Origin of the sequence: Okeania sp. KiyG1, from assembly GCF_014132355.1 — a bacterium.
In the GTDB taxonomy this organism is placed as follows: domain Bacteria; phylum Cyanobacteriota; class Cyanobacteriia; order Cyanobacteriales; family Microcoleaceae; genus Okeania.
Genome location: NZ_BLZO01000091.1, coordinates 1 through 57671, shown reverse-complemented (window position 1 = coordinate 57671; position 57671 = coordinate 1). Strand labels below are relative to the sequence as shown.

Annotated in this window: 54 protein-coding genes (1 of these 54 running past the window's edge); 34 read left to right on the top strand and 20 right to left on the bottom strand. The window is 36.3% G+C overall.

What is annotated here, in order from left to right; genetic code table 11:
- Positions 1 to 141 carry the end of an ATP-binding sensor histidine kinase gene (locus tag SAGCYANO_RS20980; RefSeq protein ID WP_202221843.1) on the top strand. It extends 5238 nt beyond the left edge of the window, so the window shows 141 of its 5379 coding nt (coding positions 5239-5379); its start codon lies beyond the left edge, outside the window; it ends in the stop codon at positions 139 to 141.
- 50 nt (positions 142 to 191) lie between these two features.
- Here SAGCYANO_RS20980 and SAGCYANO_RS20975 read toward each other — a convergent pair whose 3' ends face one another.
- Complete coding sequence (locus SAGCYANO_RS20975) at positions 192 to 344, bottom strand: hypothetical protein (RefSeq protein WP_202221842.1); 153 nt, start codon at positions 342 to 344, stop codon at positions 192 to 194.
- A gap of 1130 nt (positions 345 to 1474) precedes the next feature.
- Between SAGCYANO_RS20975 and SAGCYANO_RS48830 the strand changes: the two genes are divergently transcribed.
- Positions 1475 to 3880: a calcium-binding protein gene (locus SAGCYANO_RS48830; RefSeq protein WP_202221840.1), complete on the top strand. Its 2406-nt coding sequence runs from the start codon at positions 1475 to 1477 to the stop codon at positions 3878 to 3880.
- Positions 3881 to 3927: 47 nt separating this feature from the next.
- On the opposite strand, the gene SAGCYANO_RS20960 is transcribed toward SAGCYANO_RS48830, so the two are convergent.
- Positions 3928 to 4086 carry a DUF4351 domain-containing protein gene (locus SAGCYANO_RS20960; RefSeq protein ID WP_255502642.1) on the bottom strand — a complete coding sequence of 53 codons (159 nt, stop codon included), beginning with the start codon at positions 4084 to 4086 and terminating at the stop codon, positions 3928 to 3930.
- Positions 4087 to 4159: 73 nt separating this feature from the next.
- Positions 4160 to 4582, bottom strand: a complete 423-nt coding sequence (locus tag SAGCYANO_RS20955) for an Rpn family recombination-promoting nuclease/putative transposase (protein ID WP_255502641.1) — start codon at positions 4580 to 4582, stop codon at positions 4160 to 4162.
- A 46-nt stretch (positions 4583 to 4628) separates the two neighbouring features.
- Between SAGCYANO_RS20955 and SAGCYANO_RS20950 the strand changes: the two genes are divergently transcribed.
- The gene (locus SAGCYANO_RS20950) at positions 4629 to 4982 is read left to right on the top strand and encodes a four helix bundle protein (protein ID WP_202221838.1); all 354 of its coding nucleotides are present in this window, start codon (positions 4629 to 4631) and stop codon (positions 4980 to 4982) included.
- A gap of 209 nt (positions 4983 to 5191) precedes the next feature.
- On the top strand, positions 5192 to 5740 hold the full coding sequence (locus tag SAGCYANO_RS20945; protein WP_375339969.1) for a Uma2 family endonuclease: 549 nt from the start codon (positions 5192 to 5194) through the stop codon (positions 5738 to 5740).
- Positions 5741 to 5794: 54 nt separating this feature from the next.
- Here the strand turns inward: SAGCYANO_RS20945 and SAGCYANO_RS20940 are convergent, their stop codons facing one another.
- The gene (locus SAGCYANO_RS20940) at positions 5795 to 6847 is read right to left on the bottom strand and encodes a glycoside hydrolase family 10 protein (protein ID WP_202221836.1); all 1053 of its coding nucleotides are present in this window, start codon (positions 6845 to 6847) and stop codon (positions 5795 to 5797) included.
- A 360-nt stretch (positions 6848 to 7207) separates the two neighbouring features.
- Between SAGCYANO_RS20940 and SAGCYANO_RS20935 the strand changes: the two genes are divergently transcribed.
- Positions 7208 to 7927, top strand: a complete 720-nt coding sequence (locus SAGCYANO_RS20935; protein ID WP_202221835.1) for a heme oxygenase (biliverdin-producing) — start codon at positions 7208 to 7210, stop codon at positions 7925 to 7927.
- Positions 7928 to 8634: 707 nt separating this feature from the next.
- Here the strand turns inward: SAGCYANO_RS20935 and SAGCYANO_RS20930 are convergent.
- Together SAGCYANO_RS20930 and SAGCYANO_RS20925 are read right to left on the bottom strand one after the other, a co-directional pair.
- Positions 8635 to 8844, bottom strand: a complete 210-nt coding sequence (locus SAGCYANO_RS20930) for a hypothetical protein (RefSeq protein ID WP_202221981.1) — start codon at positions 8842 to 8844, stop codon at positions 8635 to 8637.
- A gap of 1 nt (position 8845) precedes the next feature.
- Positions 8846 to 9022, bottom strand: coding sequence for a hypothetical protein (locus SAGCYANO_RS20925; RefSeq protein ID WP_202221834.1), 177 nt, complete (start codon positions 9020 to 9022; stop codon positions 8846 to 8848).
- A 228-nt stretch (positions 9023 to 9250) separates the two neighbouring features.
- Here SAGCYANO_RS20925 and SAGCYANO_RS20920 point away from each other — a divergent pair, with 228 nt between their 5' ends.
- A complete protein-coding gene (locus SAGCYANO_RS20920; RefSeq protein WP_202221833.1) occupies positions 9251 to 9973 on the top strand; it encodes a response regulator transcription factor in 723 nt (240 codons plus the stop codon).
- Between the two features lie 589 nt (positions 9974 to 10562).
- On the opposite strand, the gene ligA is transcribed toward SAGCYANO_RS20920, so the two are convergent.
- The 3 genes from ligA to SAGCYANO_RS20905 all read right to left on the bottom strand — a co-directional run bounded on the left by ligA (position 10563) and on the right by SAGCYANO_RS20905 (position 15047).
- The gene (ligA, locus tag SAGCYANO_RS20915) at positions 10563 to 12617 is read right to left on the bottom strand and encodes an NAD-dependent DNA ligase LigA (RefSeq protein WP_202221832.1); all 2055 of its coding nucleotides are present in this window, start codon (positions 12615 to 12617) and stop codon (positions 10563 to 10565) included.
- 1209 nt (positions 12618 to 13826) lie between these two features.
- Positions 13827 to 14009, bottom strand: coding sequence for a hypothetical protein (locus SAGCYANO_RS20910; protein WP_202221831.1), 183 nt, complete (start codon positions 14007 to 14009; stop codon positions 13827 to 13829).
- 81 nt (positions 14010 to 14090) lie between these two features.
- Positions 14091 to 15047: an Npun_R2479 family HD domain-containing metalloprotein gene (locus SAGCYANO_RS20905; RefSeq protein WP_202221830.1), complete on the bottom strand. Its 957-nt coding sequence runs from the start codon at positions 15045 to 15047 to the stop codon at positions 14091 to 14093.
- A gap of 1862 nt (positions 15048 to 16909) precedes the next feature.
- Here SAGCYANO_RS20905 and SAGCYANO_RS20900 point away from each other — a divergent pair.
- Together SAGCYANO_RS20900 and truB are read left to right on the top strand one after the other, a co-directional pair.
- Entirely contained in the window at positions 16910 to 17755 is an 846-nt protein-coding gene (locus SAGCYANO_RS20900; RefSeq protein ID WP_202221829.1) for a calcium-binding protein, read from the top strand.
- A 361-nt stretch (positions 17756 to 18116) separates the two neighbouring features.
- Positions 18117 to 19022, top strand: a complete 906-nt coding sequence (gene truB, locus SAGCYANO_RS20895; protein WP_202221828.1) for a tRNA pseudouridine(55) synthase TruB — start codon at positions 18117 to 18119, stop codon at positions 19020 to 19022.
- An 894-nt stretch (positions 19023 to 19916) separates the two neighbouring features.
- Here the strand turns inward: truB and SAGCYANO_RS20890 are convergent.
- From SAGCYANO_RS20890 to SAGCYANO_RS20880, 3 genes are all read right to left on the bottom strand, one after another.
- Positions 19917 to 20087, bottom strand: coding sequence for a hypothetical protein (locus SAGCYANO_RS20890; RefSeq protein ID WP_202221827.1), 171 nt, complete (start codon positions 20085 to 20087; stop codon positions 19917 to 19919).
- Positions 20088 to 20297: 210 nt separating this feature from the next.
- Positions 20298 to 20711, bottom strand: coding sequence for a hypothetical protein (locus SAGCYANO_RS20885; protein ID WP_202221826.1), 414 nt, complete (start codon positions 20709 to 20711; stop codon positions 20298 to 20300).
- A gap of 477 nt (positions 20712 to 21188) precedes the next feature.
- A complete protein-coding gene (locus SAGCYANO_RS20880; protein WP_202221825.1) occupies positions 21189 to 21530 on the bottom strand; it encodes a hypothetical protein in 342 nt (113 codons plus the stop codon).
- Positions 21531 to 22375: 845 nt separating this feature from the next.
- On the opposite strand from SAGCYANO_RS20880, the gene SAGCYANO_RS20875 reads away from it, so the two are divergent.
- The gene (locus SAGCYANO_RS20875) at positions 22376 to 22570 is read left to right on the top strand and encodes a hypothetical protein (protein WP_202221824.1); all 195 of its coding nucleotides are present in this window, start codon (positions 22376 to 22378) and stop codon (positions 22568 to 22570) included.
- Positions 22571 to 23066: 496 nt separating this feature from the next.
- Positions 23067 to 24239 carry a sulfate adenylyltransferase gene (gene sat, locus SAGCYANO_RS20870; RefSeq protein ID WP_202221823.1) on the top strand — a complete coding sequence of 391 codons (1173 nt, stop codon included), beginning with the start codon at positions 23067 to 23069 and terminating at the stop codon, positions 24237 to 24239.
- A gap of 303 nt (positions 24240 to 24542) precedes the next feature.
- Here sat and SAGCYANO_RS20865 read toward each other — a convergent pair whose 3' ends face one another.
- Positions 24543 to 24689, bottom strand: a complete 147-nt coding sequence (locus SAGCYANO_RS20865; protein ID WP_202221822.1) for a hypothetical protein — start codon at positions 24687 to 24689, stop codon at positions 24543 to 24545.
- Positions 24690 to 25007: 318 nt separating this feature from the next.
- Between SAGCYANO_RS20865 and SAGCYANO_RS20860 the strand changes: the two genes are divergently transcribed.
- From SAGCYANO_RS20860 to SAGCYANO_RS20820, 8 genes are all read left to right on the top strand, one after another.
- Positions 25008 to 27431, top strand: a complete 2424-nt coding sequence (locus SAGCYANO_RS20860; RefSeq protein WP_202221821.1) for a caspase family protein — start codon at positions 25008 to 25010, stop codon at positions 27429 to 27431.
- 574 nt (positions 27432 to 28005) lie between these two features.
- Entirely contained in the window at positions 28006 to 28722 is a 717-nt protein-coding gene (locus SAGCYANO_RS20850) for a hypothetical protein (protein WP_202221819.1), read from the top strand.
- A 295-nt stretch (positions 28723 to 29017) separates the two neighbouring features.
- Positions 29018 to 29548 (top strand): COP23 domain-containing protein, encoded by a 531-nt coding sequence (locus tag SAGCYANO_RS20845; RefSeq protein ID WP_237396440.1) that lies wholly within the window; start codon positions 29018 to 29020, stop codon positions 29546 to 29548.
- A gap of 496 nt (positions 29549 to 30044) precedes the next feature.
- Positions 30045 to 30587, top strand: coding sequence for a COP23 domain-containing protein (locus tag SAGCYANO_RS20840; RefSeq protein WP_202221817.1), 543 nt, complete (start codon positions 30045 to 30047; stop codon positions 30585 to 30587).
- Positions 30588 to 30915: 328 nt separating this feature from the next.
- Entirely contained in the window at positions 30916 to 32193 is a 1278-nt protein-coding gene (gene ahcY, locus SAGCYANO_RS20835; RefSeq protein WP_202221816.1) for an adenosylhomocysteinase, read from the top strand.
- Between the two features lie 284 nt (positions 32194 to 32477).
- Positions 32478 to 33104: an exopolysaccharide biosynthesis protein gene (locus tag SAGCYANO_RS20830; RefSeq protein ID WP_202221815.1), complete on the top strand. Its 627-nt coding sequence runs from the start codon at positions 32478 to 32480 to the stop codon at positions 33102 to 33104.
- 572 nt (positions 33105 to 33676) lie between these two features.
- On the top strand, positions 33677 to 33925 hold the full coding sequence (locus SAGCYANO_RS20825; RefSeq protein WP_237396438.1) for a hypothetical protein: 249 nt from the start codon (positions 33677 to 33679) through the stop codon (positions 33923 to 33925).
- 23 nt (positions 33926 to 33948) lie between these two features.
- Positions 33949 to 34395 (top strand): HNH endonuclease, encoded by a 447-nt coding sequence (locus tag SAGCYANO_RS20820; protein WP_202221813.1) that lies wholly within the window; start codon positions 33949 to 33951, stop codon positions 34393 to 34395.
- 306 nt (positions 34396 to 34701) lie between these two features.
- On the opposite strand, the gene SAGCYANO_RS20815 is transcribed toward SAGCYANO_RS20820, so the two are convergent.
- Positions 34702 to 34953, bottom strand: a complete 252-nt coding sequence (locus tag SAGCYANO_RS20815; RefSeq protein ID WP_202221812.1) for a BrnA antitoxin family protein — start codon at positions 34951 to 34953, stop codon at positions 34702 to 34704.
- Positions 34954 to 35140: 187 nt separating this feature from the next.
- Between SAGCYANO_RS20815 and SAGCYANO_RS20810 the strand changes: the two genes are divergently transcribed.
- Both SAGCYANO_RS20810 and SAGCYANO_RS20805 read left to right on the top strand, forming a co-directional pair.
- The gene (locus SAGCYANO_RS20810; RefSeq protein WP_202221811.1) at positions 35141 to 35335 is read left to right on the top strand and encodes a toxin-antitoxin system, antitoxin component, Xre family protein; all 195 of its coding nucleotides are present in this window, start codon (positions 35141 to 35143) and stop codon (positions 35333 to 35335) included.
- 34 nt (positions 35336 to 35369) lie between these two features.
- The gene (locus tag SAGCYANO_RS20805; protein ID WP_202221810.1) at positions 35370 to 35606 is read left to right on the top strand and encodes a UPF0175 family protein; all 237 of its coding nucleotides are present in this window, start codon (positions 35370 to 35372) and stop codon (positions 35604 to 35606) included.
- On the opposite strand, the gene SAGCYANO_RS20800 is transcribed toward SAGCYANO_RS20805, so the two are convergent.
- Together SAGCYANO_RS20800 and SAGCYANO_RS20795 are read right to left on the bottom strand one after the other, a co-directional pair.
- Complete coding sequence (locus SAGCYANO_RS20800; protein ID WP_202221809.1) at positions 35589 to 35864, bottom strand: hypothetical protein; 276 nt, start codon at positions 35862 to 35864, stop codon at positions 35589 to 35591. The two genes, SAGCYANO_RS20805 and SAGCYANO_RS20800, sit on opposite strands and share 18 nt — an antisense overlap.
- A 28-nt stretch (positions 35865 to 35892) precedes the next feature.
- On the bottom strand, positions 35893 to 36081 hold the full coding sequence (locus SAGCYANO_RS20795; RefSeq protein ID WP_237396436.1) for a hypothetical protein: 189 nt from the start codon (positions 36079 to 36081) through the stop codon (positions 35893 to 35895).
- 384 nt (positions 36082 to 36465) lie between these two features.
- Here SAGCYANO_RS20795 and SAGCYANO_RS20790 point away from each other — a divergent pair, with 384 nt between their 5' ends.
- Together SAGCYANO_RS20790 and SAGCYANO_RS20785 are read left to right on the top strand one after the other, a co-directional pair.
- Positions 36466 to 36672 (top strand): type II toxin-antitoxin system HicB family antitoxin, encoded by a 207-nt coding sequence (locus tag SAGCYANO_RS20790; RefSeq protein WP_202221808.1) that lies wholly within the window; start codon positions 36466 to 36468, stop codon positions 36670 to 36672.
- Positions 36673 to 38370: 1698 nt separating this feature from the next.
- The gene (locus tag SAGCYANO_RS20785) at positions 38371 to 38589 is read left to right on the top strand and encodes a hypothetical protein (RefSeq protein WP_237396435.1); all 219 of its coding nucleotides are present in this window, start codon (positions 38371 to 38373) and stop codon (positions 38587 to 38589) included.
- Between the two features lie 138 nt (positions 38590 to 38727).
- Here the strand turns inward: SAGCYANO_RS20785 and SAGCYANO_RS20780 are convergent, their stop codons facing one another.
- On the bottom strand, positions 38728 to 41058 hold the full coding sequence (locus tag SAGCYANO_RS20780; RefSeq protein WP_202221806.1) for a GUN4 domain-containing protein: 2331 nt from the start codon (positions 41056 to 41058) through the stop codon (positions 38728 to 38730).
- 729 nt (positions 41059 to 41787) lie between these two features.
- On the opposite strand from SAGCYANO_RS20780, the gene SAGCYANO_RS20775 reads away from it, so the two are divergent.
- The 3 genes from SAGCYANO_RS20775 to SAGCYANO_RS47860 are packed head-to-tail and all read left to right on the top strand — an operon-like array spanning position 41788 to position 43469.
- Positions 41788 to 42786: a hypothetical protein gene (locus tag SAGCYANO_RS20775; RefSeq protein ID WP_202221805.1), complete on the top strand. Its 999-nt coding sequence runs from the start codon at positions 41788 to 41790 to the stop codon at positions 42784 to 42786.
- Complete coding sequence (locus SAGCYANO_RS20770; protein WP_202221804.1) at positions 42764 to 43354, top strand: IS200/IS605 family accessory protein TnpB-related protein; 591 nt, start codon at positions 42764 to 42766, stop codon at positions 43352 to 43354. Before SAGCYANO_RS20775 ends, SAGCYANO_RS20770 begins: the two co-directional genes overlap by 23 nt.
- Positions 43347 to 43469: a hypothetical protein gene (locus tag SAGCYANO_RS47860; RefSeq protein WP_255502634.1), complete on the top strand. Its 123-nt coding sequence runs from the start codon at positions 43347 to 43349 to the stop codon at positions 43467 to 43469. The genes SAGCYANO_RS20770 and SAGCYANO_RS47860 overlap by 8 nt, the downstream gene beginning before the upstream one ends.
- A gap of 40 nt (positions 43470 to 43509) precedes the next feature.
- On the opposite strand, the gene SAGCYANO_RS20765 is transcribed toward SAGCYANO_RS47860, so the two are convergent.
- A complete protein-coding gene (locus SAGCYANO_RS20765) occupies positions 43510 to 44724 on the bottom strand; it encodes a DNA double-strand break repair nuclease NurA (protein ID WP_202221803.1) in 1215 nt (404 codons plus the stop codon).
- 504 nt (positions 44725 to 45228) lie between these two features.
- Entirely contained in the window at positions 45229 to 46044 is an 816-nt protein-coding gene (locus SAGCYANO_RS20760) for an HAD family hydrolase (RefSeq protein WP_202221802.1), read from the bottom strand.
- A gap of 185 nt (positions 46045 to 46229) precedes the next feature.
- Between SAGCYANO_RS20760 and SAGCYANO_RS45130 the strand changes: the two genes are divergently transcribed.
- From SAGCYANO_RS45130 to SAGCYANO_RS20730, 6 genes are all read left to right on the top strand, one after another.
- A complete protein-coding gene (locus SAGCYANO_RS45130; protein ID WP_237396434.1) occupies positions 46230 to 46325 on the top strand; it encodes a helix-turn-helix domain-containing protein in 96 nt (31 codons plus the stop codon).
- Between the two features lie 409 nt (positions 46326 to 46734).
- Positions 46735 to 46956 carry a transposase gene (locus tag SAGCYANO_RS20750; protein ID WP_202221801.1) on the top strand — a complete coding sequence of 74 codons (222 nt, stop codon included), beginning with the start codon at positions 46735 to 46737 and terminating at the stop codon, positions 46954 to 46956.
- 366 nt (positions 46957 to 47322) lie between these two features.
- Complete coding sequence (locus SAGCYANO_RS20745; protein ID WP_375339972.1) at positions 47323 to 47586, top strand: zinc ribbon domain-containing protein; 264 nt, start codon at positions 47323 to 47325, stop codon at positions 47584 to 47586.
- A gap of 278 nt (positions 47587 to 47864) precedes the next feature.
- Positions 47865 to 49142 carry an RNA-guided endonuclease TnpB family protein gene (locus SAGCYANO_RS20740; protein WP_202221800.1) on the top strand — a complete coding sequence of 426 codons (1278 nt, stop codon included), beginning with the start codon at positions 47865 to 47867 and terminating at the stop codon, positions 49140 to 49142.
- Between the two features lie 167 nt (positions 49143 to 49309).
- Complete coding sequence (locus SAGCYANO_RS20735) at positions 49310 to 49774, top strand: hypothetical protein (RefSeq protein WP_202221799.1); 465 nt, start codon at positions 49310 to 49312, stop codon at positions 49772 to 49774.
- A 457-nt stretch (positions 49775 to 50231) separates the two neighbouring features.
- Complete coding sequence (locus SAGCYANO_RS20730) at positions 50232 to 51017, top strand: DsbA family protein (RefSeq protein WP_202221798.1); 786 nt, start codon at positions 50232 to 50234, stop codon at positions 51015 to 51017.
- A gap of 478 nt (positions 51018 to 51495) precedes the next feature.
- Here SAGCYANO_RS20730 and rpe read toward each other — a convergent pair whose 3' ends face one another.
- Positions 51496 to 52203, bottom strand: a complete 708-nt coding sequence (gene rpe, locus SAGCYANO_RS20725) for a ribulose-phosphate 3-epimerase (protein ID WP_202221797.1) — start codon at positions 52201 to 52203, stop codon at positions 51496 to 51498.
- Between the two features lie 932 nt (positions 52204 to 53135).
- Between rpe and SAGCYANO_RS20720 the strand changes: the two genes are divergently transcribed.
- From SAGCYANO_RS20720 to SAGCYANO_RS20705, 3 genes are all read left to right on the top strand, one after another.
- Positions 53136 to 53507, top strand: coding sequence for a hypothetical protein (locus tag SAGCYANO_RS20720; protein ID WP_202221796.1), 372 nt, complete (start codon positions 53136 to 53138; stop codon positions 53505 to 53507).
- A gap of 270 nt (positions 53508 to 53777) precedes the next feature.
- Positions 53778 to 55196, top strand: a complete 1419-nt coding sequence (locus tag SAGCYANO_RS20715; RefSeq protein WP_237396433.1) for an LCP family protein — start codon at positions 53778 to 53780, stop codon at positions 55194 to 55196.
- A gap of 1437 nt (positions 55197 to 56633) precedes the next feature.
- Positions 56634 to 57236: a sulfite oxidase-like oxidoreductase gene (locus tag SAGCYANO_RS20705; RefSeq protein ID WP_202221794.1), complete on the top strand. Its 603-nt coding sequence runs from the start codon at positions 56634 to 56636 to the stop codon at positions 57234 to 57236.
- Positions 57237 to 57671 lie beyond the last annotated feature (435 nt).

Genomic DNA, 57671 nt, shown 5'->3' with positions numbered 1-57671 from the left:
ACCAAAGTAGTAGGAAAAGGAACGGGATTAGGTTTATCAATTTCTCGGCAAATAGTAGAAGAAAAACATGGAGGTAAAATTACTTGTACTTCAGAATTAGGAATAGGAACTGAGTTCGTTATTGCTTTGGCTCAAAAATAAGGGAAAGTCTGGCAAAAGCAAGTTTTCAAACCTCTTAGCTATAGTTATAGTTAGTCGCTTTTTTTGTTGATAGAGCGCACCGCTGTTGAGAGAGAACTCTGATATTGTGCTTCTAAAACGATATATACAACTTTTAAGAGCGATCGCCCTTTCAAGTCTTCTGGGACAATGTGGCGAACGGTAGGTTTAACAGATGTGAACATTAAGTATTGCTCCTTGAGGGTAATTGCTGATACTTAATGAGTATATTTACCAGAAAACATTAATAAAAGGTAGGTTCAATAATTGATAATTGATAATGGATAATTGATAATTACCTCTCCCTAAAAGGAAGAGGATTGAATCAAAGGAAAATTTTTCTTGTTTCTCCTTAAAAGGAGAGGCTTTAAACCTTAATTATTCGGTAAAGTCTTGATTTGATACAATTCGATAAGAATTTCAAAATTTTTCGTTACATTTATTGACAAAATGGCAAATATATAGTTCAAATTTTGTTAAAAAAATTACTTGACATTTTGCTGTGAATATGATTTTTAATCTTTGTATTGGACTGACATACCTTAAATGGTGCACTCTTATTTTTGTTTCTAGGTGTCTTGATCTCCCCCATCTCCCCATCTTCCCCTCCTGGGTTGGGGAGGGGCTGGGGTGAGTCCCCACACTCCCCATCTTCCCCTCCTGGGAGCAGGGCTGTTTCATTCTCGATAGACACGGGGACGCACCAGACACACCAGACACGGGGATTGAGGCTTTTAATTTATGATTAAAAATTGACTTTTCACCATTTTAGTCAGAGCAAAAGGGACGCTTATTGGCGCTCAAAATCGGCAAATTTTGGTAAATTTTACAGCTTCCACGATCCCCTCATCTTCCGTTCTCTCGCTCATCGTTAATCTACAATACTTTGAAACAGCCCCACACTCCCCATCGCTCCGCAGTCAAAAGTCAAAAGTAAGAAGAAAATTATAGATATCAATCAGAATCAACGATTTAAATAAGTATTTATGTTTAATATTTAACTGAGAATTTGGCTCTTGATCGAGGTAAATGAAGATAATTTATATAGTATAAATACTTAAACAACTTCAGAATTTTATACTCATTTTAATGTTACAAATTGAAGTGCAGAATGTAGGTTGTAATTTTATCAACCCAAAAACAATCACAATGAAAAACATCATCAAACTAACAATAATACTAACAATATTCACAAGGAAGAGGGAAGAAGCAGGTAGGCAAATAAAATATAAACTTTTTATTAATAAAACTCAAGTTATCACTTAAGAGTGCTATTTGTAATGTATTGCCATACTTACTTAAGGAGTGAATTAAAATGTCTACAAAAAGTACGAAAGAAAAAACAGCCAAACTAACTGAAGATCATGAGGTAACGGATCGGGATAAGATATTAGGCGATCTAGAAATAGATGAGAGTACAGTCTTTTCCTTGGAAGATAAATATTTTACTCTTGTCCCTGAAGCTGTTGAGCGTGTCAAAGAAACAATTGAGTCAGGAGAAATCTTTACACCTCCTACATCGCTTCGTCGTCCTTGGAGACCAAGACCTATATCAGTTACAGGAAAAGAATATTCCAATAATGCAGATAAAGATACTAACGGAATACCCGATCCTGCTCAAAATCTACTTTGGTATGGAACTGGCTCAACGGATAATGCATTTGATTATGGGATTGGAGCTCAGGTAGATGCTATATCAAATGCGGGAGATGCTTTCTTCAATTCAGTTGTTAACAATCAAAGTAACCTGGCATTTTCTACAACTTTTAGTAACAAAATCTACTATGAAACTCCTAGTGGACCTGGCGGGGTTTGGGCATCCCGTAATCAAATAGATCAACAAAAGCAGCCAGTAGGCGATGTTGGAGCGCTTGATGTAGATGGCTTAGAATTATGGGGCCCCGTAGATGCTAATCGCTTCTCTGTATATGGAGATCAAGATGCAGCTGTCTACGAGTATAATAGGTTCACTGGAGATATTACCCCGGTGTATTTTCAGGCAGAAATTGCTGAAGCTATTGGTGTATTACCTCAAAATGCCAATAAAGTTAACATTGATGCCATGATGACATCTGGGGATAAAATTATATTTAGTATCGATCCTATTGAGGAGCTAGGGTTTGATGGAGGTGAAATTTGGTTTTGGGACGGAGACCCGTCATTCAATTCGGCTAGTTTCCTTAATCATGGAGGTCATGTTTGGGATACTGACTTTGATGTTATGGGAACTTTTGACACGGTTTCAGAAAATGTCAATGCTCTAGAATCTCCTCATAAATACTTTTTGCCAGAGCTAAGAGCAGATGATGTCGTGTTAGGTGATGTCGTGTTAGGTGATTTCGATGCAGACGATGTCGTGCTAGAACCACTTCCTGTTGGTGGTGTCGGTCGTGATGTTGTAAAGAAAATCCTTCATGGGGTAAAGATTAGCTCTACCGAATTAACTACAAGCGAGGATGGTACTGAAGCCGAATTTGATGTAGTATTAGGTAGTAAACCTACTCGAGCTGTCTCAGTAACATTTACTAGCAGCGATAAGAGTGAAGGTGTTTTAAAAAAAAGCACATACAGATTTACTCCCAAAAATTGGAATATTCCCAAAACTGTTAAAGTGAAAGGTGTAGATGATGCTGAACTCGATGGAGATATCAGTTTCACTATATCAGGCAAACTAAGTAGCAAGGATAAAAATTATAACAAGAGAGAACTAGCGGATATAACTGTTGTTAACGTTGATAATGAGGAGACTCCTAGTGAGGGGGTAACCTTTAGCTCTACCGAATTAACGACAAGCGAGGATGGTACTGAAGCCGAATTTGATGTGGTATTAGATAGTAAACCTACCCGAGCTGTATCAGTAAAATTAACTAGCAGCGATAAGAGTGAAGGTGCTTTAGATAAAAGCACATACAGATTTACTCCCAAAAATTGGAATATTCCCCAAACTGTTACAGTAACAGGTGTAGATGATGATGAACTGGATGGAGATATCAGTTTAACTATATCAGGTAAAGTAAATAGTAGGGATAAAAATTATAACAAGATAGAATTAGCGGATATAACTGTTCTTAACGTTGATAATGAGGAGACTCCTAGTGAGAGGATAACCGTTAGCTCTACCGAGTTAGAGACAAACGAGGATGATACTGAAGCCAATGTTAACCTTGATAATGACAGTGAGGAAGATCAAACCATTATCGGAGACAACGAAGCCAATATTCTCAATGGTACAAAAGGTGACGATATTATTAATGGAGGTAATGGTGACGACGAACTCTTTGGTAAATCTGGTAATGATACCTTATTAGGAGGAGCTGATGACGATACTCTAGAAGGAGGTATTGGTAATGATATTCTCACAGGTTCTGACGGTTCTGACTACTTTAGCTTTAACACTAATCAGAAATTTCAAGCAAAGAAGATAGGTATAGATGAAATAACTGATTTTTCCGAAGAAGATATTATTTCCTTAGATCGCACAACTTTCACTAAGATCGAGAGTGTGGCGGGAGATGGGTTTAGCATTGAGAGTGAATTTGCTATAGTTACTGATAATCTATCGGCAGAAACGTCTAGTGCTGTAATTGTCTACAATAGTGAAAATGGTAATTTGTTCTATAATCCCAATGGTAGTGGCTCAGGTTTCGGTAATGGTGGTCAGTTTGCAACTTTGACAAATACTCCATCATTAGGAGAAGAAAATTTCTCTATCAAGAATTAAACAATTTATACTATAGCGGGCATCTTGCCCGCGTGGGTGTACCTCAATTATCTCTTCTCCAACCAACTTAATAAATCTGCTAAATTCTTAAAATCAAAAAGCGCCTTAACTAAACTTTCTAAATCTTCACTAGACAAATTAGAAATCTGACTACTAATATCTTCATCCACCTCTCCAAAACGTTGATTAATTAAAGACATTACTATTTCTAATTTACCTATTGTTTATTCCTTCTGCTTTACCTTCTTCTTTTGCATAACTTATTTTTCCTTTCTCATCTTACAACATTATTGCCCGCCGTTCAAAACTGTCTAATTCTTGTCTATTAAAATTAGCCTGATTAGCAATATTTAGAGCACGTTTAATTTCCGGTACTTCCCCTAAAGGTTCTGGAATTATTTCTAATTTAGCAGTTTCTTTCAAGAAGTAAATCCACTTATCTGCCAAACTTTCTAATTCCTCTAATTTCTTATTAAATTTCGGCAATTCCAGAAATACAAATTTTAGTTCTGCACCTTTATAAACAAAATTATCTGTTTCCTCTTTATACACAAATCTGTTAATTACTTTCTGATTTTCCTTAAACATCAGAAAATCAGTAATTGTCACAGCTATGATTGGATTTAGCAAAAAATAACCTTCTCCTATTTCTAATTGATTGGCATAAGATTTACAAAGATTGTAAGCTAATTGATAGTGGATAATGGATAATGGATAATGGATAATGGATAATTGATAATTGATAATTATGAAAAATAATGTAGTTAAAGAAAAATCATTTGCATTTGCACTACGAGTTGTTAAATTGTCAAAGTATCTTAATCAAGATAAACATGAGTATGTTTTGTCAAAGCAATTACTTCGTAGTGGTACAGCAATAGGGGCTTTGGTGCGTGAAGCTGAACACGCTGAAAGTCGTGCCGACTTCGCACATAAAATGGCCATCGCTCTGAAAGAGGCTAATGAGACTCTGTATTGGTTAGAGTTATTACATTACGGAGACTACATTGACATCAGAGGATTTAACTCAATTAGCCAAGACTGCATAGAATTATTAAAACTCCTAATAACTATTGTCAAATCAGCTAAATCAAACAACTAATAAGCAATTGATAATGAAAGAGTTTTTTAAATCTCTAGTTTTCTCTCTAACTCTACTAATACTCTAATTATTCATTATCAATTATCCATTAATACTCTAATTATCAATTATCAATTATCAATTATCAATTATCAATTATCAATTATCAATTATCCATTATCCATTATCCATTATCCATTATCAATTAAAAAGGAGCGATCGCTATGACTATGACCATTGCCAAGTGGACAGTTACTGAATATCATCAAATGATTGCAGCAGGAATATTAGTGGAACGCTGTGTGGAGTTATTGAATGGAGAAATTGTGGAAATGACGCCAGAGGGAGAATTTCATGCTTATACCAGTGATGAAGCAGCAGAATATTTGATATATCTGTTGGGGGAACGCGCTAAAGTCCGTCAAGGTAAGCCTATTACTTTACCACAAAGTAATTCTGAACCTGAACCGGATATTGCAATTGTACAACGTTTAGGTAGAAATTATCGCGAACATCACCCCTATCCAGAAAATATATTTTGGTTGATAGAATATTCTAATTCTACTTTGAGTAAAGATTTGGAGGTAAAAAGTAAGATTTATGCTGCGGTAGGTATTCCAGAATATTGGGTGATTAATTTGCAAAATTGGGAAGTTGTGGTATTTCGTTCTCCTACTAATACAGGTTATAACTCCCAAGAAATTTTGAGTCAGGGGGTAATTGTACCGTTGGCGTTTAGGGAACTGGAGGTTTCAGTCGAGAGATTATTTGGGGAGTAGTTTGGGAGGCGATCGCTTCCCAACGTAGGGACGTTCCATGGAACGTCTTGTGGTCTACCGTGCAGGAAAACCGCTGTAAGGAATTGTTCGCAATGCTTTAGCCAAAGCATCGTTATTTTCTCTGAGACCTTCATAGAAAAATAACACTTCTCCATTAATACCTATAGAGCGGTTATAGGCGATCGCCTCCAAAAGATAATCTACACTAATTCGATAAGAGCCAACTTTAATTAAAATCCCTGGAAACACCTTACTTAAATGACTACAAATAAATTGCTGTTTCACTAACTGTTGCACAAGAGATTTGTAACTAGCAAAGTCACGACGGTAAAGTTGAGGGTGAATAATATCCACAATTCCTTGATTTATCCAAGTTGGGTAGTCTTGTAAATATTCATTCAAACTCCACTTGTAAAAACTGGGAGCCATTGAAACCAAAAGTTCAGGCTTAATTGCTTTCACTTCCCGATGTAAACGAGTTAAAAAATTTGTCAAAATATCTGCACGCCATTGTAACCATCTGTGATGTTTATGATTTTGAGGTGGATGACAAGAAAATTGCTGACGATAACGTTCCACTGTTTTAACATCGTAGCCACCTTCAGAAGGAAATGCTGGCATTCGGTCGTCTCCCTGGATGCCATCAATGTCATAATTTTTCACCACTTCCAATACTAGATCCATCAGAAAATTCTGCACTTGCTCATCCAAAGCATTCATCCACTCAAAACCATTTTTTACCAATAAATTCCCCCTACAGTCACGAGCCGCCCATTCCGGTTTTTTTGCTAGAAGTAACCCTCCATTTTGTTTGTAAGAACTGACAAACCCGTATTCAAACCAAGGAATAATTTTAATACCGACTCGCCGTGCTTCCATAATTACTTCTGCTAGGGGGTCGCGACCTTTGTATAGAGGGTCTATCTCTCTGCCAAAAATTGTCTGCATCAGTTGACTCGGGTAGAGGGTAAATGCTTTATTCCAGACCACCGGAAATACAACATTAAATCCTGTTTCAGCAAGAAAGTCCATTGCTTCAGCAATATTATCTCTAGAATAGAGGACTTTACTATCAACATTTGTGAGCCAGATACCGTGTAATGTCATGTTCGGAGGTGTGGGAGGTGTTGGAGGTGTTGAAGGTGTTGGAAGTGTGGGAGGTGTGGGAAGTGTGGGAAGTGTGGAGGGCTTTACATAGAATCCACATTGGAATTATAGTTTTAGCAACAGAGGAAGTAATATCATGTCCGGATAAGAGCGTGATAAAAAACTTTTTCTCGTAAGCACTTTTTCTTCCCTCCTGCCTCCTGCCTCCTGCCTCCTGCCTTCCTTATACTTCTTAATCATTCTTAATGTAAATTCTCATCCATTCATTTTAATCTATAGAAATAGGCAGTAAATTTCTAAATTTCTGTAGGAATTGATACGCCAAATTGTATAATTTAGTATTCGTAAGGGAATTTTAACATGAGTGTAAACCTAGCAACTCAATTGCGTGAAGGAACCAAAAAAGCTCATACAAATGCAGAAAACGTAGGTTTTGTCAAGTGTTTTTTAAAAGGTGTTGTAGAAAAGAACTCCTACCGGAATTTAGTTAAGAATCTTTACTTTGTTTATTCCGCAATGGAAGAAGAGATGCAACGCCACCAGGAACATCCAATCCTTTCCCAGGTTTATTTTGCACAGCTAAACCGTAAACAGAGTCTAGAGAAAGACCTACAGTTTTATTATGGTGCTGGTTGGCGCGATCAAGTTGCTCCTTCTGCTGCGGGTGAAGCTTATGTACAGAGAATTAGAGAAATTTCAGAAAAAGAACCAGAGTTGTTAGTAGCTCACTCCTATACTCGCTACTTGGGAGATTTGTCTGGCGGTCAAATTCTTAAGAAAATTGCTCAGAGAGGTATGAATTTAACTGATGGGGAAGGTACTGCTTTCTATGAGTTCCCAGAAATTTCTGATGAGAAAGCATTTAAGAATATGTATCGTCAGAGGATGAATGATTTACCCATCGATCAGGCAACGGCAGATAGAATGGTTAATGAGGCTAATGCTGCTTTTGACATGAACATGAAAATGTTCAATGAATTAGAAGGTAATTTAATTAAGGCGATCGGTGTATTGTTGTTCAATACTTTAACTAGAAGACGTAGTTCAGGTAGTACAGAGTTAGCTACTGCTGCTGAATAATAACGGTTGATTGGTTAATATTTCTATTTTTGTAGAAAGAAGACTTTTAACTTGTATTTTAAATGTTGGGGGTTTGATGGCTCTAAAGTAGTCACCAAGTCTCCAACATTTTGCTTTTGAACAGGAGTGTGGGAGTGTATTCAAGAATTTAGAATTTAGAATTTAGAATTTAGAATTTAGAATTTAGAATTTAGAATTTAGAATTTAGAATTTAGAATTTAGAATTATTGATAATTAAATAATTCTGGTTTAAAGCCTCCCCTTTTAAGGGGAAAAAAGCGGTTGAGGGATGGCGAGGTCTCCTCGCCATATCCAATCAACCAAGAGAAGAAATAATATTTCCTTATATTCAATCCTCTCGGTTAAAACCCGAGGTAATTATCAATTATCCATTATCAATTATCCATTAATGAACTCTCCTTGAAAACGGATAGGATTGACGAACAGGAAAATTTTTATTTATTATCCCCTTAAAAGGGGAGGCGCATACCCACAATATTTCGGTAAGAAATTAAAAATATATATCTTCATCATTACTATTCAGGACAACCAAAAACTCTACAACCGTCATAACAACTAAATCAAAGTGATTCTCTCTTCTTCTGACTCCTGTACATCCCCCTACTAACGGGGACGCTACCTGATATCAAATCCGTTTAATTCGGCACGTAAAAAATGTTCCATCTTCAACCATTACCAAATATTTCTTAATCTCCCCATCTCCCAATCTCCCCATCTCCCCATCCCCCATCTCCCCATCTCCCCATCCCCCATCTCCCCATCTCCCCATCCCCCATCTCCCCATCTCCCCATCCCCCATCTCCCCATCCCCCCATCTCCCCATCTCCCCATCTCCCCATCCCCCATCTAATTACACCGATGCTACCGGATTTGATATGACTTGTAAAGACTACCAATTTATAACTGTTTAACCTGATTTGATATTACATAATTGCAGGACGACGATCGCATTTTTATAAGCTGAAAATGTTGATAGATCGAACAAATTTCTGGATACATATCAAAATCATCCCATGATGATGCAAAGCCCAATTTTTCAGTAATATTTTTTCCCTTTTTTTCTTCTGCTGACATGATGTCCGGCAAATTAAAGAGAATAAAAGTTTTCTTCTTGATTTTTATTTCCAGATAATGACTTTTTCTGATCTTTAATATTAGGCATTTCAACTAACATTATATCAATGATGTGCCATATTATCAATCTAAAAATTGCATTTTTGGAATTATTAGGGTATTTTGCGATAATTGTCGTAGCAGTTAAACTGATGATGTACCTATACAAAAATTAGGAGGATGTTTAATATGGCATCTCATAAAATTCTTGTAGTTGATGATGACCAGGCAACCAGAATGTTAGTTCATCGTTTTTTAACTCAGCAAGAATATCAAGTAGAGTCTGCAGGAGATGGTAAAACAGCTTTAGTTTTATTTAAAGAATTTCAACCAGATTTAGTTGTTTTAGATATAAATCTACCAGATACTACTGGGTTTGAGCTTTGTCAGGAAATGCAGAGTTATAATGATGTATTGGTACTTATGTTGAGCAGTCTATGTGATGAAGCAACTAAAGTCCTAGCTTTTCAGTTAGGTGCAGACGGTTATCTCACAAAACCATTTAGTTTAGTAGAATTGAATGCTCTTATCAGAGCAATATTGAAACGTCAAAGATTACCTTCTAATAGAAAATCAGACCAGCTTGTATTTGGGGATTTAGTAATAAATAATACTATTAGAGAAGTAAAATTTAAGAATAAAATTGTTGCTCTAACTAACATACAATTTAATTTATTATTTTGTATGGCTAATAAACCAAGCTATGTTTGGAAGCGCTCTGAATTGTGCAATCAAGTATTTAATAGTGAAGATGATTCTTGGTTTGGAAACGAAAAAGTTTGTGATGTACATATTAGTCAGATTCGCAAAAAAATTAAAAATTGTGGTTGTGATTTTGAGTATATAAAAACTATTTATAAAGTTGGTTATAAGTTTGAAGCGCCAGTCAAAGATGATATTATACAGGAATAACTAATACCGTTTCACGGAAGTTATAAGTCAAAAGTCAAAAGTCAAAAGTAAGATTTTATAGAAGCTCAAAACTTTTATGATAGAGTAATTTCAGGAAATTATTTAACATTTTAAGCAGCACAACTATTTGTCACATCTTTAAAGTAAATTGGTATAAGTTATTTCTATTCTGCTTACTTGTTAATGACGGAGGAGTCAGGAGTCAGGAGGGAAGAAAGAAGAAGGAAGAGGAAGAACTGGAGTTGAAAGAGAAAGTTTTTTTATAACTAATTATCCGGACATGATATTACCAAAAAATTAAGGTATAAAGCCTCTCCATTCCATAGAGAAAAAAGAAAAAAAATCCTGGCGCTGGTAAATTAGGGTATGATATTAATCTTAATTATTTAGGAGTCAGGAGTCAGGAGTCAGGAGTCAGGAGGGAAGAAAAAAGAAGAAATAAGGAATAGAAGGGGAAAGTTTTTTGTTCGCGCTCTTATCCGGACAAGATATCATACCTCTTTTCACCAACGCCAAAAAATCCTTTTAGTCAATCTTCTTCTTTATAAGAAGAGGTAATTATTAATTATTAATTGTTAATTATTAATTATTAAACGCTTTCTAATATTTCCAATAACCGCGCTTCACTCAACTGCTCGATCCCCAACTTTTCAGCTTTCTGCAACTTAGAACCTGGATCTTTTCCTACCACAACAAAATCAGTCTTAGAACTCACCGTACTCGTCACCTTACCACCAGCAGTTTCAATCAAACTCTTTGCCTCATCCCGCTTCAAGGTTGGTAAAGTTCCCGTTAGCACAAAAGTTTTGCCTGCTAAAAATGCACTTTGCTCTTTTGCCACATTCCCTGTATTTGTTCTTACCTCCATCGTCACTCCAGCATTATTCAGACGTTTCACCAATTCTTGATTAGCTGATACCTGAAACCACTGTTCAATTGATTGAGCAATTTCTGGACCAATTCCATAGACTGCCTCAATATCTGTCACCTTTGCTTGTGCCAACTGTCCTACACAGGAAAATTTCTGAGTTAATAACTCTGCATTTACACTACCCACATGACGAATACCTAAACCATAAAGCACCCGCGCCCAAGATTTTGTCTTGGAAGTAGCGATCGCATCTACCAATTTAGTAGCAGATTTTTGTCCCATGCGTTCGAGGGAAGTCAAACTTTCGACATTCAAATCATATAGATCGCCCACCGACTCAACTAAACCACTATTTACCAACTGCTGTACTAATTTTTCCCCTAAACCATTAATATCCAGAGCGCCTCTAGAGGCCCAATGTACCAAGGAACCCCGAACAATAGCGGGACATGAAGCATTGATACACCTCGTTACTGCCTCATCGGTAGGTTTGACCACAGGTTGACCGCATTCTGGACAGTGGGTAGGCATTTGAAATAGTTGGGCATTTGTGGGACGTAGTTCTGGTAAAACTCGTACCACTTCTGGAATAATTTCTCCAGCTTTGCGGACTATTACTGTGTCCCCTATATGTAAATTTAGTTCCGCGAGGCGATCGCTATTATGTAGGGAAGCTCTTTGTACGGTTGTACCTGCTAACTGGACAGATTTTAATTCTGCCACGGGGGTAAGTGCCCCAGTTCGGCCCACTTGAATTGTGACTGCTTCGACAATAGTCGGGACTTCTTCGGCAGGATATTTGAGAGCGATCGCCCACCGAGGAAATTTTTGAGTAAATCCTAATTTTTTTTGTAGTGGCAAAGAATTAAGTTTAACTACAACTCCATCGGTTAAATAGGGCAAATTTTTTCGTTCGGTATCCCAATATTGATAGTATTTTTGAACATCATTTAAAGATGAACAAATTTGACGATGAGGATTAACTTTAAAACCTAGTTTTTGTAGTAATTCTAAATATTGCCATTGAGTAGAAAGTTGAGATAATTCTGAGTTAATTTCAGATTGTATATAAAGTGTATAAGCGAAAAAATCTAGTCGGCGTCGAGCAACTATTTTTGAATCTAACTGTCGCAAAGTACCTGCTGCTGAATTACGGGGATTAGCAAATGGTGGTTCTCCCATTTTTTCTCTTTCTGCGTTGATACTTTCAAATACATTAATTGATAAAAAAGCCTCACCTCGAACTTCTATTATTGAGGGTGGATTATCTATTTTTAGTTTTAAGGGAATACTTTTAATTGTTTTGACATTTTGAGTAATATCTTCTCCTGTAATTCCATCTCCACGAGTAGCACCTCTTACTAATAAACCATTTTCATAAGTTAGAGCTAAAGCAGAACCATCTATTTTGAGTTCACAAACATAATCTACCGTATTAGGATGGGGATCGATTGTTATTTGACGTTGCCAACGTTCTTGCCAATTTTTTAATTCTTCAATATTAAAAGCATTTTCCAGACTATAAAGAGGAATATTATGCTCAATTGAAATAAATTTAGTTGCTGGTTTTTCTCCTACTCTTTGGGTAGGACTATCTGGAACAATTAATTGAGGATATTGAGTTTCTAATTCTTGTAATTCTCGAATCAGGCGATCGTAAACAGCATCTTCCATAATAGGGTTATCAAGAACATAGTAAGCATAGCCAGCTTCTTGAAGTTTCTGCCTCAATTGTTGAGCGCGCTGCTCTAATTCTGGTGTTAACTTTGCCATGTTTTTTCTCCTTTTTAGGGAATAGGGAATAGGGAATAGGGAATAGGGAAAAATTTAGCGGGGAAAACTTTTTTGTTATGGCTAATTAATGACACTTGATATTAGACACAATTTTGATCGTATTCTCAATTTTAGGGAACAGAGAACAGGGAATAGGGAATAGGGAATAGGGAATAGGGAAAAATTTAGCGGGGAAAACTTTTTGTTATGGCTAATTAATGACATTTGATATTAGACCCAATTTTGATCGTATTCTCAATTTTAGGGAACAGAGAACAGGGAATAGGGAATAGGGAATAGGGAATAGGGAATAGGGAATAGAGAATAGGGAAAAATTTAGCGGGGAAAACTTTTTTGTTATGGCTAATTAATGACACTTGATATTAGATCCAATTTTGTATCGTATTCTCAATTTTAGGGAACAGAGAACAGGGAATAGGGAATAGGGAATAGGGAATAGGGAAAAATTTAGCGGGGAAAACTTTTTGTTATGGCTAATTAATGACATTTGATATTAGACCCAATTTTGTATCGTATTCTCAATTTTAGGGAATAGGGAATAGGGAATAGGGAATAGGGAATAGGGAATAGGGAAAAATTTAGCGGGGAAAACTTTTTTGTTATGGCTAATTAATGACATTTGATATTAGACCCAATTTTGATCGTATTCTCAATTTTAGGGAACAGGGAACAGGGAATAGGGAATAGGGAATAGGCAAAAGGCAACAGAGAAAAATTTAGCGGGGAAAACTTTTTTGTTATGGCTAATTAATGACACTTGATATTAGACCCAATTTTGATCGTATTCTCAATTTTAGGGAACAGAGAACAGGGAATAGGGAATAGGGAATAGGGAATAGGGAAAAATTTAGCGGGGAAAACTTTTTTGTTATGGCTAATTAATGACATTTGATATTAGACCCAATTTTGATCGTATTCTCAATTTTAGGGAACAGGGAACAGGGAATAGGGAATAGGGAATAGGCAAAAGGCAACAGAGAAAAATTTAGCGGGGAAAACTTTTTTGTTATGGCTAATTAATGACACTTGATATTAGACCCAATTTTGTATCGTATTCTCAATTTTAGGGAATAGGGAATAGGGAATAGGCAAAAGGCAACAGAGAAAAATTTAGCGGGGAAAACTTTTTTGTTATGGCTAATTAATGACACTTGATATTAGACCCAATTTTGTATCGTATTCTCAATTTTAGGGAATAGGGAATAGGGAATAGACAACAGGCAACAGGGAAAAATTTATCAGAATCATGTCCGGATAATTAGTAATAATTATAGATCGAAAAACTTTCTCCTTTTCCTCATCTTCCATCTTCCATCTTCCATCTTCCATCTTTCTTCTTCCATCTTTCTTCTTCCATCTTCCTTCTTCCATCTTCCTTCTTCAAATTTGAATCACATAGATTAATTAATTATATTGATTGATAGTTTTTTTGTAAAAATCCTATTTTTCTAGTTATAAATTCAAGCCTAAAAATTCACTAAATTTCTTTTTCTTCACTGATTTTATTTTTGAAACATCTCCATTTGTGTAACTGTTATTCTGAGCATCTAGTAAATTTACACCATTGTTTTTTTCCTGTGGTTCATGTTCTACCTGAAACACATTTGCATAGAGGTTAGCAATAATTTGTTTGCCACTTTGAGTCAATTCCAAATAATTAATAGCTGCAGGAATATAAGGATAAACTCCATCCCAATAAAATTTTGCATAGCTACGTCTTAGATCCGCCGGAGATTTATAACCCAAAACTTTGTTAGTACCAACTTCTTCAAATTCATAGAATAAAGCACTAATTTTCAGCAAATAATTAGGGTCACTTAATTGACCAATTAAATCTGCTGCTCTTGATAACCCAGAAAAATTATTTCTATCTTGATGAGTTTCTGCCTTAGGAACAGGAAAACGAGTTAATTCAATATTACGTTTAATTTGATCTGCATCAATTAGTCGATGACCACCAAAACGTTCATCTATTACTAATTTACCTCGATCTACATGATAAGGAGTAAGGCTAGCTGAAGTAGCACCATCTCCCAAAGAAACCATTCCATCATTAATTCCTGTAGCATATAAACTTAATAATTCTTGGTCCTCTCGGCAAACTCCTTTAACATAACCAATATCGTGGCACAATAATGAAATAATATAATGTAACCAATCTTCGGGAGACACCCCACCTTCACGAATATGCTTACCCCGCAAAATTTCTTGCCCAACAAGAGTAACCAACATTGTATGCTCAACGTTGTGATATAAAGCATCACAGTTAGCAATATTTTCCAGAGCCATATTTCCTGCCCAGGCAATAATTTCTGGATAGTTGGGCTTAAAACCACCATAAGTACGATGGTAGCCTGCTTGTAGCTCTTTTACGAAAGCATTTATTAATATTTCCGTTGCATTTAACATTATATTTATTTGCACTCCAGTATTAAATATTACTCTAATAGCTCGATCTATGTCATTAGCTATTAATTTGTCAATTCATAGACTAGCTTTTCTAATTACTTGCAAGTCTGAATACCAAAAATAATTTTTTAGTTTTGATTGTTATTATCTACTTAATTTAAAAGTAGCAGAAATCTATGGCTTCGCCAAGATAATTTCTCAAATAGGGACATTAAGACTCATCACAAATAAGAATAGACCCTGAGAAAAGTCCTTTAAACTTATAAGATAGGTACACTCGATCTATGAAATAAGGGAGTAACTATTAACAATGCCTCAGACTTCTATTTCCTTTTATGTAAATGAAGAGATGGTTAAATCTTGCATCCTATAAAATATCTTTAAATAATCCGATTTGGTATAAACTCGAAAGAATAAGAAGACACAAGACAGGAATCAGAATAAATTAGTGGGCAATCAAACTTAAGACCAGTAAATCACCATATTTGTTGAAAGTCTTAGAGCTATATATCTCTGTATGAATTAAGAATTACCGAAATATTGTGGTTTAAAGCCTCCCCTTTTAAGGGGATAATAAATAAAAATTTTCATGATTAGTCAATCCTATGCGTTTTAAAGTAGAGGTAATTCTAAATTCTAAATTCTAAATTCTAAATTCTTGAAGACTCCTGAGTACGATATTTCGCCAATTTTACCGAAAAATTGGGTTTAAAGCCTCGCCCTTGTAGGGCGACTTTTTATTTTATTTGCAAGTGAATTGAATATATGCTACACTATTATTAGTTGCCGGGGGGCACTCGGAAACTCTAAACGGACGTGGAGGGAAGCGTCAGACTACCGCCAAGGAAGCAGCACCCTGTGTTAGCGACAGCTATGCGAAGCAAAGCGTCAACCCGCCGAAGAGCTACGGCTCAGTAGGAATCCCCGTGCCTAACAGCCGGGGAGGATGTCAAATTACCCTAGTTACCCCTTCAAAATTAACTTTAATTATGACCAGGTTTATTAGGCTCTGACAAATACACTAAGCAATTGAATAGTGTATTTGTCAAATATAATGTTTTTATTTGAGATGTAATATCAAATCCGTTTAATTGGACATAAAAAAAATCTTCAATCGTCATAACTATGGTCATCTTTGTAATTCTTTCTCCTCCTGACTCCTGTACGGGCGCCATTCGTCAGCTATGCGTCAGCTTTCCGGCCGAAAGCTTGCGCATAACTATCGTTAACGCCCCTACTACCTGACTCCTCCTAACTTAACCATTCTATGGGTGTTTAACCGGATTTGATATAAATTATAGATTGAGGTTTTTTGTATAAAAAAAGCACTGTGTTGAGTACCTTATATCCTAGTTTTTGCTACTATTTAATGCTGTTTTCTCTCCTTAATGCTGTTTTCCCTCCTTTACTATTCTCTCCATACCTCCATACCTCAATACCTTTTTCATAGCACTTGGTTTCCACATTCCAGATAAAAACGCTATATCATCCCTATTAACTATTACTGAACTGGCGAATAAAAAATAATTAACAGATTATTTATATAGTGTTTTTATTTGAAATGTAAACATAGATTGAGGTTTTCTTTTCTAAAAAAGACACTGTTTTGAGTGCCAGATATCCTAGTGTTTGCTACTATTTAATGCTGTTTTTCCTCCTTGACTATTCCCTCCATACCTCCATACATTTTTCATATAACTTGGTTTCCACATCCCAGATGAAAACGCTATAAAAGAGAACAATGAACAATCGGAAAAAAATTTCCCTGTCTTAAAGATCGTTATCGCTCTATGTCCAAACCTATCTATACTGTTGCTCTAAATGTAAATATAATTTACAAAGAAGTTATTAAGTAGAGTTTTATGGTAACAGCAACAGAAGAAGACCTTTTTAACGGTGTAATCGATCTAGTTGATTTTTTTGGGCCTTTAATTGATGAATCAATGCCAGGAGGGGGCAACGATCCGAATGGAGGTGCTAATGGCACAAGCACCGATGGAAGTGGGAGTTCTGGAAATCAATTCAATGAAATTCTCGGTACAGAAGAAGATGATACTATCAACGGCACAGCAGGGGCAGACCTAATTATGGGAATGGAAGGCCGAGATTCTATAGAAGGTAGAGGCGGGGGAGATAGAATTTTTGGAGAGGGAGATAATGATACTTTGCTTGGAGGTACAGGTAATGATTCTCTACTCGGCGGTCAACAACAGGATTTTATTTTAGGTGGTGATGGTAGTGACACATTGTGGGGTGGTAGGAATAATGACTCTCTATTTGGTGAAGAAAATGAAGATACACTTTATGGTAATAGAGGCAATGACTGTCTTTTTGGTGGTTTAGAAGATGATAGCCTCTTGGGAGGTAAAGAAGATGATTCTCTAGATGGAGGTGAAGGCGATGATACTCTAGTAGGCGATCGCGACTCTGATACTTTAACAGGAGGAGCAGGAGAAGATTTATTTGCTATTAATGAAAACACAGGTGGTCTCAGTCCATCAGATGCAGATATTATTACAGACTATAATCCTGAAGAAGATGATCGAATTGGATTAATTGATGGTTTAGCGCGTAGCGACATAGAATTTGATACAACTGTTGTGGGTGGAGAAAATGGTGTAGCTATTAGGTTGAGGGATGATGAAGAAGATTATCTGGCAATAGTGCTGAATGTTGCAGAAGGCGATCTTGACTTCACTATTATCTAATATCATGTCTTTTTAAATACCCACAAATAACGATTAGGGAGTAGGGAGTAGGGGGAAATTTGATAGATTCTCAAGATAATTGATGAATATCATTAATATTTACTTACGTCTAATTATCTAATTAATAGACATCTCCAGAAAATAAATCTTTTAATTAGAGCAGGCTAAGGATACGAAAAATTCACCCTAAAAAATCTTTTTTCCTGCCTTCGCGCGTAAAAATATCTTATCTGTTGCCTTCCGGAGCAGATGAGCTGTTGCCTACTCCTGCAAAAAATCTATATCTTTTTCACCAGATGTCTAATGAGACCTGATATAAAACCAAAGAACAAAGAAAAATTATGAGTGAAATAACAATATAATGCAAGGCTTTCTCAATCTTAACAAACCATCTGGCATGACTTCCCATGACTGTGTAGCAAAGGTAAGAAAGTTACTACGTCTCAAGCGTGTTGGACATGGAGGAACTCTCGATCCTGCTGCTACTGGTGTCTTACCTATTGCTGTGGGAAAGGTAACTAGATTATTACAGTTTCTACGCTCAGAAAAAGCTTATTGTGCCACAGTCAAATTTGGTGTTATTACGACTACTGATGATTTAGAGGGAGAAATTGTTAAATCTACACTAGCGCCACAGTTAACATTGTCTGATATAGAAGCAGTGCTGCCAAATTTCTTAGGAAAAATTGAACAAGTACCTCCTAGCTACAGCGCAATACAAATAGAAGGAAAGCGACTTTATGATTTAGCTCGTCAGGGAAAAACTGTTGAAATTCCAACTCGGGTTGTAGAAGTGTCTAGTTTAGAAATTCTTGACTGGCGAAGTGGAGATTTTCCAGAGCTAGATTTAGCGATCGCTTGTGGTGCCGGAACTTATATTCGGGCGATCGCTCGCGATCTAGGTGCAGTTTTAAATACTGGGGCAACTTTAGCTTCTTTAACTCGAACAGAAAGTAGTGGCTTTTGTTTGAAAGATAGTCTTACCTTTGAGGAGATGGAAACTCAACTGCAACAAAAAACTTTTAGTCTCTTATCACCGGAAGTAGCATTAGCACATTTACAAGCAATAGTTTTAGTTATTGAGGATGCCAAAAGATGGTGTCAAGGTCAACGTTTACCTTATCAAAAAAAATGGGAAATAGAAGACGAAAAAACTGAAAATCCTCTGCGAGTATACAATATTGAAGGTATATTTCTGGGTATTGGGCAGTTAATCAAATCCGAAGAAAATTTATTATTAGCACCTCAAGTTGTAATTCTTGAATAAGAAGGAAGAAGGAAGAGGAAAGAAGGAAGAGGACAGAAGGAAGAGGACAGAAGGAAAAATATTGCTTTGTCTGAGTTTTAAGTTTTTGATATGTCCGCACCGTTTCCTTCAACTGCTATACCAATTTTTTTTTAATTAGACCTCTTGCATAAATCATATCAAATCCATTTGATTGGACATAAAAAAATCTCCAATCGTCATAAATACTAAATCAAATTGACTACTCCCCGGACTCAAGTCACGGGGAAACAAGCGCAGATACTACGCAACAGGATAAATCCATGTTGCTTCGTTTCTTCGAGCGCTGACCAAAGATACACTCTCTGGGGACAATTTCCGCGGTGCCCCTACACAGTCGGCTTAAGTAGGGGCGTTAACGATAGTTATGCGCAAGCTTTCGGCCGTTTGCTGACGCATAGCTCCGCTAACGCCCCTACAGCTTTGCGGCTTACTTTTCTGATGATATTTGCAGCCCCATTACAATCTGCATTCACGAAACAATTATTACCAGTTCTATACAAGCCACGCTGTCTTGATGCAGTCGCTCATGGGGGAAACCCCCAAGACCGCGCTGCATCGCTTTATTCTTTTCGGTGACGGTTTCCAATCATTGGGTTTCTCACCATAATTAGGTAGATTGTCACCATCTAAAAATGAAGGGGCGAATGCCATTCGCCCCTACAAGTATAACTTTCCTCAGTTTCTATGAATATTATTTCATATTCATAGCATAATTGAGCTATTCTTTCTTTGAGTCTAGCTGTAGGAATTGGTACAAATTCTGAATTCTTTTTATGACCATTATCTATTTGATTTTTCTGACCTTTATTCCAACCAAATACAATTGTACCAATAGAATTTTTTAAGCAATGATTAATTACTATTCTGGCTGCTTTATTTATACCAAAATCGAATTTGGCGGTTACGTTTTTCAGTAATAGAAGCTAGCCTATTTGACCAAAATCCAGTCGGTTTATTTTGTTTAATGGTTGATACTTGTTTGTTGTACCAACGATTCATTGATTTGATCTGTTTCCCATCTACAACCCGCGCTAGTACCGACATTAGATACACAGGTCAGCCAATTATTGACACCATGGTCTATTCCTAATACATTTTCTTGATTTAATTGAGGTTTAACTGCTATTTCTTTTTCATAGACACGCTTCCCAATAAAAGCATCTATTTCTTGGTAATAGCCTCAGTTCTTTGAGAGTAGAAAATGCTCTTATACTAGGCTTATGTATTAAAAAGCTATCTACTCCAAACCAGCGTTTACAGGTATTCTAAGCGTGGTACTCTAATTTTATTACCCTTAAGTTTTAATGCTTGCTTAGGGTAACTAACTGTAGCCATTCCCCCTTTTTTTCTATAGTTAGGGACCCTTGGTATGTTTGTGATTTTTCCTTCACTATAGGCTTTAATTAAACCATAATAAGAGCGAAATGATTCAGATACGGTTCTCAATATTTGTTGTGCTACTTGAGAATATAAAACTTTGTAATGATAGTTGCTTTTATAGACTTTTTCCAAGTCATACTTACCCAGGGTTTTGTGAGACTTAAAATATAATTGTCTGCCATAATATATTCCCATGTTAGTTAGCTTGTGAGATTCTTCGCACAAGAATTTTAAGATAGCAATTAATTCAGAATTTTTATTTACTAAAACTTGCTGACAAGAGTACATTTGAAACGGGGGTTGGATGGCTTACCCCTGAGTAATAATAGCACAAGACCACTTTAGTTGTCTAGTCTAAACGACTCGGTTGTTTTCATCCCTCGGTTAAAACATGAGGGCTTTTAACCTTGCTTTTCGGTCAAATAAAATACATCTCCTTAAAATCCGACTCCTCGCTTTTCATCCATCGCTTAAAAGACGATGGCTTTCATGCTCCCGTGTTATTTAGGTAATTCTCTCAGGAGATAAGAAGAAGGAGTTTTAAGGTGTAGAAAGTTTTTTTGTCACGCTCTTATCCGGACACAATCTTAGATAAAAAAATCACGAGTTTACCTAACTTATGCAATATTGCTAACTTATCTGAATTAAGAAAATTCAAAATTTCAATGTTATAGATAAAAAGTCTGAAAATACTACTTTTATTGCCCGTCTTTTGTAGACATTATATTGGCGGATGAAATATATCCAGACTTGCACCAATACGACCTAATTATTTAGTAAGAATTCAAAGGATTGCCTTAAAGATTTAATATCTCCCACTCTCGCCACTAAAAGATTTTCCTCCCCAGCATCTTTTAAGCGAGAATTCCAATACTGAATACTATCAGCATTATTCATCCAAAAATTAATCACTGTTTCGACAACTTTATCTACTCTCCAACCACGATTGATAGAAACATTTTCTACAGACTTTATAAACACATCTAGAGAACACTGATGATTTCCGAGATATTCTACAGTTAAGTTTTTTTCTACTTGCAGTTTTTGTTGGTGATTAAAAAAATGTAAGATTGGAGAAATACCTAAAAGCTCAAAAGTATACTGCATTTCTGTTTTTCCTCTCTAATTATTTTTGATATTATAACTATATTTTAGATACATTCAAGTTAGCAGTCTTTCAAGGCGAGTGCTAATTTTTTGACATCTAATGTAAGCATTTCCTCCGGAATGCTGCGCAAACAGCTATTAGCTGTCAGCTATCAGCAAAAAGACTTTCTCTTTAAGAACAGTGTTTAAATTAACAACTGACTTTAAGGTCAAGGGAACCAACTTTTGTAGTAAGACAATTAAATATTGCTTTGATCGTAAACTAAAGGCAATAGCTGAAGTTCGCAGTTCCTCCGGAGGAGGCTAGCTGAAGTTCGCAGTTCCGACCATAGGAGGCTGGCTGACGGCTGTTTGCGCAGCATGACCTAGGAAATGCTTATCATCTAATTAATAATTAATCAGATGCAAAACCTTGAATTTATCCTCAAAATATAATGGCGTATTGTTAGCACTCATTATCAAAGATTGCTAATAGTTTACCTAGTTAAATTTTGTAGTTTGGCAAACTTCTTAATTTAGATAATACTAATTTATAAAACCAGTTTTTGTCAAATTATTTACATTTAAGACGACATTTTATTTACATAAATTTACATACTCTGATTTTGACTTTTTTTATATCTATTTCGTAGTCCTAATACCCAATTCATTTCTAAGTTGCATAGAATCAAATTTTAATCAAACTTGACTGTAGATAAAAACAGAAATACTTAATTTAATTAAAACCCATCCTTAAGGCGATCGGGACTTAGGCAACGGCACTAATTGCAGTAGTTGTATCGGCAATAATGACCAAATTTTACACTATATGTAACGCTACTGCGTAATACCAAATTGATGAATTTTTGCTACAAATAGCTAGGATATTTCTGAGGAGTCAACCCACCCTCACCCCCCCTCCTGGGAGGGGAGTCAGGAGTCGTGTGGGAATTGCTTCAATACCATTTTCGTGGTGGTGCATAGTAATGATGGGGGGATGGGGAGCGTGGAAGATGGAGAGATGGGGAGATGGGGAGATGGGGAGTGTGTATAAAAATTAGAGAACAGAAAACACTGGTAAGAATTTCAGACTTTATTATCTACAGGAATTACGCAAATTCACCTTGAAAGCGCCATCTCTAGGAGCGTTAACGTAGTTTGCGTAGCAAATGGCATTGACTAACGTCAAGCTCCGCTAACGCCCTAACTAGATTTAGTGTCCGTGCGTAAGTCCTGATCTATAGTAAGTAAAAATGGGTTGCTTAGGACTTATGCTGATAATATGTAAAGTGGCCGCAAAAACCTAAATCGTGAGGTTTGGGAATCCTTAACAATAGCGTAATCTTCGCGTAAGGAGGATGTCAATAAGTCCGGTCATCTGATTAAAACTAGAGAAGTTAGAAAAAAGAAAGTATCTTTGCATCTTTGATAGTTACCTTAACCTCAGTCAACTTCTAATAACTAAATCTGAAGACAGAGGTGCCTCAAAGATGTAAGATCGAGATTAGAAAACCTAATTTTGATCGACTACTGTAGTTAACAAAGAGAGGAATTGCTTTGAGTCAGCATCCCAATGGTATACCAGCACACGGTGGCCATCTGATTAATCGGATTGCCACACCAGCAGAACGACAAGAGTTCATGGAAAAAGCTGAAAGTTTACCAAAAATACAACTAGATAAACGAGCACTGTCAGACCTAGTGATGATAGCCATAGGAGGTTTTAGTCCCCTCAATGGCTTTATGGAGGCGGCAGACTATGAAACCGTAGTTACTGATATGCGTCTTCAAAATGGTCTGCCTTGGAGTATACCAGTCACTCTATCAGTCTCAGAAGAAGTAGCAGATTCAATCAAAGAAGGAAGTTGGGTGCGTCTAGATTCTCCCGATGGAGAATTTGTAGGAGTTTTAGAATTAACTCAAAAGTTTCGCTACAATAAAGCCCATGAAGCAATTAATGTTTATCGCACAGACGAAATCAAACATCCAGGAGTAAAAGTTCTCTATGATTCTGGCCCTATTAACTTAGCAGGTCCAGTATGGTTATTAGAACGTCATCCTCATCCATTATTTCCCAAATACCAAATCGATCCAGCCGCATCTAGAAAACTATTTCTAGAAAGGGGTTGGAAGACAGTAGTAGGTTTCCAAACTCGTAACCCCATCCACCGTGCCCATGAATATATTCAAAAATGTGCTTTAGAAGTAGTAGATGGTTTATTTCTACATCCTTTAGTAGGTGCGACAAAATCCGATGACATTCCTGCTGATGTCAGGATGCGTTGCTACGAGATTATGTTTGAGAAATACTTTCCTCAAAATCGAGTAATTATGGCCATCAACCCCTCGGCCATGCGTTATGCTGGCCCAAGAGAAGCAATTTTTCATGCTTTAGTGCGGAAAAACTATGGTTGTACCCATTTCATCGTTGGTCGAGATCATGCTGGGGTAGGAGATTATTACGGTACTTATGATGCTCAACATATCTTTGATGAGTTTGAACCCGGAGAGTTAGATATTGTTCCAATGAAGTTTGAACACGCTTTCTACTGTACTCGTACTAAAGGTATGGCCACAAGTAAAACAAGTCCAAGTTTACCAGAAGAACGAATTCATCTATCAGGAACAAAAGTACGAGAAATGTTACGTCGGGGTGAGTTACCACCACCAGAATTTTCAAGACCAGAGGTCGCTGAAGAGTTGGCTAAGGCAATGAAAGCATCTAGCTGATATTAGCAGAAATTTTTCTGGTACACTCCTTAATGATGAGGCATAATTGTACCAGAATTTGGAGGTGGGTTGAAAAAGCTATACAAAAAGTCAGCTTTTCAACCGCCCCTCAAAACAGGGGTAAATACAGAAGGGGAAAACTTATCTAAAGTTCATCAAACTTACTCATAACTATAGCTATAAAACTAAGGGGATGATTTACCAAAAGATGGAGAACAAAAACCGAAATTTAGTGGAAAAAGAGTAACAAGAGGGTTGTATAAAACCAGGGAAAATAAATTATTAAATGCAGATGTAAATGGGTCATTTAATATAATTAAAAGTAATTCCTGATGTCTTGGACCAAGGAATAAAGGGTTTGCCGTTTAACCCTGTGGTGGTCGAACCACTACGAACAACTAAGGTTTCAGGCTTTTGATTAAGTTTGAGTAAGTTTAGTTGAGCGGTCAAGTTATCTATATTAAATTTACATTAACTTGATGGCTGGTTAAGAGCTGACCTGAAAAATGTAGTAAACTAAACTCGCATAAGTTTGAGTAAGTTTAGTTGAGCGGTCAAGTTATCTATATTAAATTTACATTAACTTGATGGCTGGTTAAGAGCTGACCTGAAAAATGTAGTAAACTAAACTCGCAAGTGTTTAAAGTTGGCGAATATCGCCCCTATCGGTTAACTGCAGAATGCTTCAATTATGTAGAAAATTAATAATAATGTTGTTATAAAAAGTCCTAATTGATTCAGTTCAGGTGAGGACTTTAAGGAAAAAGCATGGGATTAAAGCGGCGTGAATTTCTGCAAAGGGCTAGCTTGGCCCTGGGAGCATTGGGAATAAGTGAAGCATGGTGGTGGCGACTCCAAAGTCGTTATTCAACTGCCCTAGCTGAAACTACTGGACGTAAATTAGCACTTCTAATAGGTATTAATGAATATCCGGATGCAGCTCTATCTGGGTGTGTTACAGATGTGGAGATGCAGCAGGAATTGCTAGTTCATAAGTTTGGTTTTTTACCTAATGATATTCTCACTCTCACAAATAAACAAGCAACTAGAGAAAATATAGAAACAGCTTTTATTAGTCATCTAACTAATCAAGCTAAACCCGATGACCTAGTTCTCTTTCACTTTAGTGGTTATGGTAGTCGTGTCAGCAAAATGATAGATGAGGACGAACAAAATGAGGAGTTCAGTTCCTCAAAATTAACATTTCAAAATACTCTAGTGCCAATAGACGCTGTATCACTAAAAAATGAAGGTAGAGCAATAAATGACATACTAGAAGAAACTCTATGGTTATTAGTGCAATCGCTTGATACGACAAAAGTAGTGACTGTACTAGACACTAGCTATGTATATCCCGGTCAAAGTTTGCAAGGTGTTCTCAGAGTTCGCTCTCGACCTAGTTCGACTACGGAGCAAGTTAATAAAAAAGAGAAAGCAATGCAAACACTGCTACGCGATCGCCTCTCTTTAGAAAGAAAACAGGCAATTAATCAAAGCCAACTACCAGGACTGATCCTTAATGCTAGTCGAGATAACCAATTTGCTACCGAAACTGACTGGAATGGTTTTAGTTCGGGTTTATTCACTTATGCTCTGACCCAAAATTTATGGCATACAACACCTGCAACCAAACTACAAATTAGTTTTGCACAAAGCACTAGCTTCGTCGAACAACTAGCTGGAACTTATCAGCAACCGGAACTCAAAGAAGCAACAAAACAAAGTATAGCTCAATTTACGCCAGAAGCTACTATAACTCCAATAGCTACGCGTTATCAAAATCTTTTGACTCCCCTATCACCCCCTGCTAGTGGTGTAGTCACTTCAGTAGAAGATAACGGCAAAATAGCAAGTCTTTGGCTAGGAGGACTACCAATTAATGTTCTTGATGCAGTTAAATCTAATTCCCTATTTACAACTGTACCTTCTTCAGATTTAAACTCAAACAACTACCAATTTAAATTACAAATTCGTAGTCGGACTGGTTTAACAGCTAAAGCTTCCATAATTATTGAAACTAATAACTCACAAGAGTTATCAGAGCAGGAAAAACAGCAGTTTGAAAATGGAGAAAATTCAAACAGTCAAACACAAAAATCTTCTCCTAATCCTCAACTTTTGACTGGAGAAATGGTGCGAGAAAAAATTCGTATTTTGCCAAAATCTACTGAATTGACTATTGCTCTGGATCCAGAACTGTCAAGAATTGAGCGGGTAGATGCTACCAGTGGATTCTCCGCAGAGTCACAAGTTACAGTAGTAAATAATACCCAAGCAGCAGATTATGTATTTAGTCGAGTAGGGGAAACAACTATTGCTCAAAGTCTCTCTGCTCCTCTACCTTCAATGTACCAAGGTCGTTATGCTTTATTTTCTCTAGGCCAGGTGCTTATACCCAATAGTGCAGGAGAAGGAGGGGAAGGAGGAGAAGCAGTAAAGGTAGCAGTACAAAGGTTAAGTTCCCAATTAAAAACTTTACTGGCAGCTAAAATACTACGCTTAACCAGCAATGAAGGTTCGACTCAAATGAAAGTCAGAGCCAACTTTGCTACTATTACTCCAGAAGCAAAGATAGTTATGCGTCGGGAAACTTTAGGGGTAAGTAATGAGGCGAAATTTAAAACGAATATAGAAGGTGTAGGTAGTTTTGGAGCTTCTGATGGATTACTCACATTACCAATTGGTAGTCGAATTCAATGTCGATTGTATAATGACGGCGATCGCCCAGTTTATTTTATGTTATTCAGTTTAGACAGTAGTGGGCGCATTCTTGTTCTCGATCCTGCTGCATCTAATCAACCTCTCAATAATAACGAGTCTTCAGAAACTGGGTTAGTTATTTCTCCAGAAGATAGTGTAAATATACCTCCTGTGATTAGTAATTTTCCTAGAGATACAGAATCTTTTGGATGGAAACTAATTGGTCCTGAAGGCTTGGCAGAAAGTCTAATTATCTGTAGCTATCAACCATTCAAGGAAACAATAGCTGCTCTTAATGGAGATGTACGTCAAATGAGAGACGATCGACTCATTCAAGAAGTATTAAATCCTTTGAATGTAGCGCAAGCATTGTTACGAGACTTACAAAGTGCTAGTCAATCAGCTGTTCAATCAAGTGGGTTATCAACTGATGATTATGCTCTAGATATTAATAGTTGGGCAACGATGAGCTTTGTGTGTCGAGTTGTCTGAAAAAAAAATGATAACCTTGTAGGGACGTTGTATTTCATTAATTGATAATTGATAATTACCTGTGGTTAAAACCGTTACGGAATTGAATATAAGGAAATATTATTTCTTCTCTTGGTCGATTGGATATGGTTAGGAAACCCATCCATCCCTAGACCGCTTTTTTACCCTTAAAAGGGTCGGCTTTAAACCAGAATTATTTAATTAGGTTTTGCTTATGGAAAGTCTTTTTGCTCTTTGTAGGGAGTAGAGACCCACCCCTGGCCCTTCCTCCCAGGAGGGTAAAAAGGCAGTAGGCAGTAGTTAGGACGTAAAAGAAATGAGAATTACAGAGTCAGTGGCCAAAACAATAGTAAGAGTGATTTTTCAGCTTTTGCTTCGGTGAAAATCATCACTTTTTTAACTACAGAAACTGAAAAGCTCATACTTTTAATAGACATAATTTGCCTAAAACCAATATCAGTCAATGCTTTGATATTTAATCAGCAGGCCCTAATTATTAATTATTAATTATTAATTATTCGATAACATCCCTACAAAAGTGAGGCTGAAAATTATTATATATATTTGAGCTAAAATGTCTTGGAAATGTAGAGGTGTTACAAAAGACGGTAATGCTGATTTTCAGCATGATGAGGTGGAAGTTGAAGGCAGAATTTGTCCACAGTGTGGCCTGCTTAAACATGAAGTAGTGGGCTCCCTCTCTCCATCCATTAGTTTGCCCATAATTCCCATTTTGATTTCTGTATCAGCAGTTGCTGTTATTGGTGGGTTAACATTTAGTTTGATGTCCTCGCAAGGTGACAAGCTGATACAAAAGAAGAGCGCCCGCTATGGCATTAATATTAGTTATCCAGAATCTTGGGAACTTAGGGAACCAGCAATTAATTATCCCTCTAATGTCTTGGGAGCAACTAAGGATTTATTTCAGTTTTTAGTTCCTGATAGTGGTCAGGGATTTTATCAAGAGAATATCCTAGTCAAAATTGAGCAGATTGATAAACCTTTTTCACTGGATGAATTTGCAGATGCACAGGTTGGAAGAATTAAACAGTTAGGTACTTATACTATAGAGTCCGATCAGAAGGTGAAGTTAAATGGTAGTGATGTTCGTGAGGTTATCTATTCTGGGGATAATGGCGAGCATTTTCTGAAGAGAAAGCGAATAATTGCAGAACCTAAATTGCCTGGAGATTATTTCATTCTTATTACCTATACCGCTGACCGAGAAGATTATAATGTAAATCTGTCAAAAGTAGATAGGATGTTCAAATCTGTTGAGTTGTTAGAATAAATGGTGGTTCTGTGATGCCTTATTGTCATTTCAGTTATCAGTTATCAGTACCTGAAGTCAGAGGCTTGAAATACTGAACTTTATTTTCTCTTGGTCGATTGGATATGACGAGGGGACTAGCTCTTGGCAGAGCCGCTCCGAAGATCGCCATCCCATCCTAACGGACTGCTCCGCAAACGACCGCTTTTTCATTCCCTTGAAAGGGGAGGCTATGGACCTTATTTCTTGGTCATTAGGAAAGAAACTTTAATATGTCATTTTGAAACGTCTTATATCAGTTAATCAGAAGAAACAAATGAAAAATAAATTAGCTTTCTCTTTATTTTCACTATTGACAGTGTTGACTACAACAATTGGTGTTAGTATTTCAAGTGCAATGGGGCGGACATCAGGTACGGAAACAGCTTCAAAAAAAGGTATTCTTGACCAGGAAAAAGTTTATTATTGCGATCGCATATCCTATAATCACCCAACATTAGTGTTTCGTTCTGATTTAGGAAATGCTCGTTTGATTGAATTCCAAGCAGAAACATTTGGCAAAAAGTGGACACCTCTGGAGCGTTGTCGAACTATTGCCAAAAGAGCGCAAGAGTTTCATCGACTAAGAATTATTAGTTATTTAGACCTGGAGGAAATGGAAGGAACAAACTTCCAGGCAATTTGTATTTCAAAGTATGATGCCGATCATACCGATCTTGCAAAAGAGAATCCTGATTTTGTGCGGTTGTTGATTACACTCAAACCAGACGATGATGGAGAGAAGATTCTTGATGAGATTCGAGGAATTTCTTCAATATCTAGCGATGGTGAGCCATTGATACATTAGACTTCTATAGAATTCGGTTGAATAGTTATTGTATAGTTGGGAGTAGGGAGTGGGGAGTAAGGGAGTGGGGAGTGGGGGAGTAGGGGAGTAGGGGAGTAGGGGAGTGGGGGAGTAAGGGAGTGGGGGAGATTAAATATTGAAGTAATTATAGAATTATCAACATATACTATATAACCGGATTCTATCTAAAATGGTGAAAAGTCAACTTTTAATCATAAATTAAAAGCCTCCATTCCCGTGTCTCCGTTTCTCCGCGTTCCCGTGTCTATCGAGAATGAAACAGCCCTACCTCCTGGGAAGAGTTAAGGGTGAGTCCCTACTCCCGCGCACCAAAAGAATTTTGTAGTTTACTTATAGCAATGAGCGCTGTAAATCACGAAATTTTCTTGATCAACCCGGTTTATGTGTAATGATCAAGACTTTCCTGTTCATAGCGAAAATTGTCTGAAGAAGTAGATTAAATAATTTTAGACAGAGTTAGAGGGTTTTTAACTGAATGGGATGTCGATTTTTTTGTTCTCTGTTGCTAGTGACAACAGTTTTGATATCAGGGAGTCATACTGGCAAAACTACAGAAGTTGGTCGTAATCAAGAAATTTTAGAACAAGAAATTTTAGAGCAAGGTATACTGTACTTCTGTGAAAATAAACATCAAATTGATGACGCAACTAATGCAAAAAATACAGTGTATCCAACTGTAGTAGCAAGGTCAGACTTGGGAAATATTCCTATTATTATATTTAAAACTCCCAGTCCAGATCTAGTTGAACCTTTAGAACGTTGCAAAAATGTTGCCAATCGGTTAAATGATTTTCACAAAACAAAGAATATTGGTTATTTAGCTTGGAAACCTGTATCTTCTGTATCTAGTGAAAGAGCGATTTATATTTCTAAGTATGAAGGAGATGCATATAGAAAGAATAAATATCTTGGTCTATTGTTAATTTTAAATTCAGATACTCAACCCCATATAATTATGCAAGCACTTGAAGGGATAACATCATCAATACCAAAAACTGAAGAACCAATTGTTCAATAGGTGTAGATGGAATCTTGAGTTAAAAATTACTGTGACTAAATTTGAGAGACCTGATAATTTCATAACTGCACTGGCGACTGCTATCACTTTAACTATCAATATGCAGAAACAGGGTTGATCGACGAAATTTCACACAATCACAAAAAATAATAATCAGGGTAATAAACTCGGTCTCTTGTTTCGATGCGTCAGTCCTGATTACTGGAAGAAACTACAATAACATATATTGGCATGAATGTCAAAATAAATTTTGTCGTATTAACACTCTTGATCGACTTTTGTAAAATTAGCTATACTGACAAAGAATAAAATTTCAAGGAAAAGTTGAATGGTAGCGACACCAGTCCAAATCAAAAACGAAGTTAAAGACCAGTCCCTCGCCCCTCTAGGAAAACAAAGAATTGAGTGGGCAGGTAGAGAAATGCCTGTTCTACGCCAAATTCAAGAACGCTTTGCCAAAGAAAAGCCATTAAGCGGAATTAAATTAGCAGCTTGCTGTCATGTGACAACCGAAACTGCTCATTTAGCGATCGCCCTCAAAAATGCTGGTGCTGATGCTGTATTAATTGCCAGTAACCCTTTATCTACTCAAGATGATGTAGCTGCTAGTCTCGTAGTAGATTATGGTATTTCTGTATATGCCATGAAAGGAGAGGATGCAGAAACTTATTTGCGTCATGTTGAAATTGCTCTAGACCACAGACCTAATATTATTATTGATGATGGTAGCGACGTAGTCGCAACTATGGTCAAAGAGAGACAAAGTCAACTTCCTGAACTCATTGGTACTACAGAAGAAACTACTACGGGTATTGTTCGTCTAAAAGCAATGTTCAATGATGGGGTATTGACTTTCCCTGCTATGAACGTTAACGATGCGGACACCAAACACTTCTTTGATAACCGTTATGGTACAGGTCAATCTACTCTAGACGGTATCATCCGTGCTACTAATATTTTATTAGCTGGTAAAAATACCGTAGTTGTAGGCTATGGTTGGTGCGGTAAAGGTGCAGCTCTCCGTGCTAGAGGTCTAGGTGCAAATGTAATTGTAACTGAAATCGATCCAGTTCGCGCTATTGAAGCAGTAATGGATGGTTTCCGCGTTATGCCAATGGAAGAAGCTGCTCCTCTAGGCGATCTATTCATCACTGTTACTGGTAATAAGCACGTTATCCGTGGCGAACATTTCGATGCGATGAAAGATGGAGCGATCGTTTGTAACTCCGGTCACTTTGATATTGAAATTGACCTAGAAACTTTGGGTAAAAATGCTGCTGATATCAAGACAGTTAGACCTTTCACTCAACAGTACACACTCAAGAATGGTAAGTCTGTAATTGTATTAGGTGAAGGTCGCTTAATTAACTTAGCTGCTGCTGAAGGTCATCCTAGTGCAGTTATGGATATGAGTTTTGCTAACCAAGCATTAGCTTGTGAATATTTAGTTACAAATAAAGGTAAATTAGAACCAGGTTTACATTCTATTCCTGTGGAAGTTGATAAGGAAATTGCTCGTTTGAAATTACAAGCAATGGGTATTGGTATTGATACTTTGACTCCAGAACAAATCGAATATATGAATTCCTGGACCGTTGGTACCTAATTAATTTTTTAAGGAATAAGAATCTAGTTTAATCTAAATTCCTATTCCTTTGATAATTCTTAGCTTTATTTTGCTTGAAATAACCCCAGTAAAATCTTGGTAAAACAGCCCTGATTTTATCTGGGGTATTATTAAATATTTTTCTTTCGGGTGCTATTTTCTCTATGAGAATTTCATAAGTCAATTTTTGATATTTACTGTCGAATATTCTAATCAAATATTTATCTAAAGTGATTTTGTACTTTCTAACTTATTCAAATTTTAACTTTAAATAATATACATCTGTGGCTAAATTATCTGTAGAGTTACAACGATATTTTTTTGATGAAAAATGTGCTTCTCAAGTGACTTTGGGAGACATTATTGATTTAGCAGGAGAGAGGATTTTTGGCTTTTTATTAGTTATTTTGTCTCTACCTTCTGCTTTGCCTGTACCTGCTCCTGGTTACTCTATTCCATTTGGAATTTTATTACTTTTATTAGCACTTCAATTAATAATTGGTTCTAAAACTCCGTGGTTGCCTAAAAGTTGGTTAAATCATTCAATTTCTCTTGATCAAGTGCAAGGAATTTTGAAAAAAGGTATTCCGTGGTTACAGAAAATTGAGTTGATATCTCGTCCTAGATTGAGTTATATTTGCACAAGTTTTATAGGTAGAGTTATTATTGGTTGCGCGATCGCTCTGATGGCTATTTCTATGATGATTCCAATTCCTGGTACTAATACTTTACCAGCGATCGGGATTTTTGTTACTGGTTTTGGTTTGTTGGATGATGATGGTGTTATTAGTTTGGGTGGGTTAGTTCTTTGTGCAATGGGGGCGACTTTAAGTGGTCTAATTCTGCGTTTTGGTTATGAGGGTGTAAAAGGTGGAATTGAATTGATTAAAAATTCTTTGACTGGAGGTTAGGAAATTCAGTTATCAGTTATCAGTTATCAGTTATCAGTACCTCCGACTAAAATTATATCATGTCCTGATAATTAGTGATAAAAAAACTTTCTCTTTCTTCTTCTTTCTACCCTCCTGACTCCTGTCTCCTGACTCCTGACTCCTTCGTCGTTTATTTATAACTGTTCAACCGGACATAATATTAGAAGGCTTTACACCTTATTTCATAATCTTCAGTGCGGGCATCTTGCCCGCGAATATTATACCTGAATATACCTGACTGATATGCCAAAATTTGCTATTCGCTGTACCTTTGAAATAGACGAAAAAATTTTGAGTAAGGGGTTGATTTTAAATAAATTTGTGCTATTATTTATATAGTGGAAAAGGTGCGCTCATATATACTCTATATTATATGGCCTCAGTTAAGGAAGCGCTACAAATATCATGCTCGTTAACGAAGTCAGAAGTTAACCCACCCCTCGCCCCTCCCCCGACTGTGGAGGGGAAATAGGGGATTTGAGCTTCTCTCCAAAAATATTGCGCCTTAAAAGGCGGGGTTGCGCGACCCATATTATTTGGATAATTCAACCTTGAAACTAAATCAATTACCGAAAAATTTACCTCTCGAAGGTGGAATAAGCATGGAATTAGTAGAAGGAATTCCTATATTTCGTGCCTCCAAAATTGTTCAGGATAGAATAGAAAATCTACTGGCTAAACTTAAAGATTCTGAGTTGGCTTTGGCAGAAGAAAAAGAATTAGATGATTATGAAGAATTGGATGATTACCTCAGTTTTATTAATCGAACTGTAAGGAATATTACCCTCAAAGAAAATTAATTCCAAGAATTTTTGTTATAGATGTGTCTGCTAATCGTTATCTTTCCGAAATAACTATAGAACAAGTACATCAAAGAGCAAATTATCTGTGCGAATATTGCCACGCATCAGAAAAATGGCACTATGTAAAATTTACTGTAGATCATATAATTCCTATCAATAAAGCAGGTAGCAACTCAATTGATAATTTAGCCTTAGCTTGTTTTCACTGTAATCGAAAAAAGTCTAATAAAATTAGTGCTATTGATGAACAGTCTGGCAAAGAAGTACCTTTGTTTAATCCTCGAAATAATCTCTGGCAAGAACATTTTATTTGGTCTACAGATAAAACTTTAATAATTGCTTTAACAGCAATAGGTCGCGCTACAATAACAACCCTAAATCTTAATAGAACTCGAATTATTAACATTCGTGCAGCAGATGTGGAAGTTGGTAGATATCCACCTCCAGGCGATCCAATACAAGCCTAATATATTTGTTAATAACCAATATTCCTACTGATAACTGAAAAAGGCGATCGCTCCAATGAATATTTGCCAGAAAAAAAAATTCAGCAAAGGGTTGATTTAAAATTTATTTGTGGTACTATCTGTATAGTGGGAAAGGTGCGCTCATATATACTCTATGTCCAGTAGCTCAATTATCGCTTCATAACTTCCCCTGCTGACAAAAAAAGACGATATAGATAATTTAGTCATCTAAAAGATGACTTAAGCTATTAGCCAAGGATTTTAATCCTTGGTTTGGTTTATTGCTTAATATGACTTCGTTAAAGTTCATTCTGGTTTTTGTTGATTAATATAATCACGCAAAACTTGATTGATAATAGTTTTATAGTTTGGACCTTGATGTTTAAACCAGTTGGTAATATCTGGATCTAATTTAATCAAAACCGTTTCTTGAGGTATTGGTTCAACTCTTCTAGCTTTTTGCCAAAATTGTTCGTCAAGTTCAGGAATGTCTGAAGTGTCAATCTCAGAGTCTTTTATATTTTGCAATTCTTTAAGTCGTTCGGGTGATATAGTCATTTCAGTTATCAGTTATCAGTTATCAGTTATCAGTGTTTCAAATCTGGAGTTTATTATTTTCGTCCCGTTAAAAGAGTAGGCATGAGACCTGATTTTTTGAATATAATAAATTCTCCCTTGAATATTTGCTATAAAAATTAATTGCCTCTTGTAATATTACGCTGTTAACAAGAAGAGATATGAATTAATGGTACACACAAACATTTACACTGAGTCGGAAAAAATACTTATTGCCAAAATTCGGAGTTTGCCTCAAGATAAAGTTGCCGAAATAATAGATTTTGTGGATTTTTTGTCTCAGCTAGAGCAACAGCAAAGTTTGGTTTACTCTACTACTAAACTATCTGAAACAGCTTTTGAGACAATTTGGGATAATCCCTAAGATGATGATAACTGATAACTGAAAAGGAGCAATTATGAATTTAGTTTGTGAACTTCCTATGGGAATTTCGGAAAATGAGGCTAAGTTATTCTTAGCAATAAAATTGTATGAAATTAATAAAATTTCTTTAGGAAAAGCAGCAAGATTAGCAGGATATTCTAAGTCAGCTTTTATAGAAGTTTTAGGACAATATAAAATCCCTATTTTTAATTATTCTCCTGAAGAATTACGAGAAGAGGTAATTACTCAACTATCAAAAGCTGATAACTGATAACTGATAACTGATAACTGATAACTGAATCTGACGTTGTACTTCAGCAAATTCATCAAAAGAACGAAATCTACCATTTTCAAAATCATCTAATCCTTGCTGAATACCTTTAATAGCTTCTTCGGTATCGGCAGTTTCCCAGTCTAAAACTCTGGCAAGTAATTCACTGACAACTAGGGAAATATCTTGTCCCTGTTGAGTTGCTTTTTCCCGGAGTCGTGCTTCTAATTCTGGAGTTAGGTTAATTGTAATTGACATATATATTGTTGATATTTTGATTGATAATTTAAGGGTTTGGTCTATTTTGGCGAGTGGGAATTTCTAGTACATAATCTGCTTGAGTACACAAACTGCGTAATTCCCCGAAGGTATCTGCTAAGGAAGGTTTTTGATGTTGTTTTTGCCATGCTAAAAACTCCTGAAATGTTTGCGCATTGATAATAGCTGCTACAAGTTTTTCTTGTTCATAAATCATTTGTGGTTTTTGGGTTGGTTATTTCAGGTCTGATAAATTTTGTTGTGCTTCGTCTATTTCCCAATTCAATTTTTACCTCCTAATATTCTTGATATTTTGATTGATAATTTAATGTTATTTATACAGGACTTACGCAAAGACACTATGTATAGAGTCCAGTAACTATTGGAAAATAGTTACAAGTACTATATATAGCGTATCTGCGTAAGTCCTATTATATTAACATTGAACTCTAGAAATATTTTTATCTGGAAAAATACCCAAAAAGGTTAGAGAATTAAAACAAATCTTGCAAAAAGCAGGATTTTCACTCTTATGAAGAAAATTTCTCCTAAATTCTGAATTCTAAATTCTAAATTCTAAATTCATCTCTGGAGATGTCTAATGAAATATAGTATTTTAATTCAATGGTCTGAAGAGAATAAAACCTATATTGCTAGTTTGCCTGAATGGGGAAAGTATGCTCAAACTCACGGTGAATCTTATGAGGAAGCACTGGAAAATGCGAAGGAAGTTTTGGCAGATTTAGTCTATGCTTATGAGCAAATGGGGAAACCCCTGCCACAGCTACAGAATTTACAGAAAATCTAATTTGTATAGAGAGCGATATTGAAGTCAGAAGTGAGAAGTCAAAAGTCAGAAGTTAGAAGTTAAATTTTTGCTGTGACTAATTTTAATTGTGGGATATTTATATCGAACCCTCGATATATTTGATTCAACACAAGTGAGGTAAGGAAATATTGGTTGACCTATTTTTGAGGAAGGTTTAAATTTAGCGATCGCTCGCCTTGAAGTCAGAAGTCACAACTCAAAAGTCAAAAGTTAGAAGTTAAATTTTTGCTGTGACTAATTTGGATGGTGGGTAGTTTATATCGAGCGTTCGATATATTTTATTCAACAGAGGTGAGGTAAGGAAATATTGGTTGACCTATTTTTGAGGAAGGTTTAAATTTAGCGATCGCCTGCCTTGAAGTCAGAAGTCAAAAGTCAGAAGTCAGAAGTTAGAAGTTAAATTTTTGCTGTGACTAATTTGAATTGTGGGATATTTATATCGAACCCTCAATATATTTGATTCAACAGAGGTGAGGTAAGGAAATATTGGTTGACCTATTTTTGAGGAAGGTTTAAATTTAGCGATCGCTCGCCTTGAAGTCAGAAGTCACAACTCAAAAGTCAAAAGTTAGAAGTTAAATTTTTGCTGTGACTAATTTTAATTGTGGGATATTTATATCGAACCCTCGATATATTTGATTCAACAGAGGTGAGGTAAGGAAATATTGGTTGACCTATTTTTGAGGAAGGTTTAAATTTAGCGATCGCTCGCCTTGAAGTCAGAAGTCACAAGTCAAAAGTCAGAAGTTAGAAGTTAAATTTTTGCTGTGACTAATATTTAGATGGTGGGATATTTATATCGAACGCTCAATATATTTGATTCAACAGAGGTGAGGTAAGAAAATATTGGTTGACCTATTTTTGAGGAAGGTTTAAATTTAGCGATCGCTCGCCTTGAAGTCAGAAGTCACAACTCAAAAGTCAAAAGTTAGAAGTTAAATTTTTGCTGTGACTAATTTTAATTGTGGGATATTTATATCGAACCCTCGATATATTTGATTCAACAGAGGTGAGGTAAGGAAATATTGGTTGACCTATTTTTGAGGAAGGTTTAAATTTAGCGATCGCTCGCCTTGAAGTCAGAAGTCACAACTCAAAAGTCAGAAGTTAGAAGTTAAATTTTTGCTGTGACTAATTTGGATGGTGGGTAGTTTATATCGAGCGTTCGATATATTTGATTCAACAGAGGTGAGGTAAGGAAATATTGGTTGACCTATTTTTGAGGAAGGTTTAAATTTAGCGATCGCTCGCCTTGAAGTCAGAAGTCACAACTCAAAAGTCAGAAGTTAGAAGTTAAATTTTTGCTGTGACTAATATTTAGATGGTGGGATATTTATATCGAACGCTCAATATATTTGATTCAACACAAGTAGGGTAAGAAAATATTGGTTGACCTATTTTTGAGGAAGGTTTAAATTTAGCGATCGCTCGCCTTGAAGTCAGAAGTCAAAACTCAGAAGTCAGAAGTTAGAAGTTAAATTTTTGCTGTGACTAATTTGAATTGTGGGATATTCATATCGAACGCTCGATATATTTGATTCAACTTTGGGAGAAAAACTGATAACTGATAACTGATAACTGAAATGGTATTCTGCTTTTTTGTCTCTGGGAAAAACTCTTGACGACTGTGCTAAAAACTATAGGGGGTTTTGCAAAAACTACAAACCCCGACCAAAATTGGAAAAGGGTAGTTGGTGGGGTAGTAGATTTTTGCCGAAGGTGGTGGAAAGGAAGGGAAAAAATAAAATTTCTCCTGGTCAAATGCGACTTCCTTGGGCAGAGTGGGAAGCTCCCTCAACTGAAGTGGTAGAGGTGGCGAGGCAGTTTATTTTGGCAAATTTTTATAACCCGGAAGTGGCAATGCAATTTTTTGATGATATGTCTGAGATAAATTGATTATCAAAAACTAAAACTACTGTCGGATAAAATTTTCCAGCCACGGGAAGTGTCAGGTATCAAAATCCTCAAGCTCAGTAAAATCGTAAAATTTGCTTCCTCAAACTTTTTTCTCTTGACGGCTGAAACCCTTAGATGTTAAAGTCTACAAGTCTCTGCGCGAGAGAAGAGAAGTATAATGAAGTCTAGTGCCCTACGATGGACGCGAAGTTTGAAGTGCCAAAGCGGTAGGTGCCCTGCATAAGGCGCACTAATGCTCCATGTCAGGTTACTATAGTCCAACCATTCCTCTCCTTTACGCCATCCTACTTTATCTCCGAAGGCTATCCATACTTTATGGTCATACTCCTTCGTACCACCCAAACTCTGATAAATTTGCTTCTGAACAGAAAAACCAAACTTACCATTACTATATCTTACCCAAAGTTGGTCTATTTTACGGAGGTCTTCACAAGGGAAATTTTCTATATCTTCAACCCTCAGAAAGTCACCCTCTCCCCTTCCCACAGTTTGTAACATTACTCGCCAGGTTTCTCTATCAGCTTCTTGCCACTGTTGGTTTTTTAAATAATCTTCGAGTTGTCTACAGCGCACATCTAGAATATCAGAAATCAAGTCTCGATCAACTTGCCGAGGATATTCCCTCAAGCAGTTATAGGCAAGATCCCCCGCTTTTTGACTGCCATCCTCCAACAACTCATCAACAAACTGGCTAAAATGGGAAGGCTTTAATTGTGCTGTATAAAGAATAATAGTTTCTCGCCACCAAGACTTATCCCTGTTTTCTTTCAACAAATATTCCTGCTGTTTTTCCTTAATTTCAACAGCAGCTAAATATCCCTGAAAACTCAAATGAGCAAATTCATAATCCTGGTCATGCTTCACCAATAATTCACTCACTTCCTCAACTTGCTGCAAAAACTTTTGCGGATCGGTCTGCTCACCCAAATTACTAATATAAGTCTTCAATTGTGACAGAAGCTCTTTTTTCTCAATTTGAGACTGATTAGATTTGACCATATACAGAGCTAACTCTTGTAAAACCTTTTGGCCATCCTTAGACTCCAGCAACATATCAATTTTTTTCACCAGAGGGCGATCGCCAAGCTGCATCCGGCATATTTCTGCATATAAATCTATTCTACGTTTAGGTAATTTTTCACCAGAATAATAACTGTGTAACTTGACAATAATATTAAGTAATAGAGGATTTTTGGATAAATCGCTCAATTCCGAACTTTCTTGTAACTGAGCAACTAAATTACTTGCTTGTCGATCTGCTTCCTGCTTAACTGACGGGTTATTCGATGCCGCACTCTTATGACGTTCTATACTCAAGTACCAACTCCGAATAAATCTTTCTTGTTGCGACTCACTCAGAGGCTTAACAAATAGAGAATTAAGTTTGCTATCTCTTGCATAATTACGATATCCACTAGGCCGAGAAGTGACAATAAAAAAACATGAGTCATAATCTTTGATAGCTTTTTTTATCCACTCCATCACCTCATCTCGCCATTCCTCCTTCACCTCATCAAGTCCATCCAGCATCACCAGCATTTTACCTGCCTGGAGTTGATTTTTCACCCACTTAGGCGGTAACTTCAGAGTTTTTCGTTTTGGCAAATTGGGGATGTGAAACTTTTCAATTAAAGTAGGCAAATCTATTCGTTGACCATCAGCAGTTGGCATAATTTTGCTTTGCCACTGTCGCAAATAAAGTAAAACAGGAATTAAATCAGGGGCATTCCCAATATTTCTAGTTTTGCTCGTATAACTATAGGTAATGTGCCGTAGTAGAGTTGTTTTTCCGTAGCCTCCCCATGCTTGAATTACTAAATGACGGTATCCAGGGTTTCTTTTCCCTTTGCTAAGAATATCCCAAATTTTCAAGCCTTCATCTTTTAGAAGTCTCTCAATAATCTTCTGATCCCATTTGAAACCTGGAAGCCCAGGTAAATCTTCACCTTCAGCCCCCCGAAGAAAATCACCGCTCAAACCTAACGGTACAAAAACATCTTTGAGTAATGGCTTGAAGGTTTTGGCCACACCTTCAGTCGTATAATGGAGGCAGTCATTTTTCTGATATTGCAAATATTGATGTTTTGTCCCAGCTAGCTGCCAACGCATAGTTTCATCTAACTTGTTCAGGAATGTCATTAGAGAGTTAGCATCATTTTTTCCTCGTTCCTGATAAACCGCTCCCAGTTGTGTGAGAAAACCTTCAGTGTACCTTGCCCAAACAACAGTAGCGATAGTTACAGGGAAAGTAATTAAAGCATTGAGCCATTCTTGGTTGAGCAAAAAGGAGAATAGTAAACCACCACTTCCCCCCAATGGCACCCACTGGATAAAAGCCTGGGTTGTACCAGATACAAATTTTTGAGCAATTTTGCGTTCTGCTTCTACAGAAGGAGTTTGTGGTTGAGAAGGTTGCTGAGTGTCGTTTTGTTTTTCCTCGTCAGACATTCTGATTTTTATTCTTTATATCTACATCTATATATCTACAACTTCATAATTGATTATGCGTTTTCCTAAACCAGAAAAGTCATTGCCCTAAAAAAAGAGCCACTATTTCCCCATGATACTTATCTAATTTGAAAATAAAACAACTTTTTCTAGTTGTCAAGGAGCGATCGCTCAATTACTCGCATTTTTATTCTTCAACAACGAGAATTGGGGGCGGGTTTAGCTGTTCCCCTGTTACCCCAATAACTTAACGCGGAACCCGCCCCTACAAAAAAAATGTCAATATTTTCCCATAATACTTATCTACTTTGAAAATAAAACAACTTTTTCTAGTTGTCAAGGAGCGATCGCTTCATTATTAGTCTTCTAGCAAAATGAAAATTCTTCCTCACTTCTGACTTGTGAGTTCTGACTTCTGACTTCATTTCCTGCCTGTCCCTGCCAAGGATTGAAAATATCAGGAACGGGCAAGATGCCCCCAAACACAAAACTATTAAAATCATTTTGAAAATAAAACAACTTTTTCTGGCTGTTGCTTGCTAACACCAAAAAATATAGACTATCCTAGACAAACACCTACAAAATGTCTAGGATATTACGCAATGGCAAATAGGTAGAAAAATTAGGAACCAGACACGAAACTTAAGTTCATGTCAAAGTTATAGCAAATATTATTGACACAAAAAGGCAAGCTCTGCTAACCTTGAGTAAAGTAATTCAATGTAAGTAATGGTCAAATCTCACGGTTCCTTAATAGGGATAGAAGCTAAAATTGAATATCATCCCGTATTTGAGGAACTCGGAGCATTATATGAATCCTGGAAACGCTCTGCTATTAACTGGATGCAAACAGAGAAATTATCAGAATCTGAACTAGAAAAGCGTCTCCAGAAAAAGTTTAACATTCAATGGGCTTATGCTGACTCAATTGCTACTGAAGCACGAACATGTTTAAACCAATTAAAAACAGCTAAAAAAAACCATTATTCTAAATTAGAGTTGCAATTAAGCGCCAAAACAACTGCGACAAAAAAACTGATCACCAAACTAGAAAAAACATTAAAATTAGCAACAAAAAAAGGTTTTCCACACACACAAGCTCGAAAGAAATTTTGTCATCAATTACTGGGTTTAAAAAGTAAAATTCAGAAAATAGCTAACCTGAAACGAAAATTAAAGAAGTTAAAAAACACAGAACGTCTACATATTTGTTTTGGTTCACAGAAATTATTTAACGCTCAACACAATTTAGCAGAAAACGGATATAAAACCCCAGATGAATGGAATGTAGATTGGAGAAAAAAACGCTCAGGCAGGTTTTTCTGTGTAGGAAAATCTCAGCCAGGGGGTGGAACTATGATGAAAGTTTTACCATTACAAGAGGATGGGTTATATAAATTACAAGTTCAACTACCTAGACCATTACAAGAAAAATATGGTAAGAAAATACAGTTAAAATTTTCAGTTTCAGATAGGATTGGAAGATATAGAGCCACAGATTTAGATTATGCCATAAACAGTTTAAAACCAATTACAATTTCTATTTTTCGTAGGGAGCAGAAACAGGATAATTGGTATGTACATCTTTCAACTTATGTACCAGAAATACCAGTAGTTCATACAAGAAAAAATGGTTGTCTTGGTATTGACTTTAATGCTGATTCAATTTCAGTTACTTATGTGAAGTGGGATGGTAACATTGAATATGCCCGAAGAAATTCCGTATAAATGGAAAAATCAAACTACAGGGCAACGACAAGCATCTATGAGAAATATTGTTTGTCAAATTGTCAAATTAGCAGAATTTTTTGAATGTGCTATTGCTATTGAGTCTCTAAACTTTAGTAATAAAAAGGCCAAGATGAGTGAAGAAAGTAAAGTTTATAATGAGATGCTTGTCTTATTATCTACAGGAATATTTAGAGAAACTTTAGAGTCACGTTGTAGAAGATTTGGAGTTGAATTAATTAAAGTTAATCCAGCTTTTACCAGTGTAATTGGAATGATTAATTATATGGCTAAATATGGCCTGAATAGTGGCACTTCTGCTGCTTTAGTAATTGGCCGTAGAGCGTTAAAATTATCAGAAAAAATACCACAGTGTTTGTTGAGACCGGAGGATGTCAACAAACATGATTGGAGTCATTGGAGGCGAGTTGCTAGTTTTATTAAACTACATCGTATCCGAAGGACTCAACTTTTTCAGTGGAGGAAAGCCCTTGAGGGAATCCTAACCCATGGTTTATGGGCGGAACATCAACTTTCACAGCAAGTACACATTGAAACGGGTGAGTAATGAATCATTTGCAATCACCGATGGCAGATGTCTAGCTTTGTCTAGTTTTCAAGAAGGTGTCAAGGAGCGATCGCTTAAAATTAATCTTCCAGCAAATCAAGAAAATTTCCCCTAAATTCTGAATTCTAAATTCTGAATTCTAAATTCTAAATTCATCAAGCAATACTCCCTCGCTTCCGAGTCTCCTTATAAGAAGTTCCCACATTTTTCAAACCAGCTTTAATCATTTCCTGCTCCAATAAAGCAAAGAAGCTCGCCCGATCGCCTCCCCGAACCACTGCCTGATTATGAGCTTCTGCCAATACCACCGGATAACCATAACCTTTTTGCACTTGAGCCAACATCATTCCTAACACTAACTCCAACATTTCTTCATCCTCAGCCACCCATTCTGGCATATCAATTCTGGCAACTTCCGTCCCCACATTCACATAACAAAAATAGATAATATTATCTCCATATAAATCCAAAATTCTAGCCGAAGATTGCCATAAAGGACTTCTTTGCCCAGGTTGTAATATCGAACCCCAAAATACCACATCTCGCAAAGGTTCAAATGACTGACAAGGAGCTTTTTCGGTAAAACCAAATCCTCCTAAACCAACATTCGGACAATTACTAACACAGTCAGGTTCATCATAAATACAAGCCTTTAAACGTAAAAAAGATAAACTTTCACTACTGCGAGAAGCACTCAAATAACCAATCAAAGGAATACCCGCTAACTTTAATTTATTCCAAGCATCTAAAATCGGATTTAAAATTCTATCCCGTGCTTCAGAAGGCAAAGATTCTAAGAACCAATAAATCAGAGAACCATCAACCATAGCTAATATTGGGGAATCTAAATTATCCGGATTATTTTTCCTCCATTCACAACCCAATTCTGCCAAAACCAAAGCCTCAGAAATAGTCCGTCGATAACCCATCCATTCTTCAGTTTTAATTCCCCATTGTCGAGACATATAAAGGTCATCTGCTTGATAAAAAATTTCTGGAATACTATCTAAAAGTGGATAAATACTTTCACCATAATTCAACATTACTCGCCCAATATTTAGCAAATAACAATAAGCAATTTCATGGTGACTTGGCGCTATTTGAGAACCGTCCGTAGCAAATACCGTATGATTTTTTGGAGGAGGATTAATTAGAGGATAAATATCTAAAGATTCTATAGGAATAGCCGGATTAAAAAGTATGCGATCGCTCCAACTTTCTTCTAATTCTAATAATTCTTCTTGTTCATTTTTTGCCTCTTCTAGTAATTGTTGAGCTATTTCTAATCTATTTTGTGCTGCCATTGCTTCTGCTGTGAGATGTTGGCTCATCCCTTGCATTTGTTTAGCTAGTTTTGTTAGGTCTAGCATAGTTTTTATTTCCTATTTTTAGAGCATTAAGTAATTTAATAAGGAAGAAGGAAGAAGGAAGAAGGAAGAGGGAAGAAAGAAAGAAGGAAAGAATCAATAGTGACATTGAAGAAAAAAAGGTAAAAATAATAGATATAGCAATATAGCTATCTAAGAAATCTAACAAGATACAGCTTTTTATCGCATTATTTATTTTGCCAATTCTGGGGGGAACAAGAATCCATTAGCTGCTAAAAGTCCCCCAATTTTGGGGGATTTAGGGAGCGCGTGATGTAGCATAAGAGACTTCTCAGACAACCTCTTAACTTCTTCCTTTTTCCCTCTTCCTTCTTCCTTCTTTCCACTTAGAAAAATTCTGGCAAAAAACTTATTTAATACTGAATTTTGCCCCCCGAGCAAGCCAATTCTGGGGGGAACAAGAATCAATTAGCTGGTAAAAGTCCCCCAATTTTGGGGGATTGAGGGGGCGAGTGATGTAGCAAATGAGACTTCTCAGACAACCTCTTAACTTCTTCCTTCTTCCTTCTTCCCTCTTCCTTCTTTCCATAGGGAAAAATCCTGACAAAACTGAGTAGAAGATAATAAATGAATAGGCGGATGTTGAGTTACAGATTCTCGTTCTTTCTGAGTATTGTAACCCCAATCTGCTAAAAATAATTCTACTTCTTTTAAGTCCGATTGTTTTTGTACAGATAGTAAAGTTTTCAATCTATCTTCAACAAACCAAATAATTGTTCCTGCTCCTGATGCTGCTAATAACATTCTGAGAGTTTCATATTTAGGACGTTTACATTCTTTGCCAATAATATCCGTTTCTGGTAAATTCACACCTTGTTTTTGCAGGAGCGATCGTACAAACCGCCCCTCTTTAGTTGTCACAATAACTGGTTTAACTTCTGATACTATCAACTGCTTTAACTTTTCCACTACCCCTGGATAAAATTCATGCAAAGACAACCATCCTTCTAAATCTTTTGCTATCCATTCATCTCTAGTATTATCCAGACAACTACCAATTTCTGCTGAATTTTTATTCTCTTCAGTCACAATCTTTGTAGCGATCGCTTGCCATTCCCGTAAAATTTTTTCTTCTTCAATACCTAATATTAAAGCCCGAATCAAAACAGGCATTTCCCAGCCAATTTCAATTACCGGACGTAATCGATAAAACTGTTCTGCCAAATCATTATTTGGTATTTGTTCTAATGGTTGCCAAATTTGACAGTAGGTGCGCCAGGCCGTTTGAAAATATTCAACCAGTCCATTGCATAAAACGCCATCAAAGTCAAGAGCTAGAAGAGTAGGAATTGTTGTTTGCATAATTTAGCTGCTTAAATCAAAAGTTAAAAATTAAAAGTTAAAAGTAAGACCGTTTCATCGCTGTTACCTACCCTACATAGATTTTACCAAAAAATTGGGTTTAAAGCCTTGCCCATAAGCGGGTGACTTTTTAGTTGTGTTTTTTTAATAAATATGTTATATGGCTGTTAGTTTAGATAGGAATTATGAAAGCTAGATTTAAGTATCGTATCTATCCAACACCGGGACAAAAATACCGAGAGCGCAAAGCTATTTGGTTCGGTCCGTGTGGTTTGGAATGATAGCCTAGTTTGTTGCCTGTGAAAAGTATAAATTAGGAGAGAAGAAACCCAATAATTCTCAACTACAAAAACAGTTTATCACTCAATCAAAAAACACTGAAGACAGAGAATGGTTATCAGAAGTTTCTGCTATACCATTGCAGCAATCTTTAAATGATTTAAATCAGGCTTATCAAAATTTTTTCAAATCAACTAAAGGTCAACAGAAAGGTAGACCTGTTAAACTTCCTAAATTTAAAAGTAGAAAGTCAAAGCAAACTGCTAGGTTTACACTCGTGAGGATTTAAAGTTGGTCAACATAAAGTTTATTTGGCTAAGATAGGAAAGCTGAAAGTTGTCTGGTCAAGAGAGTTACCTGCTCCTCCATCATCAGTAACAGTAATCAAAGATTGTAGGGGCGAACGGCCGTTTGCTTCGCATAACTATCGTTAACGCCCCTACTAGATATTTCTTGAGTTTTGTAGTAGAAATACAACCAGAAATCTTACCTCAAACTGATAATTCAGTAGGTATAGATTTAGGTATCAAAACCTTTGCTACATTTAGTGATGGTACAAAGGTTGATGCTCCTAAGCCACTTAAGAAACGAATTAAAAAATTAAGAAAGTTAAAGTTTGTCATTATCTCATAAAACTAAAGGCTCTAAAAGGTATGAAAAAGCCAGGGTTAGAGTAGCTAAATTCCATGCAAAACTGAAAGATATGCTTAACAGATTTTCTACATAAATTATCTACTAAAATAATTCGTGAAAACCAAACAATTGTTTTAGAATATTTGTTTGCGTTTGCGTAGCATCCCGTAGGGAAGCATCTCCGTTGGAAACGTTTCTGGTATGATCAAGAACCTTCAACAATTAATAATGAATAATGAATAATGAATAATGAATAATTACCTCTCCTTGAAAGAAGAGGATTGACTAAATAATGAAAATTTTCTTTATTATCCCCTTAAAAGGGGAGGCTTTAAACCACAATTTTTCGGTAAATTATCCAGAGCCATATCAGATTTAGGTTGGAGAACTTTCAGGACTTTTTTAGAAGGAAAAGCAGAAAAATATGGTCGCGATTTCAGAGTAATTAATCGTTGGGAACTAACATCTCAAACTTGCTCTAGCTGTGGATTCAAAGGTGGCAAGTTAGACCTTCAAGTGCGAGAATGGGAGTGTCTAAACTATGGCAACAAACACGTTCTTAGACGAAAACGCAGCGATAAATATATTAGTCGCTCCTTGGGCATGCCTCCTCCGGAGGAGCTACGCTAACGGAGATAAAAACGGACGTGGAGGCAAGTGTAACCCACCCCATCCCCTCCCGGGAGGGAGCAAGAGGGGTGGGTGCAACAGCCTGTGAGACGTCAACCCGCCGAGGAGTTACGGCTCGGTAGGAATCCCCGTGCCTTTAGGCCGGGGAGGATGTCAACAGATAGCTTCCGCTGAAAGCCCCCGTGTTTTAATGAAAACGAGGGAGTTGTTTAGACTAGACAACTTTAGTTGTCCTGTGCTATTGTAATGGACAATAAGTTTTCCAACGCCTTTTTGAAATGTACTGTTGTCAACAAGTTTTAGTAGGTAAAAATCCTCAATTAATTGCAACTTTAACATTCTTATGTGAACAGTCTCACAAGCTAACTAACATGGGAATATATTATGGTCGGCAATTATATTTTAAGTCTCAAAAAGGTATTGGTAAGTTTGACTTAGAAAAGGTCTACAAAAACAACAACCACTATAAAGTTTTACATTCTCAAGCAGCACAACAAGTATTGAGGGCTGTAGCTGAATCATTTAGGTCTTATTATAGTCTAATTAAAGCTTATACTGAAGGAAAAATTGCAGATAGACCTAGAATACCTAACTATAGAAAAAAAGGAAAAGGAGGATTAGCTACAGTTAGTTATCCGGCTCAAGCATTAAAGCTCAAAGGTAATCAAATTAGAGTACCACTAGGTAATACCTGTAAACGCTGGTTTGGTAAGAATTGCTTTTATATTCATAAGCCTAGTAATCTCGAATTTAATGCTCTTAAAGAACTGAGAATTCTACCAAGAAATAGATGTTTTTACTATGAATTTGTCTATGAAAAAGAAGTAGTTAAACCTCAATTAAATCAAGAAAATGTATTAGGAATTGACCATGGTGTCAATAATTGGTTGACTTGTGTATCTAATGTCGGTACGAGCTTAATTGTAGATGGTAAACATCTCAAATCAATGAATCGTTGGTACAACAAACAGATATCAACTATCAAAGAAAATAAACCTTTGGGATTTTGGTCAAATAAACTAGCTGCTATTACTGAAAAACGTAACCGCCAAATCCGTGATGGTATCAATAAAGCAGCCAGAATAGTCATTAATCATTGTTTAGAACATGGGCTTGGTACAATTATTTTTGGTTGGAATAAAGGTCAGAAAAATGAAATAAAATTAGGTCATAAAAATAACTCAGAATTTGTACCAATTCCTACAGCTAGACTCAAACATAGAATAGCTCAATTGTGCTTTGAATCTGGAATTATTTTTATAGAAACTGAAGAAAGTTATACAAGTATTGCTTCATTTTTAGATGGTGACTATCTACCTAATTATGGTGAAAAACCCGATGATTGGAAACCGTCAGGAAAAAGAATAAAGCGTGGTTTGTATAGGAGTGGTAATAATTGTTTTGTGAATGCAGACTGTAATGGGGCTGCAAATATTATCACAAAAGTAAGCAGAAAGCTAGGATTAAACTTAAGCCGACTGTGTAGGGGCGCTTTGACTTGTCCCCAAAGAGTTTATCTTTGGTCAGCTAAGAACAAACGAAGCAACAAGGATTGATCGGTGTTGCGTAGTATCAACTTAGAATCCCCTTGGCCTCAGTCAGGGGAGTAGTCAAAGGTTTATTAAAATTTAACAATTAAATAAACAAACAAAGACCAATAACAAAAATTGGTGGTTTTAATTATCAAGTGATAAATCAATTTCAATAATGGAGATGTAAAATTATGAGCACTAATGGAAATATGACAGAAACTAATAAAACTACTGATACTAGCAGTAAATCTAATACTCAAAGTAATCAGCCAACAAAATTGGATCAAGGGTCTCAACAGCGTACCACTTTACAAGTTGAGACCAAACCAGTACAAGAAAAGCAAGCACAAGAGTCTCAAGTATCTGGAAAATTAGCCTTACCTGGAAATCGTCCTATTGGCACAACTAATCTTAAGTATAGTCAAACAATTTCTAATCGTCCTGTAGTTTCAACAGGTCTTGAAGTCCATCATACAATGTCCGCTTCTGGAATTCGTCCAGTTGTTTCTAGTGGATTAGAATTTAATAGTACTATTACTGCTTCTGGAGTTCGCCCTATAGGTACTAATCATTTAGAAGTTAGTGAAACTTTGATGAATCGTCCAGTTGCTTCTAATCAGATTGATAGTGAAGGTTTAATGGGTTTTTTAGATTAAAATTCAACCATTTTCTACTAATTTAGAAAGTGTTTCTATAGATGCTCGATTAAGTTTGTTTGTCAAAATTTAGAATATTTTGGCAAACTATAATTAATAATTAATAATTAATAATTAATAATTAATAATTAACAATTAATAATTAACAATTAACAATTAATTATGGTCTAAAGTATCCCCTTTTAAAGGAATAAAAGGCGGTCGGGGGATGACTAAGTCTCCTCGCTATATCCATGAGACCAAGAGAGAAGAGAATATTCCTGATGTTAAGCTACCTTTTGAAAGAAGATACTTGAAAGCTTAGGTTATTCGTTTAATCTTAGGGTGCATCTCAATATTGTTTTAGGATTTTGTAACCAGTTATTTCCGCCATCCTGCACTAGATTTTCTCCCCAACTACAATAGGACTACTATATAATATTATATGAATGATTTTTTTGATGTTAAATTGAGGACTATGAGTAATTATTCTACTAGATTTAATTTACATAACTTGAAAGTTTTATACTTCATAGCAATATTCAGTATAGTTATTGCAATTAGTGGTTGTACTCCATCAGCTCAATCAACTGGTACTCAAGTAAATTCAGAAGAATTAGAAAAGCAAGTATTACAGATTATTCGTAATAATCCAGAAGCAATTATCGAATCAGTACAAGCTTACCAAGAACAACAACTGGAACAACAGCAAGCTAGTAACCAAGAAACATTAAAACAGTTTAAAACCAATCCTCAAACAAAAATTGGTAATTCTCCAACTTTTGGTTCTACCGAGCAACAAATAGTACTGTTTGAATTCTCAGATTTTCAATGTCCTTTCTGTTCCAGAGTGCAAGGAAATCTGAAAGAATTTATGGATAAACATCAAGATAGAGTAACTTTAGTATTTAAACATTTACCTCTAGTAAGAATTCATCCTCAAGCAATTCCAGCAGCTAAAGCATCTTGGGCAGCTCAACAACAGGGTAAATTTTGGGAATATCACGATGCTTTATTTGAACAACAGGACAAATTAGGTGAAGAGTTCTATATAGAGATTGCTAATAATTTGAATTTAGATATAGAGAAGTTTAATAGCGATCGCAAATCTCAGGAAGCAATTAATTCAATTCAAGAAGATATGCAACTAGCTCAAGAAATTGGTGCTTCTGGTACACCTTTCTTTGTGATGAATGGAGAAACTTTTTCTGGTGCAGTAAAACTGTCAGATATGGAGAAAATTTTGGCTAAAGTTAGTGAATAAATAAAGGAATAAAGAAGAAGGAAGAAGGAAGAAAGAAGAAGGAAGAAGAGGAAATTGGAGTGCGTAGCTAACAATAAGATGCTCCTATTGTTTAATATCAAATCCGGTTAATTCCACATAAAACTCAATTATATAATATCTGTTGATAATTTCTTAAATTACTTCAATATTAGACATCTCCTCCAAAAGAAGGAGTAGGGACGTTGCATGCAACATCCCTACAGGGAAATAATTGATAATTTCTGTAGGATAATTAATTTGATTTTTTATGATTGGAGGTGTCTATTTCATCTCCCCTACTCCCCTACTCCCTCTTCCCCTCCCAGGAGGGGAGGGGCGAGGGGTGGGTCCCCTACTCTCAACTATAGAATAAGTATTCAAGCGGATTTGATATAACGGGAGATAACTTCACAAAAAGTTAAAAATAGATATACAATCCATTTTTAACTTTTATAGTTTTTCTTAAATTCTATTGTGATTAAACAGTAACTAACTCAGGTTCAGGAACAGGACGCTTACTGTTACGAATACCACTAATTGCCTCTGCATAATCATCAGCTTTAAACACAGCAGAACCTGCAACAATAGCATTAGCACCAGCTTCTAACACCTGCCAAGTATTATTAGTCTTAAGGCCACCATCAACTTCAATCCAAGGATCGAGTCCTCGTTCATCACACATTTCACGAAGCTTACGAATCTTAGATACTACTCCAGGAATAAAGCTCTGGCCTCCAAAACCAGGGTTGACACTCATAATCAACACCAAGTCACACAAATCTAAAGTATATTCAATCAATTCTAATGGTGTAGAAGGATTTAGAACTACACCAGCTTGCTTACCCAACTCTTTAATTTGGCCTAGAGTTCGGTGTAAATGGGGTGAAGCATTATGTTCAGCATGAACAGATATAATATCTGCACCCGCCTTAGCAAAATCTTCAACATATTTCTCTGGCTCCACAATCATTAAGTGGACATCAAGAGGTTTCTCAGTGACAGGGCGAAGTGCTTTGACGATTAATGGACCGATAGTAATGTTGGGTACAAAACGGCCATCCATAACATCAACGTGAATCCAGTCAGCACCAGCTTGATCTACAGCTCGTACTTCATCTCCAAGACGGCTAAAATCTGCTGATAATATGGATGGGGAGATAACAATAGGTTTTTTCATACTGGTCATAAGGGTAAATGTTCTCCTGCTATTCTCTGTTGCTGTAAATTTTAACACTAATTTAATAATTTACTATCAAAATAGATATAGCAATTCTCATACTGGTGAGGAGGGGGCGGGGACTGTGGGGACTGTGGGGACTGTGGGAAGCACAGGATCTCAAAAAATATAAGTTTGTAAATATTCTCTGACGACAAAGAATTAGCCCTGCTCCCAGGAGGGGAAGTCAGGAAGACCGAGTCAGAATGAATAGGTTTGATACCATTTTTTATATAAAAATTTATCTTTTTCGTCCAATAGATATTTCCTATAAATTATTTTCATACTGCTTATTATTTGTAACATTATTTTTTCAATTTTGTCTGATGTCAAAGGAAATCAAGAATAGGAAAAAGTCTAAAATTTTACGATTTTACTAAAGTTATTGGCAATAAAAAAAATTGATAACTCCTTGACAACTTTCTTAGATATTTTATCTGGAAATGCTGTATATTGAGTTATCATTGGAGCAAACAACTTTTATTGAGGAGTATCTTTATCCAAATTTTTGTCAGAAGATAAAAAAAATCTTGGCAGTTTTCAGTTTGACTAAAGTTGTCAAAAAAATATTCATTATTTACAGATTACACAGGATAATTATAGTTGTAGCAGCTTAATAAAAAGTATTTTTGAGAAAATAAATAATATATGTATAACGGGTGCATCTCATATTTGCAAAAATACTTTTACTTTTTTTTCTATATATTCCCTATTCCCTATTCCCTGTTCCCTGTTCCCTAAAAGCGATAATTTTTTGGCTTTATTCACGCATTGAGATGCACCCTGTATAACAATATTTGGTAAATTTATTCTGAGAAAAAATTATTCCTGGAATCCAACAAGTTTTAATGATAGAAATAGTGGTAAAAATTGCAGTTGTACTAATAATCTAAACAACAAAAATGAGAAATACTGAGAAACTGGAAAATTCAGAAATAAAGCGTCTACAACTATTTTTGTTAGTTACCCCAATATTAGGTTTATTCCCCGCAATATGGATTTTGTCTCGTCAAAACAGTAGTCCACAACATAGAGCAGTCAGCAAATTAGTTATTACTTTAACCATGATGTGGATCTTGGGCAATATTTTATTACAACCAGGGACTGAAGTTGGGGAATCTGGGACTATCACACTGTTATTAATAAATAGCCTACTAACTACTAGCTACTTCATAATAAGTTTCGGCCTAATGGTTCGTATTTGGAAAAAACAACCCTTATGGCTACCAGGAATTAGCCGGATAGCAGAAAAAGTGGTAGGTAAACATTTATGATAGTCGAAGATTCTATTGACATACTCCCGATGTTGCCCTTGAGCGACAACGCAGGATTCTTCAACCCGCAAAGGAGTTGCAGTTTATACAGAGGTGATGTCCTCCCCCTGTGTTCTTCTGTTATAACATGGTCGCTTTACCATGCAACGTTCCCTTGCAGAAGAACGCGGGACTTCTCGCTATTTTCTATTAAACTATTGAAGATTTTAATTTTCAGTAAAATTTTTCTGACAAAAACCTTATCTTAATATTTAGTGTGTGAGGAAACCAGTGCCCGCTAATAAATTTTTACATTCAACCTCTAGAAAACATTCAACAAAAGAAGATTTACAGAGACAACCTACCCAATTTGGTCCAGGACGTTGGTTTGGTTTGGGCCTAGGTTTAGCTGGAGTGGCAATGATATCTGCAACAGCAGGCGCTCTATTAGCCGTATCTCTTTCAAGCACTCCATTAATGCAACAAAAGCTCTCTCCAGAAGAAGCAGCAGTATTTTCTCAACAAGACCTGGCCAAAAGTAATATGAGATTGCCAGAGTTAACCCGGCCTGTAAATATATTGCTATTGGGAGTAAAAGTATTAACGTCAGATTTAGAAGAATATCCCCACTATAATAATGATGTAGGATATCACGCTTTAGTTAATTCTTTTAAGGGATTATCTGATACGATGCTTCTGGTAAGGTTTGACCCTAAAAATCAGAAGTTAACTTTGCTTTCTATTCCTAGAGATACTCGTACTTATGTAGAGGATCGAGGCTTAACCAAGATTAATGCTGCGAACTATTACGGTGGACCTGCGAAAAGTGCAAAAGCTGTGAGTGAACTTCTTGGTGGGGTAGGAATTGACCGTTATATTCGAGTCAATGTACAAGGAGTAGAAAAATTAATAGATGCTCTTGGGGGTGTAACAGTTAATGTGCCCAAAGACATGAAATATCAAGATGATAGTCAACATTTGTATATTAATCTCAAAGCTGGCAAACAACATCTCGATGGCGATCGGGTTCTACAATTTTTGAGATTCCGCTACGATAATTTAGGGGACATTGGGCGAGTTCAACGCCAGCAACTTTTAATGCGGGCATTTATGGAACAGTCGGTTAATGTCAAAACTTTATCACGACTACCAAAAATTCTTTCGGTAATTCAGTCTCATATTGATACAAATTTGAGTGTTGAGGAATTAGTGGCTTTGATGAATTTTGCTGCTAAAACTGAGCGCTCTAATATGCAGATGTTGATGGTACCTGGTGAGTTTAGCAACCCTGGGGAGTATAATGCTAGTTACTGGTTGCCCGATCTGACAACTCTAGATACGATGATTGCTAAACATTTTGATTTTGGCTACGATCGCGAACAATCAGAAAATTATGAGTCTTCTTATATTAGAGTAGCAATTCAAGATAGTACAGATGATTGGGACTCTGTTGATGAGTTAGTAAATTCCCTAAACGATGCTGGTTATTGGAATGTGAAAGTGGCTAAACCTTGGAATTCACCTTTGGAGGTGACTCGAATTGTTGCTCAGAAAGGAGATATTCAAGCTGCACAGGAAGTTCAAAAGTCTCTGGGTTTTGGAGAAGTTTTTGTAGAAAGTACGGGACATTTAAGGTCAGATGTGACTATTCAGTTAGGAAAAGATTGGTTATCAATTCAGGATGAATCTCAAAATTCACGAGATTGGTAGTATAAATTGTGCTGTTAGGGTGCTTTTTTTACCGAAATATTAAGCTATAAAGCTTATCTATTGATGGGGTGATGGGGAAAAAAATTGTTTTTAGTCAGTCCTTTTCTTATTAATAAGAGGTAATTATTAATTTTTGAAATAAGTTTCCTAGTTGATGAGGTACATCTTGGCAGTAGGGACACAGGAATTGGGAGTAGGCAGTGGCAGTGTTACCTTGCACGGTGTGATAGCTGATAATATCAAATCCGGTTAAATACCCTCACAATCAATAGCTTAAAACCCTGATGATTACGTTATTCGATCTATGTGCAATTAGGCGGATTTGATATAACTCCTCTGTAAGAAACTAGATGAAATGGAAAGCACACTAACAGAGGCATATAGATATTAATACTTAACTGTACCTCCCCATCTTAAAAAGTGCTGTAATATTATACTTAAACCTAGAAAGACATTCCAGGGGAATGTCTTTACTCTAACAAAATTTTCTGAGATTTGTTGATTTTGATGATAATTTTAAAGATGAGTGAATGGTATGAACAAGTATCCGCGATCGTAGAAAATAATATCTATTTTTCACAGGATTAAGAACCGAAAACTACCTTTTAAGTTCTAATACTATACCTTAATTCAGTAAAACTATATTCTGAAAGTATTGGTAGTTTTGATCGAAAAAACTTTAACAGTAAAAAAATCTAGTTATTGGGTTAGGAAAGTTTTACTAATAGAAAGTAAAATTAGTATACAACCAACCTTCAATAACCAAGGAATAAGGTTGAAAAACCATATTAATCCAATGAATCCGATGCAAGGTGCTAGCAAGCGAGGAATCCCATCCAGAGTTTTGACATCAGAATTGACACTGACAAAAATAGCCAGACAAGAAATACATAAGGGAACTATATAATTCAGATTCATGGTATTTATGAGTGATTTACAAATAATGAGCGATCTAGCTAAATAGTATAGCTAAAGATCGAATAAATTCCCACATTTTAGAATTAGTATCTAACGATTAGAAACAGGATCGGGAATATGAAATTCGATCCATTACGATCCATAACTGTAAAAGCTTTATTGCCTTTCAATTTGGAGTACAATTTTAGCTCAGGATTGTGCACAAAATAGAATTTGTGCAAAAATAAAAGTGTAGAATAGTTGCAATTACCATATTTCTGATGGAATTGGCTACTTGAAAATAACAGTGAAATCACTGAGAGGTTTTCCTTCCTAAGTGAAAGCACAGAGACTTCCAAACTATCAAATTTTTTAGGTAAAATTTGAGTTCTTCAAGTAAAACAGTAAAAGCAGAAACTTGTCAATTTTATTCATCATTAAACGAATGAATTCCTGAAATAATTCAGAAATATTAGCATTTGCAGCAACTACAGTAGTTAATTTCAGCTATTCAAGGTAAATTACTAAAAGTTTTTCACCATGTTAGGTAAATTTTTCCACAAACCAGAAGCAGAAAATAGCGATCGCGTTCCTCCCGGTCAATACTTAGCTAAAGGATTTCCCGTACTAACTTATGGCGAAACTCCTAATATCAGTACAGATACATGGGAATTGAAAGTATGGGGTTTGGCTAAACCATTAACCTTGACTTGGCCAGACTTAATGGCCATGCCACAAAACCACTTCACAGCAGATTTTCATTGTGTGACCCGCTGGTCAAAACTAGATGTTCAGTGGACAGGGGTAAAAGTTACAGATTTGATGGGTCATGTAGAAGTCGATCCTAAAGCTGTCCATATTATGGAACATTGTTATGGAGGCTACACTACTAATATTTCTGTGACTGACTTTCTCAGAGAAGAAAATTTCTTTGCCCACACTTTATTTGGTGAGCCATTACCAGCAGATCATGGTGGCCCTGTGCGATTGGTAGTTCCTCACCTCTATGCTTGGAAAAGTGCCAAATGGATTAATGGATTAGAATTTCTTGAGGATGAAGAGTTAGGTTTCTGGGAGCGGAATGGTTATCACACAAGAGGTGAACCTTGGGCAGAAGAGCGTTATAGTAGCTCTGGTTTTTAAGTATATTTTTTGGTCAAGTTAGCTTGGTATTACGAATCACAGATGCATGAGAATCCCGCGCTGTAATTTTTAATTCAGCGCCGGGAGTATTTCAATTTAGGCGATCGCTACATAGCAGAAGCAAGAAGGAAGAATAAAGGACCTAAGTTGAAAAAATCTGACGTTGTCTGAATTTTAAGTATTTGATTTGTCCGCTAAAAAAGTTTCATTGCTCTGAGCTGAAAATTCGTTTTTGTATAATTTCCGCTGATAGAGCTTTTGACATAGATAGAATAAAGTTAGTATGGGCAGCTCAAAAGGATTTTTCGGCGTTGCTGAAGAGCGTGTATGATATTAGTCTTAATTACTTAGGAGTCAAAATACCCTCGCCCTCCTCCTGGGGAGGGGGAAGACCGAGTCAGGAGGAAAGAAAGAAGAATAGACATCATTACTGAG

What these genes read in the sequence shown, in the direction of transcription:
- SAGCYANO_RS20845 (WP_237396440.1), top strand. Translation starts at nt 29,018, where the DNA reads ATGAAAAATAAATTAGCTTTCTCTTTATTTTCACTATTGACAGTGTTG.
- SAGCYANO_RS20860 (WP_202221821.1), top strand. Translation starts at nt 25,008, where the DNA reads ATGGGATTAAAGCGGCGTGAATTTCTGCAAAGGGCTAGCTTGGCCCTG.
- SAGCYANO_RS20770 (WP_202221804.1), top strand. Translation starts at nt 42,764, where the DNA reads ATGCCCGAAGAAATTCCGTATAAATGGAAAAATCAAACTACAGGGCAA.
- SAGCYANO_RS20950 (WP_202221838.1), top strand. Translation starts at nt 4,629, where the DNA reads ATGAAAAATAATGTAGTTAAAGAAAAATCATTTGCATTTGCACTACGA.
- SAGCYANO_RS20730 (WP_202221798.1), top strand. Translation starts at nt 50,232, where the DNA reads ATGAGTAATTATTCTACTAGATTTAATTTACATAACTTGAAAGTTTTA.
- SAGCYANO_RS20940 (WP_202221836.1), bottom strand. Translation starts at nt 6,847, where the DNA reads ATGACATTACACGGTATCTGGCTCACAAATGTTGATAGTAAAGTCCTC.
- SAGCYANO_RS20900 (WP_202221829.1), top strand. Translation starts at nt 16,910, where the DNA reads ATGGTAACAGCAACAGAAGAAGACCTTTTTAACGGTGTAATCGATCTA.
- SAGCYANO_RS20910 (WP_202221831.1), bottom strand. Translation starts at nt 14,009, where the DNA reads ATGGAAGAAGGAAGATGGAAGAAGAAAGATGGAAGAAGAAAGATGGAA.
- SAGCYANO_RS20735 (WP_202221799.1), top strand. Translation starts at nt 49,310, where the DNA reads ATGAGCACTAATGGAAATATGACAGAAACTAATAAAACTACTGATACT.
- SAGCYANO_RS20760 (WP_202221802.1), bottom strand. Translation starts at nt 46,044, where the DNA reads ATGCAAACAACAATTCCTACTCTTCTAGCTCTTGACTTTGATGGCGTT.
- SAGCYANO_RS20975 (WP_202221842.1), bottom strand. Translation starts at nt 344, where the DNA reads ATGTTCACATCTGTTAAACCTACCGTTCGCCACATTGTCCCAGAAGAC.
- SAGCYANO_RS20740 (WP_202221800.1), top strand. Translation starts at nt 47,865, where the DNA reads ATGTACTGTTGTCAACAAGTTTTAGTAGGTAAAAATCCTCAATTAATT.
- SAGCYANO_RS20815 (WP_202221812.1), bottom strand. Translation starts at nt 34,953, where the DNA reads ATGACTATATCACCCGAACGACTTAAAGAATTGCAAAATATAAAAGAC.
- SAGCYANO_RS20795 (WP_237396436.1), bottom strand. Translation starts at nt 36,081, where the DNA reads ATGATTTATGAACAAGAAAAACTTGTAGCAGCTATTATCAATGCGCAA.
- SAGCYANO_RS20880 (WP_202221825.1), bottom strand. Translation starts at nt 21,530, where the DNA reads ATGCAGTATACTTTTGAGCTTTTAGGTATTTCTCCAATCTTACATTTT.
- SAGCYANO_RS20935 (WP_202221835.1), top strand. Translation starts at nt 7,208, where the DNA reads ATGAGTGTAAACCTAGCAACTCAATTGCGTGAAGGAACCAAAAAAGCT.
- SAGCYANO_RS20780 (WP_202221806.1), bottom strand. Translation starts at nt 41,058, where the DNA reads ATGTCTGACGAGGAAAAACAAAACGACACTCAGCAACCTTCTCAACCA.
- SAGCYANO_RS20790 (WP_202221808.1), top strand. Translation starts at nt 36,466, where the DNA reads ATGAAATATAGTATTTTAATTCAATGGTCTGAAGAGAATAAAACCTAT.
- SAGCYANO_RS20850 (WP_202221819.1), top strand. Translation starts at nt 28,006, where the DNA reads ATGTCTTGGAAATGTAGAGGTGTTACAAAAGACGGTAATGCTGATTTT.
- ligA (WP_202221832.1), bottom strand. Translation starts at nt 12,617, where the DNA reads ATGGCAAAGTTAACACCAGAATTAGAGCAGCGCGCTCAACAATTGAGG.
- SAGCYANO_RS48830 (WP_202221840.1), top strand. Translation starts at nt 1,475, where the DNA reads ATGTCTACAAAAAGTACGAAAGAAAAAACAGCCAAACTAACTGAAGAT.
- SAGCYANO_RS20840 (WP_202221817.1), top strand. Translation starts at nt 30,045, where the DNA reads ATGGGATGTCGATTTTTTTGTTCTCTGTTGCTAGTGACAACAGTTTTG.
- ahcY (WP_202221816.1), top strand. Translation starts at nt 30,916, where the DNA reads ATGGTAGCGACACCAGTCCAAATCAAAAACGAAGTTAAAGACCAGTCC.
- SAGCYANO_RS20920 (WP_202221833.1), top strand. Translation starts at nt 9,251, where the DNA reads ATGGCATCTCATAAAATTCTTGTAGTTGATGATGACCAGGCAACCAGA.
- SAGCYANO_RS20720 (WP_202221796.1), top strand. Translation starts at nt 53,136, where the DNA reads ATGAGAAATACTGAGAAACTGGAAAATTCAGAAATAAAGCGTCTACAA.
- SAGCYANO_RS20765 (WP_202221803.1), bottom strand. Translation starts at nt 44,724, where the DNA reads ATGCTAGACCTAACAAAACTAGCTAAACAAATGCAAGGGATGAGCCAA.
- SAGCYANO_RS20890 (WP_202221827.1), bottom strand. Translation starts at nt 20,087, where the DNA reads ATGTCGGTACTAGCGCGGGTTGTAGATGGGAAACAGATCAAATCAATG.
- rpe (WP_202221797.1), bottom strand. Translation starts at nt 52,203, where the DNA reads ATGACCAGTATGAAAAAACCTATTGTTATCTCCCCATCCATATTATCA.
- SAGCYANO_RS20925 (WP_202221834.1), bottom strand. Translation starts at nt 9,022, where the DNA reads ATGTCAGCAGAAGAAAAAAAGGGAAAAAATATTACTGAAAAATTGGGC.
- SAGCYANO_RS20775 (WP_202221805.1), top strand. Translation starts at nt 41,788, where the DNA reads ATGGTCAAATCTCACGGTTCCTTAATAGGGATAGAAGCTAAAATTGAA.
- SAGCYANO_RS20705 (WP_202221794.1), top strand. Translation starts at nt 56,634, where the DNA reads ATGTTAGGTAAATTTTTCCACAAACCAGAAGCAGAAAATAGCGATCGC.
- SAGCYANO_RS20945 (WP_375339969.1), top strand. Translation starts at nt 5,192, where the DNA reads ATGACCATTGCCAAGTGGACAGTTACTGAATATCATCAAATGATTGCA.
- SAGCYANO_RS20905 (WP_202221830.1), bottom strand. Translation starts at nt 15,047, where the DNA reads ATGTTAAATGCAACGGAAATATTAATAAATGCTTTCGTAAAAGAGCTA.
- SAGCYANO_RS20885 (WP_202221826.1), bottom strand. Translation starts at nt 20,711, where the DNA reads ATGTACTCTTGTCAGCAAGTTTTAGTAAATAAAAATTCTGAATTAATT.
- SAGCYANO_RS20805 (WP_202221810.1), top strand. Translation starts at nt 35,370, where the DNA reads ATGAATTTAGTTTGTGAACTTCCTATGGGAATTTCGGAAAATGAGGCT.
- SAGCYANO_RS45130 (WP_237396434.1), top strand. Translation starts at nt 46,230, where the DNA reads ATGAAAGCTAGATTTAAGTATCGTATCTATCCAACACCGGGACAAAAA.
- SAGCYANO_RS20800 (WP_202221809.1), bottom strand. Translation starts at nt 35,864, where the DNA reads ATGTCAATTACAATTAACCTAACTCCAGAATTAGAAGCACGACTCCGG.
- truB (WP_202221828.1), top strand. Translation starts at nt 18,117, where the DNA reads ATGCAAGGCTTTCTCAATCTTAACAAACCATCTGGCATGACTTCCCAT.
- SAGCYANO_RS20810 (WP_202221811.1), top strand. Translation starts at nt 35,141, where the DNA reads ATGGTACACACAAACATTTACACTGAGTCGGAAAAAATACTTATTGCC.